General features: G+C 35.0%; 61 protein-coding genes and 2 pseudogenes (2 of these 63 cut by a window edge). 37 read left to right on the top strand and 26 right to left on the bottom strand.

From position 1 onward, the window contains the following. Nucleotides 1–42: the 3' portion of a lysophospholipid acyltransferase family protein gene (locus M2306_RS01325; RefSeq protein WP_115091182.1), read on the top strand. It extends 789 nt beyond the left edge of the window; 42 of the gene's 831 nt are visible here — the last part of the coding sequence; its start codon lies off the left edge, out of view; the stop codon is at nt 40–42. Nucleotides 43–343: 301 nt separating this feature from the next. On the opposite strand, the gene M2306_RS01330 is transcribed toward M2306_RS01325, so the two are convergent. Together M2306_RS01330 and M2306_RS01335 are read right to left on the bottom strand one after the other, a co-directional pair. Then, the gene (locus M2306_RS01330) at nt 344–2,953 is read right to left on the bottom strand and encodes a toxin-antitoxin system YwqK family antitoxin (protein ID WP_259189104.1); all 2,610 of its coding nucleotides are present in this window, start codon (nt 2,951–2,953) and stop codon (nt 344–346) included. 157 nt (nt 2,954–3,110) lie between these two features. Further along, nucleotides 3,111–4,082 (bottom strand): EamA family transporter, encoded by a 972-nt coding sequence (locus tag M2306_RS01335; RefSeq protein ID WP_259189103.1) that lies wholly within the window; start codon nt 4,080–4,082, stop codon nt 3,111–3,113. Nucleotides 4,083–4,389: 307 nt separating this feature from the next. Between M2306_RS01335 and M2306_RS01340 the strand changes: the two genes are divergently transcribed. Genes M2306_RS01340 through M2306_RS01350 form a run of 3 tightly spaced genes read left to right on the top strand, consistent with a single transcriptional unit; the run spans nt 4,390 to nt 5,418 of the window. Continuing rightward, complete coding sequence (locus tag M2306_RS01340; protein WP_259189102.1) at nt 4,390–4,737, top strand: hypothetical protein; 348 nt, start codon at nt 4,390–4,392, stop codon at nt 4,735–4,737. 20 nt (nt 4,738–4,757) lie between these two features. Continuing rightward, on the top strand, nt 4,758–5,015 hold the full coding sequence (locus M2306_RS01345) for a CPCC family cysteine-rich protein (protein ID WP_115091174.1): 258 nt from the start codon (nt 4,758–4,760) through the stop codon (nt 5,013–5,015). Between the two features lie 40 nt (nt 5,016–5,055). Then, nucleotides 5,056–5,418 (top strand): Imm63 family immunity protein, encoded by a 363-nt coding sequence (locus M2306_RS01350; protein WP_259189101.1) that lies wholly within the window; start codon nt 5,056–5,058, stop codon nt 5,416–5,418. A 75-nt stretch (nt 5,419–5,493) separates the two neighbouring features. Here M2306_RS01350 and htpG read toward each other — a convergent pair whose 3' ends face one another. Further along, nucleotides 5,494–7,347 (bottom strand): molecular chaperone HtpG, encoded by a 1,854-nt coding sequence (htpG, locus tag M2306_RS01355; RefSeq protein ID WP_002986798.1) that lies wholly within the window; start codon nt 7,345–7,347, stop codon nt 5,494–5,496. Nucleotides 7,348–7,510: 163 nt separating this feature from the next. On the opposite strand from htpG, the gene M2306_RS01360 reads away from it, so the two are divergent. Then, nucleotides 7,511–7,969 carry a lipocalin family protein gene (locus M2306_RS01360; protein WP_002986797.1) on the top strand — a complete coding sequence of 153 codons (459 nt, stop codon included), beginning with the start codon at nt 7,511–7,513 and terminating at the stop codon, nt 7,967–7,969. A gap of 22 nt (nt 7,970–7,991) precedes the next feature. Then, on the top strand, nt 7,992–8,693 hold the full coding sequence (locus M2306_RS01365; RefSeq protein ID WP_115091170.1) for a YiaD family glycine zipper/OmpA-like lipoprotein: 702 nt from the start codon (nt 7,992–7,994) through the stop codon (nt 8,691–8,693). Nucleotides 8,694–8,736: 43 nt separating this feature from the next. On the opposite strand, the gene M2306_RS01370 is transcribed toward M2306_RS01365, so the two are convergent. Continuing rightward, a complete protein-coding gene (locus tag M2306_RS01370) occupies nt 8,737–10,179 on the bottom strand; it encodes a PspC domain-containing protein (RefSeq protein ID WP_259189100.1) in 1,443 nt (480 codons plus the stop codon). Beyond that, nucleotides 10,172–10,513 (bottom strand): PadR family transcriptional regulator, encoded by a 342-nt coding sequence (locus tag M2306_RS01375; protein WP_002986792.1) that lies wholly within the window; start codon nt 10,511–10,513, stop codon nt 10,172–10,174. The genes M2306_RS01370 and M2306_RS01375 overlap by 8 nt, the downstream gene beginning before the upstream one ends. 292 nt (nt 10,514–10,805) lie before the next feature. On the opposite strand from M2306_RS01375, the gene M2306_RS01380 reads away from it, so the two are divergent. The 8 genes and pseudogenes from M2306_RS01380 to M2306_RS01415 all read left to right on the top strand — a co-directional run bounded on the left by M2306_RS01380 (nt 10,806) and on the right by M2306_RS01415 (nt 18,654). Next, nucleotides 10,806–11,267, top strand: coding sequence for a DUF4442 domain-containing protein (locus M2306_RS01380; RefSeq protein ID WP_259189099.1), 462 nt, complete (start codon nt 10,806–10,808; stop codon nt 11,265–11,267). An 18-nt stretch (nt 11,268–11,285) separates the two neighbouring features. After that, nucleotides 11,286–12,197, top strand: coding sequence for a TIGR01777 family oxidoreductase (locus M2306_RS01385; RefSeq protein ID WP_259189098.1), 912 nt, complete (start codon nt 11,286–11,288; stop codon nt 12,195–12,197). 496 nt (nt 12,198–12,693) lie between these two features. After that, a complete protein-coding gene (locus M2306_RS01390) occupies nt 12,694–13,227 on the top strand; it encodes a nucleotide exchange factor GrpE (protein ID WP_115091162.1) in 534 nt (177 codons plus the stop codon). A gap of 44 nt (nt 13,228–13,271) precedes the next feature. Continuing rightward, entirely contained in the window at nt 13,272–14,393 is a 1,122-nt protein-coding gene (gene dnaJ, locus M2306_RS01395) for a molecular chaperone DnaJ (protein WP_259189097.1), read from the top strand. A gap of 190 nt (nt 14,394–14,583) precedes the next feature. Then, a complete protein-coding gene (locus M2306_RS01400; RefSeq protein ID WP_115091158.1) occupies nt 14,584–15,504 on the top strand; it encodes an ABC transporter ATP-binding protein in 921 nt (306 codons plus the stop codon). A gap of 2 nt (nt 15,505–15,506) precedes the next feature. After that, nucleotides 15,507–16,816 (top strand): annotated as a pseudogene (locus tag M2306_RS01405) (ABC transporter permease). Nucleotides 16,817–16,841: 25 nt separating this feature from the next. Further along, complete coding sequence (locus M2306_RS01410; RefSeq protein ID WP_115091154.1) at nt 16,842–18,014, top strand: sigma-54-dependent transcriptional regulator; 1,173 nt, start codon at nt 16,842–16,844, stop codon at nt 18,012–18,014. Nucleotide 18,015: 1 nt separating this feature from the next. Then, a complete protein-coding gene (locus M2306_RS01415) occupies nt 18,016–18,654 on the top strand; it encodes a DEAD/DEAH box helicase (protein ID WP_259189096.1) in 639 nt (212 codons plus the stop codon). Between the two features lie 220 nt (nt 18,655–18,874). On the opposite strand, the gene M2306_RS01420 is transcribed toward M2306_RS01415, so the two are convergent. Both M2306_RS01420 and M2306_RS01425 read right to left on the bottom strand, forming a co-directional pair. Further along, a complete protein-coding gene (locus M2306_RS01420; RefSeq protein ID WP_002986770.1) occupies nt 18,875–19,117 on the bottom strand; it encodes a hypothetical protein in 243 nt (80 codons plus the stop codon). A gap of 98 nt (nt 19,118–19,215) precedes the next feature. Further along, nucleotides 19,216–19,410 carry a PLDc N-terminal domain-containing protein gene (locus M2306_RS01425; RefSeq protein ID WP_259189094.1) on the bottom strand — a complete coding sequence of 65 codons (195 nt, stop codon included), beginning with the start codon at nt 19,408–19,410 and terminating at the stop codon, nt 19,216–19,218. A 413-nt stretch (nt 19,411–19,823) separates the two neighbouring features. Between M2306_RS01425 and M2306_RS01430 the strand changes: the two genes are divergently transcribed. Genes M2306_RS01430 through M2306_RS01440 form a run of 3 tightly spaced genes read left to right on the top strand, consistent with a single transcriptional unit; the run spans nt 19,824 to nt 22,199 of the window. Further along, a complete protein-coding gene (locus M2306_RS01430) occupies nt 19,824–20,465 on the top strand; it encodes a DedA family protein (protein ID WP_259189093.1) in 642 nt (213 codons plus the stop codon). Nucleotides 20,466–20,519: 54 nt separating this feature from the next. Continuing rightward, nucleotides 20,520–21,062: a hypothetical protein gene (locus tag M2306_RS01435; protein ID WP_259189092.1), complete on the top strand. Its 543-nt coding sequence runs from the start codon at nt 20,520–20,522 to the stop codon at nt 21,060–21,062. 48 nt (nt 21,063–21,110) lie between these two features. Then, nucleotides 21,111–22,199: a DUF695 domain-containing protein gene (locus tag M2306_RS01440; protein WP_115091150.1), complete on the top strand. Its 1,089-nt coding sequence runs from the start codon at nt 21,111–21,113 to the stop codon at nt 22,197–22,199. A 37-nt stretch (nt 22,200–22,236) separates the two neighbouring features. On the opposite strand, the gene M2306_RS01445 is transcribed toward M2306_RS01440, so the two are convergent. The 8 genes from M2306_RS01445 to M2306_RS01480 form a co-directional block, all read right to left on the bottom strand. Further along, complete coding sequence (locus M2306_RS01445; RefSeq protein ID WP_259189090.1) at nt 22,237–22,794, bottom strand: hypothetical protein; 558 nt, start codon at nt 22,792–22,794, stop codon at nt 22,237–22,239. A gap of 20 nt (nt 22,795–22,814) precedes the next feature. Then, nucleotides 22,815–23,588 (bottom strand): hypothetical protein, encoded by a 774-nt coding sequence (locus M2306_RS01450; RefSeq protein ID WP_259189088.1) that lies wholly within the window; start codon nt 23,586–23,588, stop codon nt 22,815–22,817. 30 nt (nt 23,589–23,618) lie between these two features. Then, a complete protein-coding gene (locus tag M2306_RS01455) occupies nt 23,619–24,032 on the bottom strand; it encodes a hypothetical protein (protein ID WP_498882734.1) in 414 nt (137 codons plus the stop codon). Nucleotides 24,033–24,147: 115 nt separating this feature from the next. After that, nucleotides 24,148–24,381, bottom strand: a complete 234-nt coding sequence (locus M2306_RS01460; protein ID WP_498882735.1) for a hypothetical protein — start codon at nt 24,379–24,381, stop codon at nt 24,148–24,150. Between the two features lie 93 nt (nt 24,382–24,474). Next, nucleotides 24,475–24,966 carry a hypothetical protein gene (locus M2306_RS01465; protein ID WP_236594122.1) on the bottom strand — a complete coding sequence of 164 codons (492 nt, stop codon included), beginning with the start codon at nt 24,964–24,966 and terminating at the stop codon, nt 24,475–24,477. A gap of 95 nt (nt 24,967–25,061) precedes the next feature. After that, nucleotides 25,062–25,757: a YwqG family protein gene (locus M2306_RS01470; protein WP_259189085.1), complete on the bottom strand. Its 696-nt coding sequence runs from the start codon at nt 25,755–25,757 to the stop codon at nt 25,062–25,064. Between the two features lie 29 nt (nt 25,758–25,786). Continuing rightward, nucleotides 25,787–26,290, bottom strand: coding sequence for a hypothetical protein (locus tag M2306_RS01475; RefSeq protein WP_259189084.1), 504 nt, complete (start codon nt 26,288–26,290; stop codon nt 25,787–25,789). Between the two features lie 11 nt (nt 26,291–26,301). Beyond that, nucleotides 26,302–26,946 carry a suppressor of fused domain protein gene (locus M2306_RS01480; RefSeq protein ID WP_259189083.1) on the bottom strand — a complete coding sequence of 215 codons (645 nt, stop codon included), beginning with the start codon at nt 26,944–26,946 and terminating at the stop codon, nt 26,302–26,304. 493 nt (nt 26,947–27,439) lie between these two features. On the opposite strand from M2306_RS01480, the gene M2306_RS01485 reads away from it, so the two are divergent. Together M2306_RS01485 and M2306_RS01490 are read left to right on the top strand one after the other, a co-directional pair. Next, complete coding sequence (locus M2306_RS01485; protein WP_259189082.1) at nt 27,440–29,479, top strand: LTA synthase family protein; 2,040 nt, start codon at nt 27,440–27,442, stop codon at nt 29,477–29,479. An 84-nt stretch (nt 29,480–29,563) separates the two neighbouring features. Further along, nucleotides 29,564–29,788, top strand: a complete 225-nt coding sequence (locus M2306_RS01490; RefSeq protein ID WP_002986743.1) for a hypothetical protein — start codon at nt 29,564–29,566, stop codon at nt 29,786–29,788. A gap of 91 nt (nt 29,789–29,879) precedes the next feature. Here M2306_RS01490 and M2306_RS01495 read toward each other — a convergent pair whose 3' ends face one another. Further along, the gene (locus M2306_RS01495; protein ID WP_002986741.1) at nt 29,880–30,230 is read right to left on the bottom strand and encodes a 4Fe-4S dicluster domain-containing protein; all 351 of its coding nucleotides are present in this window, start codon (nt 30,228–30,230) and stop codon (nt 29,880–29,882) included. 73 nt (nt 30,231–30,303) lie between these two features. Between M2306_RS01495 and M2306_RS01500 the strand changes: the two genes are divergently transcribed. The 6 genes from M2306_RS01500 (at nt 30,304) to M2306_RS01525 (ending at nt 35,262) form a co-directional block, all read left to right on the top strand. Then, nucleotides 30,304–31,362 (top strand): acyl-CoA reductase, encoded by a 1,059-nt coding sequence (locus M2306_RS01500; protein WP_115091136.1) that lies wholly within the window; start codon nt 30,304–30,306, stop codon nt 31,360–31,362. Nucleotides 31,363–31,366: 4 nt separating this feature from the next. Further along, a complete protein-coding gene (serC, locus tag M2306_RS01505; RefSeq protein ID WP_115091134.1) occupies nt 31,367–32,434 on the top strand; it encodes a 3-phosphoserine/phosphohydroxythreonine transaminase in 1,068 nt (355 codons plus the stop codon). Between the two features lie 19 nt (nt 32,435–32,453). Continuing rightward, on the top strand, nt 32,454–33,404 hold the full coding sequence (locus M2306_RS01510; protein ID WP_259189079.1) for an NAD(P)-dependent oxidoreductase: 951 nt from the start codon (nt 32,454–32,456) through the stop codon (nt 33,402–33,404). Nucleotides 33,405–33,435: 31 nt separating this feature from the next. Continuing rightward, entirely contained in the window at nt 33,436–33,921 is a 486-nt protein-coding gene (locus tag M2306_RS01515; RefSeq protein ID WP_259189078.1) for a hypothetical protein, read from the top strand. An 85-nt stretch (nt 33,922–34,006) separates the two neighbouring features. Then, complete coding sequence (locus M2306_RS01520; protein ID WP_259189077.1) at nt 34,007–34,723, top strand: CPBP family glutamic-type intramembrane protease; 717 nt, start codon at nt 34,007–34,009, stop codon at nt 34,721–34,723. An 83-nt stretch (nt 34,724–34,806) separates the two neighbouring features. After that, entirely contained in the window at nt 34,807–35,262 is a 456-nt protein-coding gene (locus tag M2306_RS01525; protein WP_259189076.1) for a GNAT family N-acetyltransferase, read from the top strand. A gap of 425 nt (nt 35,263–35,687) precedes the next feature. Here M2306_RS01525 and M2306_RS01530 read toward each other — a convergent pair whose 3' ends face one another. Continuing rightward, entirely contained in the window at nt 35,688–37,103 is a 1,416-nt protein-coding gene (locus M2306_RS01530; protein ID WP_115091123.1) for an MATE family efflux transporter, read from the bottom strand. A gap of 104 nt (nt 37,104–37,207) precedes the next feature. Between M2306_RS01530 and M2306_RS01535 the strand changes: the two genes are divergently transcribed. Further along, on the top strand, nt 37,208–37,909 hold the full coding sequence (locus tag M2306_RS01535) for a pseudouridine synthase (RefSeq protein WP_259189160.1): 702 nt from the start codon (nt 37,208–37,210) through the stop codon (nt 37,907–37,909). 51 nt (nt 37,910–37,960) lie between these two features. On the opposite strand, the pseudogene M2306_RS01540 reads toward M2306_RS01535, so the two are convergent. The 3 genes and pseudogenes from M2306_RS01540 to M2306_RS01550 form a co-directional block, all read right to left on the bottom strand. Continuing rightward, a pseudogene (locus M2306_RS01540) lies at nt 37,961–38,834 on the bottom strand (nucleoside phosphorylase). A 12-nt stretch (nt 38,835–38,846) separates the two neighbouring features. Further along, the gene (locus M2306_RS01545; RefSeq protein ID WP_259189074.1) at nt 38,847–39,194 is read right to left on the bottom strand and encodes a translation initiation factor; all 348 of its coding nucleotides are present in this window, start codon (nt 39,192–39,194) and stop codon (nt 38,847–38,849) included. A gap of 169 nt (nt 39,195–39,363) precedes the next feature. Next, nucleotides 39,364–40,311 (bottom strand): isopenicillin N synthase family dioxygenase, encoded by a 948-nt coding sequence (locus M2306_RS01550; protein ID WP_259189073.1) that lies wholly within the window; start codon nt 40,309–40,311, stop codon nt 39,364–39,366. Between the two features lie 304 nt (nt 40,312–40,615). Between M2306_RS01550 and M2306_RS01555 the strand changes: the two genes are divergently transcribed. Both M2306_RS01555 and M2306_RS01560 read left to right on the top strand, forming a co-directional pair. Continuing rightward, nucleotides 40,616–40,852 (top strand): hypothetical protein, encoded by a 237-nt coding sequence (locus tag M2306_RS01555; protein WP_002986691.1) that lies wholly within the window; start codon nt 40,616–40,618, stop codon nt 40,850–40,852. 458 nt (nt 40,853–41,310) lie between these two features. Then, complete coding sequence (locus M2306_RS01560) at nt 41,311–42,084, top strand: hypothetical protein (protein ID WP_115091115.1); 774 nt, start codon at nt 41,311–41,313, stop codon at nt 42,082–42,084. A 43-nt stretch (nt 42,085–42,127) separates the two neighbouring features. On the opposite strand, the gene M2306_RS01565 is transcribed toward M2306_RS01560, so the two are convergent. Continuing rightward, on the bottom strand, nt 42,128–43,114 hold the full coding sequence (locus M2306_RS01565) for a PhoH family protein (protein ID WP_115091113.1): 987 nt from the start codon (nt 43,112–43,114) through the stop codon (nt 42,128–42,130). 96 nt (nt 43,115–43,210) lie between these two features. Between M2306_RS01565 and M2306_RS01570 the strand changes: the two genes are divergently transcribed. The 6 genes from M2306_RS01570 to rfbB all read left to right on the top strand — a co-directional run bounded on the left by M2306_RS01570 (nt 43,211) and on the right by rfbB (nt 49,107). Next, nucleotides 43,211–44,038 (top strand): SAM hydrolase/SAM-dependent halogenase family protein, encoded by an 828-nt coding sequence (locus M2306_RS01570; protein ID WP_002986684.1) that lies wholly within the window; start codon nt 43,211–43,213, stop codon nt 44,036–44,038. A 15-nt stretch (nt 44,039–44,053) separates the two neighbouring features. Beyond that, on the top strand, nt 44,054–44,350 hold the full coding sequence (locus M2306_RS01575) for a putative quinol monooxygenase (RefSeq protein WP_002986682.1): 297 nt from the start codon (nt 44,054–44,056) through the stop codon (nt 44,348–44,350). A 13-nt stretch (nt 44,351–44,363) separates the two neighbouring features. Beyond that, the gene (gldF, locus tag M2306_RS01580) at nt 44,364–45,083 is read left to right on the top strand and encodes a gliding motility-associated ABC transporter permease subunit GldF (RefSeq protein WP_259189072.1); all 720 of its coding nucleotides are present in this window, start codon (nt 44,364–44,366) and stop codon (nt 45,081–45,083) included. Continuing rightward, nucleotides 45,083–46,771 (top strand): gliding motility-associated ABC transporter substrate-binding protein GldG, encoded by a 1,689-nt coding sequence (gene gldG, locus M2306_RS01585; protein WP_259189070.1) that lies wholly within the window; start codon nt 45,083–45,085, stop codon nt 46,769–46,771. Before gldF ends, gldG begins: the two co-directional genes overlap by 1 nt. Nucleotides 46,772–46,851: 80 nt before the next feature. Then, entirely contained in the window at nt 46,852–47,970 is a 1,119-nt protein-coding gene (dnaN, locus tag M2306_RS01590) for a DNA polymerase III subunit beta (protein WP_002986677.1), read from the top strand. 114 nt (nt 47,971–48,084) lie between these two features. Beyond that, complete coding sequence (gene rfbB / locus M2306_RS01595; protein WP_259189068.1) at nt 48,085–49,107, top strand: dTDP-glucose 4,6-dehydratase; 1,023 nt, start codon at nt 48,085–48,087, stop codon at nt 49,105–49,107. Nucleotides 49,108–49,112: 5 nt separating this feature from the next. On the opposite strand, the gene rfbA is transcribed toward rfbB, so the two are convergent. Further along, entirely contained in the window at nt 49,113–49,994 is an 882-nt protein-coding gene (gene rfbA, locus M2306_RS01600; protein ID WP_115091105.1) for a glucose-1-phosphate thymidylyltransferase RfbA, read from the bottom strand. A 320-nt stretch (nt 49,995–50,314) separates the two neighbouring features. On the opposite strand from rfbA, the gene M2306_RS01605 reads away from it, so the two are divergent. Continuing rightward, nucleotides 50,315–51,793 carry a hypothetical protein gene (locus M2306_RS01605; RefSeq protein WP_115091103.1) on the top strand — a complete coding sequence of 493 codons (1,479 nt, stop codon included), beginning with the start codon at nt 50,315–50,317 and terminating at the stop codon, nt 51,791–51,793. 14 nt (nt 51,794–51,807) lie between these two features. Next, complete coding sequence (locus tag M2306_RS01610) at nt 51,808–52,782, top strand: DUF4421 family protein (protein WP_259189067.1); 975 nt, start codon at nt 51,808–51,810, stop codon at nt 52,780–52,782. Here the strand turns inward: M2306_RS01610 and M2306_RS01615 are convergent, their stop codons facing one another. The 4 genes from M2306_RS01615 to M2306_RS01630 form a co-directional block, all read right to left on the bottom strand. Next, nucleotides 52,783–53,733, bottom strand: a complete 951-nt coding sequence (locus tag M2306_RS01615) for a metallophosphoesterase (protein ID WP_259189066.1) — start codon at nt 53,731–53,733, stop codon at nt 52,783–52,785. A gap of 167 nt (nt 53,734–53,900) precedes the next feature. Next, nucleotides 53,901–54,734 (bottom strand): OmpA/MotB family protein, encoded by an 834-nt coding sequence (locus M2306_RS01620; protein ID WP_181816700.1) that lies wholly within the window; start codon nt 54,732–54,734, stop codon nt 53,901–53,903. Nucleotides 54,735–54,810: 76 nt separating this feature from the next. Then, nucleotides 54,811–55,818, bottom strand: a complete 1,008-nt coding sequence (locus M2306_RS01625) for a glycosyltransferase family 2 protein (RefSeq protein WP_259189064.1) — start codon at nt 55,816–55,818, stop codon at nt 54,811–54,813. 9 nt (nt 55,819–55,827) lie between these two features. After that, entirely contained in the window at nt 55,828–56,286 is a 459-nt protein-coding gene (locus M2306_RS01630; RefSeq protein WP_002986663.1) for a type I restriction enzyme HsdR N-terminal domain-containing protein, read from the bottom strand. A 52-nt stretch (nt 56,287–56,338) separates the two neighbouring features. On the opposite strand from M2306_RS01630, the gene holA reads away from it, so the two are divergent. Beyond that, on the top strand, nt 56,339–56,886 hold the 5' portion of the coding sequence (holA, locus tag M2306_RS01635) for a DNA polymerase III subunit delta (protein ID WP_115091094.1). It continues 457 nt past the right edge of the window; 548 of the gene's 1,005 nt are visible here — the first part of the coding sequence; its start codon is at nt 56,339–56,341; the stop codon falls past the right edge of the window.

Here is a 56,886-nt window from a genome sequence, read left to right on the forward strand (position 1 = left end):
AGAAGAACTTATGATTATTATAATTCATCAAAGAATTACTAGGGAATAGGAGTAATGGGAAGGGGCTTTTTTGCTTTTTTGCACTTTGATTAACTTCTCAACAGAACTTGATTCATTCTCATAAAAGAAAATCGTTTTTGCTAAATGAGGTATTGAACCAAAAAAGCAAAAGAAAGAGGCTTTTTTGCTTTTTCGTTTTTTTGTACTTTGAATAATTTCCCAATAGAATTTTATTTATTCTTGTAAAAGAAAATTGTTTTTGCTAAATGAGGTAGTGAACTAAAAAAGCAAACAACGAAAAAGCAAAAAAAAAGAGGCTATCAAACGTGATAGCCTCTTTTTTTTAATACGCAGTATTATTATCGTCTGGATAAAGATTTGTACTGTCAATCTTATTTTGGAAAACAGGATTGTCTTCCATTTTTCCTTTTTTAAGCTTACTTGTTAATTCAAAAACAACTTTGTTTGTTTCCTTCGCTACGCGTTGGATAGTCATGCTGTTTTTTTGAAGAGTACACACAAAATAAGTAGTATCATCATAGTCGTAATAACTATACGGATCTCCCCATGTTTTTAGTGCAACTGTTCCTTCTACGAAACGACCTTCTTTAAAAGTACTTTTGTATTTTGCTTTTCCTTTTTCAAAGTACGTACAAGTACCGTGTAATGCGTAATCTTTCAAACCATATTGGTAAACTAAAGATTCGTTTTCATCGTATATGTTTTTTTGAATCGTTCCATCTGCTACTACGGTTTCTTCAGATAGCATTAATCCAGTTAACGTACTAACCGTTTTGTCATAGGTAACTAATCCATTTTCATACGTTGTATATGTATTGCTCTCATAACCATACGAAATTGAAGTTCCGTTGTGCGCATAGCCCTCTTTGTATTCTAACGTAGCAACTAACTCTCCTTCTTCATCATAGAATTTTGTAGGTCCATGTAATTCACCATCTTTATATACTTTAGAGGATTGTAAATAGGTGTCTAGATAGTTTTCCTCTTTTACAATTTCCCCTGCTTTATAGTAGGTTTTTGTTGCTATATAATCCGCATAATCACTTTTAAAGGTTTCAATCCCCTCTTTCAATCCTTTTTCATAGGTTGTGATTGTCGTAGCATAACCATCATATACACTCACAGTTCCGGTATACGGTTTTCCTGCTTTATAAGAAGCTTTTGCTATTTGATTGCCTTCCATGTCATAGAAAACACCTTCTTTGTTGTAGTTGATTTCAGATGCTAAATAAGGATCAATTTCGGTACTATAAGATCCGTTTTTGTTTGCATATTCTTTTTTGTAAACCAACTCCCCTTTGCTATATGTACTTGTAGATTCAATGGCATCATTGTCAAAGAATGTATAATAGGTTCCTTCTTTTTCAATGTTGTCAAAAACACCCGTTACTTTACCTTTAGTATCAAAGTAAGTCACTTTTAAAATAGTTTCATCATAGTCATTCTTATTGAATAACTCTTCTCTACTTTTTTTCCCTTGTCTGGTATAAAATACACGTTTCGAAGTTCCGTTTAACGGCGTGAATACTTCCTCTCTCAGTATTGGTTTACTGTCATAAGAAGGATAAGGTTCATAAGTAGCTGAATAAACAACTCGACCTTTGTCATACGAAATTTTAGTGCCAATTTCGTCATTACTTAATGTAATGAAATCCCCTTGGAAAGGTTCTGTATAGCCATATGTTCCTTTTTTAGATTGTAATTTACCAATGACTGCTCCTTTTTTGTTGTAGTAAGTCGAAGTAAATTCTGTTGCATCTTCAAAAATTTCTCCAGATGAATAAAAAGATTTCTTCTCCACTAAAATACCGTCTTTATAGGTTGTAATTGACTCATCATCATATAAAACACCGTTTTGAGGAGTGTAACCATCTTCATTGTAGATTAACTCTCCTTTTTTGCTTCCATCCGTATTGAAGTACTCAATTTTCTCAAGGTAGTAATCTCCTTTGTAGAATTTAGTTGATTTAGGAACAAAAGCAGTCGGTTGATCATAGAAAATAGTTTCCTTTACTAAACTTCCTTTCTTGTATTCAGATTGGCTTGTTGGCGTATCTGGAGTTTCTGTATATTCATTGTAGAACAAATAGATTCCCTCTTGATTCGTTTCTGAACCATACGTATCTAAATCCGCTTTGTATGTACCAATTGTTTTGCCTTTCTCATCATAGAAAACAGTAGTAGTCTGAGTAGATGTAGCCGTTGTTTTGTATTTTACTTCTCCTGATTTAAAATAGTAGGTCGATGCTGTATTAACACCATCCACATAAGTATTCGTAGCAAGAGGACGGAATGTATCATAATCTAAAATAATAGAGGTACCATTTTGAACAGCTCCCCCTTCATAAGTAGCGGAAAAGATGGTTTCTCCTGCTGCATTGATAAATTGCTCATCAATGATATTGTTGTCGTCATCAAATGTAAATAAGTACTTCTCATTTGCATTGTCCTTGTTGACATAGATGTAAGACAAATACACGCCTTCATTAATTACATAGTAGAAATACGAATTTTTATACAACTGAACCATCGTTCCATCGTATGGGTAACCATTTTCATAGGTTAACGTATATTCTTCTTGCGTAAAAGGATCAGTAGAAGTAATTTTTATTGCATTTCCTTCTTCAAAAAACATATCGAAATTAATCGATCCATCTGCATTATAGTAGGTAACTTTCCCATCATAAGAAATCGTTTTATTGGAATCAAAACTACCGATTCCTTTGATTTCAATTGCTTTTGTTTCTTTGTTGTAGGTTGTAATTTCTTCATATCCCTTTTTTTGTTTGAAAGGTTTCGAAACTCTAAAGGAAGAAGCCAATGCTTTTGTGGTTGTTTCATCATAAGCATTTACCCATAAGGTGTCTTTTGCTGTCTGGCTGTAGATAGCAGAAGAGAATAACAAGGCAATAGGTAATAATTTTTTGTACATCTTACTGTGTGTTTTTATTGTACAACAAATGTAGATAAAACCACAGAAAAACAATATCACTACTTTTAGTGAATGTAAAATAGTGAAAGAGATAAACAAAAAAAAGTCTTTGTATTTGATACAAAGACTTCTATATATTTTTTTAGGCGTATAAAGACTAGGTTAATACCTGTTTTTTCTTGAAAATTAAACGACTATTCATTAAGAAAATAGCGCTTAAAATCAATAAAATCCCCAACCATTGAATTAAAACCACTTGTTCTTGTAAGACCATAAAGGCAACGGTTACGGATACGGGTAATTCAATAGAAGCAACAATACTTCCTAAACCAACTCCTGTATGAGGGAATCCCATATTCAAGAAAATTGGAGGCAGGATGGTACCAAAAAGAGCTAATAATAATCCCCAAGAGTAAAAAATACTCCAATCAAAGTCGCGAATTCCTGTAGTATTATCTGTAAATAGCTGATAAAAAGACAGCATTGCATTGGAGTTGTTAGGGCCGAGTTGCGTAATAAAACAAAAGATTAAAACGATGGCTGTAGCACCGCATAACATGAATAAGCTTCGCTTAGGAGCCGCCAAATGATTAGCAACTACATTAGAAGCAAACATGGTTGTGGCGAAAGAACACGAAGCTAGAAAACCAAAGATAACTCCTCTGTAATCCAATTCAATTTCATTGGCTAATACATTGGTTGCTAGTATTGTTCCGAATAAGATTAACGCAACAGCTATAATTTTAAGCAAGCTTGGGAATTGTTTGGTTACCACACTTTCTATGACTACGCCAATCCATACCGATTGCATCAATAATACTACAGCGATAGAAGCATCAATATAACTTACCGCCATATAGTATAATACCGAAGTGAACCCCATAGAGGTACCTGCTAAAATAAGGTTGCGGATGTCTTTTTTGGTTGCGGTTATTTCATTGGGCTGTTTCTTGCGAATCAGATTGATGATAAACATACCAATTAACCCTAGTAACACTTGAGATAGGGTTACCTCGGCTGTTGTATAACCGTGAGAATAGGCTAATTTTACAAAGGAAGCCAACATACCAAAGCTAGATGCTCCAATGGCTACTAAAAATACGCCTTTTATCAAATTTTGTTCTTTCATTGCTCTACTTTTAACTGCGCAAAGGTAGGTATTATTTTTTTGGAGGTATAGGACAAATGTCTAGGGAGGAGGAAAAGAGAAAAAAGAGGGTAAATGTAGTTTTTGTTCTTCTGTTTTTATCAAATTTTAGTTTGAAATGGTTAATTTAGTTGGTTTAATCTCTATTGATTTATGTTAGTCAAAGTCAAATCTGGCATTGCCTATATTATACAAGTAGAAAAAGAAAAACATTTCAAGGTTTGTATCAAGTTTTGAGTTATATAAGTACAGTGAATCGAGAATAAAGATAGATTTAAGTTCATTTAAAATGATAACATTTAAAAATAACAATTGGCGACCAACAACTGTAGCTTTTATTCAGTCTCTTGTCTGGTCCAAAAAAGATATAACTATTACGTTTTTGTGTCAAGAAAAGAAAGAAGGAAAGGGATGGCCCAATAGAGAAGGGGTATTCGTTGCCGTTGAAGTACAATTTAAAAATTGTACACAGGTTAAATTGAATTTTGAAGGTGATTCCTTGCAACCCGCTTTTGGGTTTGAAATTCTAGATGTTTCAGCGAATGGTTGGGAGAATGTCAATTTTCAAATTGAGGAATATGAAAATGACTGTATTGGTTTTTACTGTGAAGTAGTTGAAGTTTTACCTGTTTTTTAAAAAAATAACACTCAAACTGTATGAGTAATAAAAATAATAAAAAGCATGCTTGTCCATGTTGTGGTTATTATACTCTGAATGACAATGTAGGTCATACGTTTCAATTATGTCTTGTTTGTTATTGGGAAGATGATGGTATACAATTTGGAGATCCCTCATATGAAGGTGGAGCAAATCGTGTTAGCTTAATTCAGGCAAAAGAAAACTTCAAATCTTTTGGAGCAAGTGAACGGGAATTCTTACAATATGTTCGACGGCCTTTGAAAGAAGAGAACTAATTTTTTTGCTCAGTTAAAAGGGGCTCAAATGCCATATCTAATGGAAAAAGATAAAGAAGTAGAGCTGAAAATTAGAAATAAAATAGCTCAATTAGTAAAAAAAGTGGAGGGTGTTCCAGAAGAATTTATTCCTCAACTCAATGTATCTAATGATTTTGCATCCCCTTATATTGATATTGGTTTTGGAGGGGCGGTCTACTTGGTCGTTAGAGAAAGAGGAGTAGAATATGAACGAACATATTATCCCGAAGTGGATTTGCTTATTAAGGAAGTGTTTAAAAGAATAGCGTTTCAATTAGCTGTGCGTGACGAAGCGGAACAAAGAAAAAATGAAGCTGATTACTCGTTAGATAAAATAGAAAAATTACAACTGGATTATTTGAATAAATTTGATTTAGAGTAATTGTTTAAAAAAATAAAACCCCGTCTTTTTGAGACGGGGTTTTTAAGTATACTTAAAAATAGTTTTTTCAACTACTTACAGTTTTTCAAAATTTCTTTTCACGAAAGCCGTAAGTTCTTCTCCTTTCAACAACCCTTGTGATAATTTCGCTAAATCTAAGGCTTGACTGAAAGCAGTTGTACGTTCCGCTTCATTGGTATTGTTCAAGATTTTAGAAGCAAATTCCGAGTTGGTATTCACCACTAAATTGTACATCTCTGGGAAATTACCCATACCGAACATTCCACCACCACCTGATTGACTCATCTCTTTCATACGACGCATGAACTCTGGTTGAGTCAAGATTAATGGAGCATCCTGACTGTCCATTGATTCTAGTTTTACCGTGTATTTTTCTTTCGGTACCACTTGTTCAATGAACGATTGCAACGTAGTTTGCTCTTCTTCGGATAACTTAGAAATTGAGTTTTCCTCTTTCTTAATCAAGTTATTGATGTGATCCGCATCCACACGAGCAAAGGTCATTTTCTCATTCTCACTTTCTAATTTTTGAATCAAGTGAGAAACAATAGGAGAGTCCATAACAATTACTTGGTACCCTTTTTCTTTGGCAGCACTGATATAGCTGTGTTGCGCATCTTTATTTGACGTATATAAAACAACAAGGTTACCGTCTTTGTCGGTTTGTAAATCCTTCGTTGCTTCTTTTAATTCCTCTATCGTATAGTAGGTATTATCTGTTGTTGGATACAACATAAAAGCACCTGCTTTCTCAGCAAATTTCTCCTCAGACAACATTCCATATTCCAACACCACTTTAATATCGTTCCACTTGCTTTCAAAATCAGCTCTATTCTCGTTGAATAGCGATTTTAATTTATCCGCAACTTTACGCGTAATGTAGTTGGAGATTTTCTTTACATTTCCATCCGCTTGTAAGTATGAACGCGATACGTTTAACGGAATATCTGGTGAATCAATTACCCCTTTTAACATCGTTAAGAAGTCCGGAACAATTCCTTCTACATTATCCGTTACAAATACCTGGTTTTGGTACAATTGGATTTTGTCTTTTTGCATTTGCATATCCACACTTAACTTAGGGAAATACAAGATTCCAGTTAAGTTAAATGGATAGTCCACATTCAAGTGAATATGGAATAAAGGCTCTTCAAACTGCATCGGATACAATTCACGATAGAAGTTTTTGTAGTCTTCATCTGTTAAATCAGCCGGTTGTTTCGTCCAAGCTGGAGTAGGGTTATTGATGATGGTGTCCACTTCTACTTTATCATCGCCTTCTCCTTCTTCATGCGTTCCAAATTTAATTGGCACAGGCATGAATTTATTGTATTTCGTTAAAAGCTCACGGATTTTGTAATCCTCTAAGAAGTCAAGAGAATCTTCTGCAATGTGCAGAATGATTTCTGTTCCTCTTTCTTGTTTATCCGATTCTTCTAGGGTGTACTCCGGACTTCCATCACACGTCCAATGTGCAGCTGGTGCATCTTTGAACGATTTAGTAATGATTTCTACTTTGTCTGCGACCATAAAAGCAGAATAGAATCCCAATCCAAAATGCCCGATGATTCCTGTGTCTTTGGCACTGTCTTTGTATTTTTCTAAGAACTCTTCCGCACCAGAGAAAGCAACCTGATTGATGTATTTCTCAACTTCTTCTTTCGTCATACCAATTCCTTGGTCGATGAGGTGAAGTTTTTTGTTGTCTTTGTCGATTTTAACCTCAATAATAGGATTGCCATATTCTACATTCGCCTCACCAATACTCGTTAGGTGTTTTAACTTCAATGTAGCATCAGTTGCATTTGAAACTAACTCTCTTAAGAATATCTCGTGATCACTATACAAGAACTTTTTAATCAGAGGAAAGATATTCTCTACAGTAACATTAATTTTTCCAGATGTCATATTTATTTTGGTATTATTATTTTTAATAAATTTATGTACAACAAAATAGACAAAAAAGATACCAACCTAAAAATAGATGTCAATTTGTCATTTGATTCTTTTTTAGGCAGTAAAATCTGTTAATACCTAGAAAGTTTGTATTATTGTAAAAAATAGAAGAATTATGAAAAAGTTAGTTTTATTAAGTTTTGTAGGCTTGGCATTAGCCTCTTGTAAACCGACGATGGATAAACAGTCGCAATACGGAATTAAAGGAGATTGGACACTGACTTCTGTTTCTCATATCGGAGGTGAATTTGTGAAAGTTACTTCTTTTAATATTGCTGATGCTCATTGCTTCAACGGAAGTCAGTGGAAATTTGTTTCAAACAACAACTCTGGCGTAGTGAGTTTAATGGGAGGGAATTCATGTCCTATGTTTGAAAGTAACTTTAAGTGGTTCGTTAATCCAAATGGTGAATTTGAATTTAAATTTGTCGATGCTGGATTAAAAGCAAAAAACGTAACTACAGGTTATAAAATGAAGGTTAAAAATCAAACCGCTACTAGTTTTGATTTGATTGATTATTTTTACGTAGATGGACAAGGGTATGATGTAACATATCACTTTGTAAAAAATTAAGAATCAACAAGAAGGTAATATTATGAAAAAAACAACTACAACCTTATTAGCAGGAGCTTTGCTAGTAGGTTCTTTATCGCTGACAAGCTGTGACTCTGTCAAAAATGCGAATAATACACAAAAAGGAGCTACAATTGGAGCTGCTGGAGGCGCTATCATTGGAGGAATATTAGGAAATAATATCGGAAAAGGTGGAAATAGTGCTTTAGGAGCTGTATTAGGTGGTGTTATTGGTGGAGCTGCTGGTGGTGTTATTGGAAACAATATGGACAAGCAAGCGCGTCAAATTGAACAAACCGTTCCTGGTGCTCAAGTAGAACGTGTAGGAGAAGGAATTAAATTGATCTTAGGGGAGAGTTCAGTGAACTTTAACTTGAATCAAGCTACTTTGACAGACAAGGCGAAACAAAATTTAGATAAGTTGATTGTCGTATTCAAAGATAACCCAAATACAAATATCAGTATTTTCGGATATACAGATAATACAGGTAGAGAAGAGTATAATTTGAAATTATCAAGACAACGTGCAAATGCGGTGAAGACGTATTTAATGCAAAATGGAGTTTCAAATAAGCGTTTAGCTACAGAAGGAATGGGAATTGCTGATCCAATTGCAAGTAATGATACTGATGCAGGAAGAGCGAAAAACCGCCGCGTAGAATTTGCAATTAAAGCGAATGAACAAATGATTATCGATGCGCAAAATGAAGCAGCTACGATGTAATCTAAGTTAAAAATATAAAAGGGAGCCAAATGGCTCCCTTTTTTTAGTTGCAATCGGTGCAGTGTAAATTAAAATCATCTTTCATCTCATACCAGTGTGTACCTGGTTGTATACTCGATTGGGTTTGATGGGATAAATACGGTTTAATTTTGTCGCTAAGCATAACCTTTTTACCCAACGGGAGATATAAAGTAAAAGTAGGATCCAGTTTTAGTTGTTCATCTGTGATGACAAGGGTATAGGCTGTATCGCTTTCTTTGGTTTGTAAAACATCTTTATGTTGATCTCCAGTATTGCCTAATTTTCCATAAGCCTCTTCTTGATAAGACGGAACAATTTCTATTTTTTGCATCACCTGATCTGTCGTAGCAACTGAATCATTTAGCTGCAACACAATATCCTTACTCGTAGAAAGCAAGTTAGTATCTTGGTTTTCTGATTTTTTATCGTCAGAAGAGTAGGTATAGGTGTATCCATAACGCGTCTCGTTTCGTATAAATTTGTCTGTATTTCCATTAATAATCATAAAGGATAATCCAATTAAACTACCAATCCAAAGTACAAAAATAGAGATGGCAGTAATCCAAATGTATTTCATATTGGTGTAGAGTAATTTTAGCCCCAACAACAACATAATGATAAAAGGCAAGAACGTGATAAGGCTGATAAAGGTATGTAGCATCCATCTTGGGATGTTGGGATCGATGAAGTCAGATGGGATATCGAATTCATTCATCATAAAACTCGTATTGACAATGATCATCAAATTGACAAAAAAGCTAATCAACATACCAATGACAGATACAATGATAAAACCAATTCCCAAGATATAACGAATTACTTTTGTTCCCTGATTCGTTGCTCTTTGCGTTTGCGTTTTAAACTTATCATAGTCAATAGAATTGATTTTACTTGTCGTATAGTCCACTCCTTCGCGTATTTTGCGCTCAATGGTTTCTATGTTGACAGGTTCTCCCATCATATCCAGTTTTTCACTAGCCGTTTTTGCACTGGGAATGATAATCCACAAGACAAAATACAAGAGGATTCCTGTTCCATAGAAGAAAACCAATAAGATAAAAATTAGGCGAACCCAAATCGTATCGATTTTAAAGTAATGAGCCAATCCTGCTAAAACACCACCTAAAATGCGATTGTCAGTATCTCGAAATAACTTCTTCTCTCTGTAATAGGTTTGTTCAGTATGTTGGTAATTGTTCTCATCATCGATAGAGTAATCTTCTGGACGCCCCATGATTTGAATAACTTCTTCTACATCTTCAGAGGTAATTACTTGTTTGGTAGTCGTTATTTTAGAGTTGAATATTTCAGCTATACGCAATTCAATGTCTTGAACTACTTCATCTTGTTCTTCAATAGCAATCGATCTGCGAATCGCTTTGATGTATTGATCCAAGCGTTGGAAGGCTTGCTCTTCAATGTGAAAAACTAAACCACCGATATTTATTGTTAATGTCTTATTCATTGTCTTGATTTTTTGTGGTTATTTCTTGAACTGCATTTGCTAATTCTTCCCATGTTTCTGTTAGTTCTCCTAAAAACAATTCCCCTTTTTCGGTTAATTTGTAATATTTTCTCGGTGGCCCCGCATTGGACTCTTCCCATCTATAGGTTAACAAATCCCCATTTTTGAGTCTTGTTAATAAAGGGTATACCGTTCCTTCTACCACTAAAAGCTTTACTTTTTTAAGCTCCTCTAATATTTCAGAGGTATAATAATCGCGCTCTTTTAGAATGGATAGAATACAGAACTCCAAGATACCCTTGCGCATTTGAGCTTTTGTATTTTCACTATTCATAGGTTCAATGATTTATCTTATGCAAAGATATAGCTAAAAGCATGTACTATGTATTGCAAAGTACTAATTATTAACATTAATTTAACAATTATTGATTTGTAATAGTATAGTTGGAATAGGTGTAATTGGTTTGTTTATAATGTTTTGTGTTTGTTTTTAGCCTTGATTTGTTAAATCAAATTAAGGATATGTATTAGAAAGAAAAAGAAAAATAGGAGGCTATATTTTAATTGAAACTTCAATCAACCGTATAATTTTGTATATTTAGGGGAATTAAAAAAATAGACATACTATGGAATTTTCGGTTTCATCCATCAATAAGTTTTTATTCTTTAAGTTGCCATCGGCCTATTGGACAGGCGTGCGATTGCGACGTATTTCAGATACGAGTGCAACGACTACGGTACGACACAAATGGGTCAATCAAAATCCATTTCGTTCGATGTATTTCGCTGTACAAGCAATGGCAGCTGAATTGTCTACTGGTGCTTTAGTGATGAAGAAAATCAGTGAAAGCGGTCAGCGTATTTCCATGTTAGTGGCACAAAATAATTCTGTTTTCGTGAAGAAAGCCACAGGAAAAATTTCGTTTACTTGTAGCGAAGGGCATTTGTTAGATGAGGCCATTCAAAAGGCAATTGAAACACAAGAAGGAGTGACAGTATGGATGAAATCAGTTGGAATCGATGAAAAAGGGGATGAGGTTTCAGTATTCAATTTTGAGTGGACGTTAAAAGTTCGAGTAAAGAAATAAGTTTTTAAAGCATAGGGTATGAGAGTTTTAGTTACAGGAGCCACAGGATTAGTTGGAAGTGAATTGCTGAAGCAATTGCAGGCAAAGGGGGACGAAGTGGTGTTCTTGACGACAGCCCAAAATAAGCTAGATGCACAACCCAATTGCCAAGGTTTTTATTGGAATCCACAAACACGTCAAATTGATCCAGCCTGTTTAGCAGGTGTTGAGGTCATCATTCATTTGGCTGGTAGTTCGATTGATGGTTCTTGGTCAAAAGAGGGCAAGAAAATGATTATCAATAGTAGGGTAGAGGCTTCTCAAACCCTCTATCAACTCCTCAGTGAACACCCCCATCAAGTGAAGCAAATCATCTGTGCTTCCGCAGTAGGTATTTACGATACTTTAGACGATATCCAAACAGAACAAGAATATACACCCGCAACGAATTTCTTGGGAAAAGTAGTTCAACAATGGGAAGGAGAAAACAGACGTTTTGAAAACTTAGGCATACCAGTAGCGATTTTACGCATTGGTCTAGTTTTGTCACGAGCAGGAGGTGCTTTACCCCATATCGAACAGATGGCAAAATATTATCTCGCCTCACCTTTAGGGAGAGGAACACAGTATTATTCGTGGATTCACTTACAAGATTTGGCACGAATCTTCCTCTTTGTCATGGAGAATCACCTGCAAGGAGCATTTAATGCAGTTGCACCCAATCCAGAAACCAATAAAAAATTTACAAAACAAGTAAGTCGAGCAATAGGACGCCACATGCTATTACCTGCAGTTCCTGCATGGGTATTGCGTTTAGTATTAGGCGAAAAAGCAATGTTGGTCACTGAAGGACAATATATTAGCTGTGCTAAATTATTGAAATTAGATTTTGCTTTTCATTTTTCAACTTTGCCTCAAGCACTTGAGAATCTTTATGAAGGGAGGAGTTAGAGGTTATAGGTTAGAGGTTATGAGACGATGAGAGGTACAATCCCGTAGTGGCAAATGGCAATTTGCCAAGTAACTAGATAAACAAAGCACAAACCTCACGAAGGGTGAAGTTGCTTTTTTGTTTTTTTGTCAAGTTGTAAGATTTATCGATTAAAGACGATTTGCAAAAAAGCCTCTCACAAAAAAACAAAAAAGCCTCTTGCAACAAACCTCACAAAGGGTGAAGTTGTAAGATTTATCGATTAAAGAAGATTTGCAAAAAAGCCTCTCACAAAAAAGCAAACCTCACCATCTCACCTTCACACCACCTCACCATCTCACCATCTCACCTTCACACCATCTCACCTTCACACCACCTCACCACCTCACCATCTCACCCCCTCACCCCCTCCAAAAACTCCCTCCCCTCTGTCACTATTTCTGTCATTATGACACAAAAACACAGTTGGCAAAGGATTTGATTAAAAGAAAGCAACATAAATAGTATGCGATCAGTATGGAAAATAAAGATATAAATAAGGAAGAAGTGGATTTAAACACAGAAAATACGCAAGAAACTGAAACGACGACTGCAGATACAGCGTCAGTAGAGGAAACGTTGAATGCTAAAATTGCAGAAGAGAAAGACAAGTATTTGCGTTTATTTGCTGAGTTTGAAAACTACAAGCGCCGTACTTCTAAGGAGCGTTTAGAATTGTTTAAAACGGCAAATGAAGAAGTTATGTCAGCCATGCTACCGATTTTAGACGATTTCAGCCGTGCTTTATCAGAATTAGAAAAGCAAGGGGAGAGCGAGCATCTAACGGGAGTGCGTTTAATTTCGTCGAAATTAGTTGACACTTTGGCCGCTAAAGGATTAGAAGAAGTAGTAATCCAAAGTGGAGATGTTTTTAATGCGGATTTATCAGAAGCTATTACACAAATTCCTGCAGGTGATGAACTAAAAGGAAAAGTGGTTGACGTAGTAGAAAAAGGGTATAAATTGGGAGATAAGATTATTCGTTTTCCAAAAGTTGTTATTGGTCAATAAGACAAATAGTTGCACCAATTTATTAATAGAAACTCAGAATCCAAATGAAGAAAGATTATTACGAAATATTAGGTATTGATAAAGGAGCAGATGCTGCTGCTATAAAGAAGGCATACCGCAAGAAAGCGATCGAATTTCACCCTGATAAGAATCCGGGAGATAAAGAAGCGGAAGAAAAATTCAAAGAAGCTGCAGAGGCGTATGAAGTATTGAGTGATGCTGACAAAAAAGCGCGTTACGATCAATATGGACATGCTGCTTTTGAAGGTGGTGGTGCATATGGCGGTGGTCATATGAACATGGACGACATCTTCAGTCAGTTTGGAGATATTTTCGGAAGTGCTTTCGGTGGCGGAGGTTTTGGTGGTTTCGGTGGATTTGGCGGAGGCCAACGCAGAGCCAAAGGAACGAGTCTACGCATTAAAGTGAAACTTACTTTAGAAGATATTGCTAATGGCGTAGAAAAGAAAGTAAAAGTAAAACGCAAAATAAAAGCGGCAGGTGTTACCTATAAAACGTGTGCTACTTGTAATGGAACAGGGCAAGTAACAAAAATCGCGAATACTGTATTTGGTCGTATGCAAACGGCATCTCCTTGTCATACGTGTCAGGGAACAGGTCAAATGATTGATCAAAAGCCAGCAGGATCAGATGCAGAAGGAATGATTCAACAAGAAGAAACCGTATCAATTAAAATCCCTGCAGGTGTAGCAGAAGGCATGCAATTGAAAGTTGCAGGTAAAGGAAATGAAGCACCTGGAAACAACAGTGTAGCAGGAGATTTATTGGTGGTTGTGGAAGAATTAGAACACGAAACGCTAAAAAGAGAAGGGGACAACCTACATTATGACCTTTATATCAGCTTTTCTGAAGCTGCATTAGGAGGAAGTAAAGAAATTTATACCGTAACAGGAAATGTGCGCATCAAATTAGAAGAAGGAATCCAATCTGGAAAAATACTTCGCCTAAGAGGAAAAGGATTGCCGCATTTAAATAGTTATGGCAGTGGTGATTTACTCGTTCATATCAACGTGTGGACACCTAAAAAACTGACAAAAGAACAAAAGGAATTTTTCGAGAAAATGCAAGAAGATGGCAACTTCAAACCTACTCCTGGCAAAGGAGATAAATCTTTTTTTGAAAAAGTCAAAGAAATGTTTTCATAATTAGAAAAGAAGTCATACATTTGATGCACACTTATTAAACAGTGGATTTTCTTTTTCATAGCAATTTTTCCCAACCTTATAGCAATATAAGGTTGGGTTTTTTTATGCCTATTCGCAATCAAAATATACCTTGTTCTTCGCAAGTTGAAATAAATGATTTATTTTTACAAGAAATATAAAAGATCGATTGATGCAACCTATCTTAGAAGTTAAGAATGTAGAAAAAAGATATTCTGATAAAATAGCTTTAAATAATGTTTCTCTAACCGTGCCGAAAGGATCTATCTACGGTTTATTAGGCCCTAATGGGGCTGGAAAAACATCCCTAATTCGAATTATAAATCAAATCACATATCCTGATCAAGGACAAATCATCCTCGATGGGCAAGCGTTGAGTCCCCATCATATTAAAGATATTGGTTATATGCCAGAGGAAAGAGGATTGTATAAAACCATGAAAGTGGGAGAACAAGCTCTTTACTTAGCTCAATTAAAAGGATTGAGTAAAGTGGAAGCCAAAGAACAATTGGACTATTGGTTTGATAAATTGGACATCAAAGGATGGTGGGATAAAAAGATTCAAGAGCTTTCAAAAGGAATGGCACAGAAAATCCAATTTGTGGTAACGGTTTTACACAAACCTAAATTGCTGATTTTTGACGAACCGTTTTCTGGTTTTGACCCGGTGAATGCCAATATCATTAAAGACGAAATTCTAGAACTTAAAGAAAAAGGAGCAACGATTATCTTTTCTACACACCGCATGGAAAGTGTGGAAGAAATGTGTGATTATATTGCTTTGATTCACAAATCGAATAAGTTGATCGAAGGACGCTTAGTAGATGTGAAACGCGATTTTCGTACCAATTTATATCAAGTGGGAATCCTATCTAGTGATGTACACCGATTAATGTTTGAATTATCTCAGAAATTTACTGTTCAACCTACGTCGTTTAAATCTTTAAATGATGAATTGCAATTGGAGATTGATTTAGGAGAAGCAATGCCAAATGAGCTGTTGCATATTTTATCAAACAATGGACAAGTAACGCATTTCGTCGAAAAATTACCAACGGCAAATGATATTTTTATTCAAACTGTAAGTCAATAAGTATGGGTGTTTTAAAACTAATTATAAAAAGAGAATTTATCGCTAAAGCTCGTAATAAAGCTTTTATTGTCATGACATTTTTAGCTCCTCTTTTTTTTGTAGCTATTGCTGTTCTTATTGGGTATTTAAGTACAATGAAATCGACAACTAAAAAGTAATTGCTATTCACGATGAAAGTGGCATCTTTAGTGGGGATTTTGAGAATTCAGAAGAATATGAATACCAAAATTTATCAGCTGTTCCTATTGCTATTTTAAAAGACAGCGTCTTAGCTGAAAAATACGATGGCTTGTTGTACATTCCGAAACAGGAGCAAATGACGGCTTATGAAAATTCGATTTACTATATTTCGAATGAAAGCCCAGGAATTGCATTTATCAGTAAAATCGAATCGACGATCGAAAATAAAGTTTCTAGCTTAAATTTAATAGAGAAAGGAATAGACCCGAAGATTATCAAAGAAAATCAAGCAGAAGTAAACCTTCATTTGGAAAAAGCTTCTGGAGAACAAACGGTAAAAGGGTTGAATGAGATTAAAATATTCATCGGCTCTTTATTTGGATACTGCATCATGATGTTTATTATTATCTATGGAAATATGGTGATGCGTTCTGTGATTGAAGAAAAAACCAATCGAATTATCGAGGTGATTATCTCTTCTGTGAAGCCTTTTCAATTGATGATGGGAAAAATCATTGGTACTTCTATGGCTGGGTTACTACAGTTTTTAATTTGGGGTGTTGTAGGAGGAATTTTGATGTTGGTTGCTACTTCCGTTTTTGGATTAAATGCTGGAAGTGCGGCTAATATGGAAGCGGCTCAAATGGCTACGACTATGGATCCAAGTATGATGAGTAATATCCAAAATTACATAACTGAGATTATGAGTTTACCTTTGTTGTCTTGGTTTGTATATTTTATTATTTTCTTCATCGGAGGGTACTTTTTATATAGCTCTTTGTATGCGGCAATTGGTGCTGCTGTAGATAATGAAACAGATACACAACAATTCTTATTCCCTGTAATGTTACCGTTGATGTTAGGGGTTTATATTGGTTTCTTCACGGTAATTAAAGATCCTCATGGAACAGTAGCTACAGTATTTTCAATGATTCCATTTACTTCTCCAATTGTAATGCTAATGCGTATTCCTTTTGGTGTTCCTATTTGGCAAATTATTGTATCTATCGTATTATTGTTTGCTACCTTTATCTTGACGGTATGGTTAGCGGCAAAAATATACCGAATTGGTATCTTGATGTATGGGAAACGCCCATCATGGAAAGAACTGTATAAGTGGTTAAAATATTAAGCCTAGGTGCTAAAATAAAAAGGTTATGAGTAAAGAATCTAGAATATTAATTGTAGAGGATGAAGCAGCTATTCGCCGCGTTCTAACTCGTATATTAGAAGATGAATCTCCCTCTTATAAAGTAGATGCTGCAGAAGATGGCGAAGAAGGATTGAAAATGATTACCCAAGAAGATTACGACTTGGTTATCTCGGATATCAAAATGCCTAAGATGAGTGGGGATGAACTTTTGGTAGAAGCTAAAAAAATCAAACCAGAGACTGTTTTCGTCATGATTTCAGGGCATGGTGATTTGGAGACCGCTATCAATACAATGAAATTAGGGGCTTTCGATTATATCTCAAAACCACCAGATTTGAATCGCCTTTTGACTACGGTTCGCAATGCGTTAGATAAGAGTCATCTGGTTGTTGAAAATACCATTTTAAAGAAAAAAGTTTCCAAGAAATACGAGATTATAGGTAAAAGCGAATCTATTGAGCAGATTACAGCGATGATAGAGAAAGTAGCACCTACTGAAGCTCGTGTATTAATTACTGGACCTAATGGAACAGGAAAGGAATTGGTGGCGCATCAGATTCACGCGCAAAGTCCACGATCAGTAAAACCGTTGATTGAGGTGAATTGTGCGGCTATTCCGGCAGAATTAATCGAAAGTGAACTATTTGGTCACGTAAAAGGTGCTTTTACTTCTGCGGTTAAGGATCGACCTGGAAAGTTTGAACTAGCGGATAAAGGAACCATTTTCTTGGATGAAATTGGCGATATGAGTTTGTCTGCTCAAGCAAAGGTATTACGCGCTTTACAAGAGAACGTAATTACACGTGTTGGAGCAGAGAAAGATCAAAAAATAGATGTCCGCGTATTAGCTGCGACCAACAAAGATTTGCGTAAGGAAATTGAAGAAGGACGCTTTAGAGAAGATTTATACCATCGCCTAGCAGTTATTTTAATCAAAGTACCTGCTTTGAATGACCGCAGAGATGACATACCTTTGCTGCTGGAACACTTTGTTAAACAAATTGCGGCAGAGCAAGGAACAACGCCTAAGAAATTTACTGCAGAGGCCATAGCGCTATTACAGCAATATGATTGGAGTGGAAATATACGAGAGTTGCGCAATGTCATTGAGCGATTAATTATCTTAGGAGGAAAAGAAGTAACATTAGAAGACGTAAAGCTATTTGCTACAAAATAATATGAAATTAAAAAAAATACACCCGGTTCTACAGAACAATTTGAGTCAATTAGGATTTGAAGAACCAACTATATTACAAAAATCTACTTTTGGTCGTATTAAAAGCGGACAGGATTTTGTCTTGATTGCACCTAAAGAAGAAGGGAAAACGACAGCATTAATTATTGCTGCTTTACAACGCGCAGAAGCACCTGTGGATGATATGATCTCTACACGTGTATTGATTGTTGTAAAAGATAAATTTGAAGTGGAACGCCTAATGGAAGAGTTTGATCGCATTGGCGATAAAATGAATATCCGAGTATATGGAGTTCACGATTATACCGATTTAGATGATGACAAGAACCAAATGTCATTAGGAAACGATATTTTGATTGGAACAGCAGAGCGATTAAACTTAATGTTTAGCGGTGCTGGATTCGATGTGAATCAATTGAAAATGTATATTATTGATGATATAGATCAACAATTGAGAAGTAGACACGAACCGCGTTTGTATCGATTATCTGAAAGTATTGGAAAAACACAACGTATTTACTTTGGTAAAGACTATGTAGAGGCGTTAGATATGTTTGTGGATAAAACGATGGCTGAAGATGTAGAATGGCTTGATTTCTACGACGAAGAGGAAGAAGATTAATTGGTTTACAGTTGACGGTAGTATTTTCTAGTAAACGAGAATCTAGCAACGAGAAAAAAGTGAAACAACAAAAAAGCTTTTACCAGAATCTCACATAATAATACAAAAAAGGAAGGCTGATAGGCCTTCCTTTTTTGTATTTCTGGTTTTCGTTTCTTTGCTATAAAAGCAGATATAATCGTAAATTAAAAAACAGACTGATTTCTCCTCTTATTTCTCTTTACCATAAAAAATAAATGGCAATCATGGTTACCGCATATACGATAGCTAATACGAGTAAAGGTGCTTTGCGTCTTTGGAATGCTTGCTGAAAACGGTGTTTGTAAATGAAATAATCTCGGCAGAAGCGCAAGAAAATAATCAAAAAAGCAACCCAAAAGCAGAGATGCAACATGACCGTAATGGTCTGCAATGAAGCAAGGTGTGTTCCTAGGGTTGTATGTACCAGCAAGTATGACAGCATAATAGTTTCGATTTAATCTGCTATTGAATATATAAAAATATTTAATTTTTTTTAATCAAACACATGGATAGTAAAAAAATAGCGATTTAGTCTTAGAACTACTGATTATTCTTGGCTGTTGTTCGATTCATAAAGAAATAAACGAAACTGCCAAATAAAGGAAATACTAAAATTAGTACACAATACATTATTTTTCGATCCCAAGTATTGTTAGATTGGGCTACGTGATATAAACTATATAGGATAAAAATAAGTAGGCTGAGGATGAATAATTGCCAGATGAATGGATGCATAAGTAGTATTTTTTTGAAGTATCGAAGATAGAGAATTTAGATCAAAAAAGGGATAGGATAGGAATGAAGATTAGATGCTATAAAAACATTAAGTTGTAGGACAGTGCAAGTAGTTTCTATACTTTTTTTCTCCATTGTACTGAAAAACAAGCGTGTTACAGAAATAAAGAAAGTGATTTTTTTATCATGTCTCAGATTTAAGGCTGAATTTATTTAAATATATAATATAATTTTATACTATTTTAAGTGTTTTTATTTCAGTATTACCTTGATTGTTAAGTGAATAATCAATTAAAAAGAATCAAAATATAGAAGAGGTAAATACGCAATTTTTTTCTTTCTAATTAGAATAATCTTTACATCTTTGTGAGACAAACTAAATTGTTCAATTTTATACTCACTTTAAAGAAAACATGGAGTTACTAGATTTTATCTTTCACATTGACCAGTACTTACACACGCTAATCGAAAACTACGGAGCTTGGATTTACGCCATTTTATTTTTGATCATTTTTGTGGAAACAGGCTTAGTAATTATGCCTTTTTTACCTGGTGATTCTTTGCTTTTTGCTACAGGAATGCTTGTAGCTCAATCGTCAGAATTAGATATTACTATGGCTATTGTATTGCTCTTGATTGCCGCCATTTCAGGTGATTCACTCAACTACTATATCGGAAGAAAAGTAGGGATGCGCATGACCAATATTCGCTTATTTGGCAAGCAGGTAATTAAACAAGAACACTTAGATAAAACCCATGCTTTCTATGAAAAATATGGAGAGCGTACGATTGTAATTGCGCGATTTATTCCTATTGTTCGCACCTTGGCTCCTTTTGTTGCTGGAGTGGGGAACATGCGTTATAGAATATTCATGACATATAATGTAATTGGTGGTATTGTTTGGGTAGTGGGATTAACTTTGGCAGGATACTTCTTAGGAAATTTACCTATCGTTAAAAATAACTTCTCGAAAATAGCCTTGCTTATTATTTTTATTTCCATTTTACCTATTATTTTCGAATTTATTAAGGCCAAAATGAAGAAACGGAACTAAGCGTATTTTGCAACGATGATAATTTTGGTATCTTTATAAATCGACCATAGTAATATGAAAATAGGAGGAGAAACAGTACAAATAAAATTTAAATACCAATTCTATTTTAGTCTTTGTGCTGGATTTGTGTATAGCTTGATTCTTAGTTCTTTTTATTTTTTGCTTGGAGAAGATATACAGATAATTCCTTTTGTTTTTCGTGCACTCATTTTTACCGTTTGTTGGTATTTAATTTTTTTTAAACTGTTACATCGAAAACAAAAAGTTACTTTCTCAAAAGAAAATTTAGATTCAGTTGCCTTTTATGGGGTTGCTTATCAAACGATAAAGACACTTTCTCATATAGGAGTACTATATGCCACAGATAAACAATTGATCTTTGAGCCTAAAACAAAGAATTTTGTTGAAAATCAGTGGATGGTTGATTGGAAAGCGGTAGAAAAGGTTCGTGTTTATCGTGTTTATCGTGTTTATCGTTTTTTGAGTTGGTTTGATTATGGAATAATCATTCAAACCAAAGGGAAAATGAAATTTAAATTTGTTGTAAATGAACCACAAGTATGGCTTCAAGCAATACAAACTAAAATTGAATCATAACAATACCTTGATTGCTAAAAATAATCAAGGAGTCTTAATACTATATACATGAGTATACTAAAAAATATTTTTGCTAAAAAAGAAAATCCTATTCACACCATCGCCGATTTTTGGCACTGGTTTCAGGAAAATGAACAAACGTTTTTTAAAGTGGTTCAAGGGCGTGATGCTATTGAAGAGCAATTCTTCGATCGTCTAGCTCCTAAATTACAAGAATTAAGAGAAGGGGTCTACTTTCTTGCTGGAATGATGAATGATGAAGTAGCCGAATTAATCTTTACACCAGATGGGATGGTGAAAAATGTTGCTTTTATTGAAGACCTCGTACAAGCAGCCCCTCAATTACCCAATTGGAAGTTTACGGCATTAAAACCTGTGGCAGATATTAATCGCTTTAATATTCGAATGAATAACTACGAGTTTTCTAAAGAGAAAATTAATTTCTACGCAATCGAACATCCTCAATATCCAGATGAGGTCGATTTGGTTCTTGTTTATGACGATTTCGTAGAAAGCGATAAATCCGTTATTGCAAATGGAATCTATATCTTTTTAGATAACTTCTTAGGAGAATTAAACGCGATTACCGCTATTGATAGCTTGAAAGTCATAGGACCTGATCAAGCAGAAGGAGAATTGATTTCTATTTTAAAATTAAAGGATTACTTGGTATGGCGAGAGAAAGAGTTCATTGAGAAGTATGAAGGGACGCGTTATAATACGGATAATGATGCTTATGTAGGATTAGAAGCTACGTTAGAAAACGGCATGCCTTTAATCGCAATGATAAATAGAACACTTTTAGATTGGGATGCTAAGGCTTCTCATCCTTGGATTGTTCGTGTAGAAATCGCTTTTAAAGCCAACCACAATGGTTTTCCTGATGAGGCTACCTATCAATTGTTGAATCAATTTGAAGATGAATTGATTGAAATACTACCAGATGATCAAGGGTACTTAAACATAGGAAGAGAAACAGTAGATGGCAATCGAGATATCTTCTTTAGCTGCAAAGATTTTAGAGAACCAGCTAGAGTTGTTGATCGAATGAAGCAGCAGTATAAACAAGATTTTGCTGTAAACTATGCGATTTATAAAGATAAATATTGGCAATCTTTTGAACGTTATAAAGGATAAAAATAAAGCGCTATTCGATGGAATAGCGCTTTTGCTTTTAGCTAGTTTGATGCCAATAATAGGTGCCGTCTAACCAATATAATAATCCACTTCCGCAGCTTTCAGGTACACTTAAGTGTAAACTTTCATAAGGAAGTATCGTCTTTTCGTCTTCAGGAACATCGTCTTCTGAACGCAAATCGCCATTTTCATCTGTTACTTCATAAATAACGGTATGCTTATCCGCGACATATACATCTTGAGCCCAAATTAAATCTTCCATATCTTCAGGTAAAGCACGATGGGTAGAGCCTACTAACGGACCTATAATATCAAATGCGCCATTACCTCTTTTGACAGTGATTCCATATTGGTCGTCTACGGTCGATTTTACAATTTCAATGTGATCGGGTTGACCATCTCCATCAATATCTAGCATAATGCTATTGGTTTGATGATTTGGAGATAAAACAAAATCAGGTTGTTTTGCTACTGGAGTATTTCCTTCTTCTTCAACAAAGGCAACTTCGGGAGCTGTTTGTTCTTCTTTTTTATCTTGACAACTTGCAAAGGCTAAAAAACTAGCAACAGCAAGGAATGATAGTGGCTTATTCATAAAATAATTTGTTTGTAATGTTATTCGATTTCAAATGGATAATTGGCTGGAAGTTGGGGGTGAATCTGATTTAGGGCATGAGTAAAAGCAACTTCAATTTGCTTGATGTCATAGGCAGCATTGCACCAGTCATCCAACTGTTGTATTAAAAAAGCCAATTGTAACCATTGTTGAAAGTCAATCTCCAAGGGGTGTAATTGCATGGGACTCACATCGTGATCGCCAAAAAAGACTTGCCCTTTTTCATCCAGTAGCCAACGATCTCCTTGTCCAACTCCTGCAAATATCCAATAGGAGGGATGATCACTCCCTTTGTTTTCAAGGGTGGCTTCTACAGAACCATATAAAATAGTTTCAGACGATATAGATACTGTAGGAATATCGGTAACTAAAGTTTTGTATAAGGCAGGAAATGGGAACGCAACAACAGAAGGGAAATTTTGTTTTGAATGTTCCTTGTGTTCAAGTATCGTTTGTATTTCCTCTAAAGTCAAGAGATTGAATGTGATGATGGAAGCACGTTTGTTTAAGATTTTGGCTTCATCCCAACAGGAAACACAAACTAGTTTGTGCTGACAGTCGATGAACCATTGGTCTCGATCTGCTTCAGTTTGGGTGTGGTTCCATGCTTCTTCACAGGTATTGCACCAAGCATCAGGCCTTCCTGTATCTCCAGTATCGTATTCAAAGAACCCGATAGGTGTGCGATGGTGTAAACTATGGGCTAAATGCGTACACAATAAAGCCATGGATTGTCGACCATGTGTAGCGCATTCGATATATTTTTCTTGCATAAGTTTGAATTCAAAAAATCAAATGAGGTATTAAGAATAGGTAAAACAGATTACTGCTTTTTGTATGTCTTTTTGATAGAATAAAGCGATAGCGTCCGCAGCGTGTAATTGAAAATCATAGCCTTCGATATAGCCTAGATAATCAAGAATTTTGCCCTGATAATTGGGGATTTGTAGCAAATCTGTTCCATCAAATGTACATTGATCCAGTGGTAATTGACCAGTATTCAACTCTTCAAAAATACCTGCTATTTTTTGCTCTATTCTTTCTTTTGCATAATCACAAGGTGTATCTTGTGCCAAGTCTTCTACTGTTAATTTACGCAAACGCTCTAGTCTTCGAATATCATTAACTTCTAACCCAGGCCTATATTGATCACGGTCATATAATGTCCCTTGCTTTTGGTAATAGGCTTTTTTTAAAGCATACATGGCATCATTCATAGCAAATTCAATATCTTCAACTGTAAAATGCTGATCATATTCATTCGCTTCAATGAGACGATGCTGAGTGAAAAAATTCCAATCTCCGTCAAATTTATATTTTCCATCAATGATATCAAATCCTAATACTATCTAATTGCGTAAAATTACGATGATAGGGTGTCGTATTTTGACCGATACAGCCATCATAAATTTCTTTGACCGAAACAAAATGTAACCATTGATCTAAACGAGGATCTAGGAGTTGTAAATTGAAAGAGCAAATAGGCAAAAAATAAGTGCTGTGTTTTTCAATTTCATCAAAAAACACATCTTCATAATTGGGAAATAATCGAACCAATGTATTCAATTGTTTAGGGTATTAATAGAGGTGCCACTACTTTTTAAAAAGCAAGGAGCCTGATTTTAGAATTAAAAAAGAGAAGTTGGGTTTGCGTTATTTTTAGTTTGAATCTGAACAAGGTGTTGTTGTGTTTTGTCTGAATTTAGAAACATATAAATACCCAATACCATAACCGAGACTAGGAATAATAAATGAAATTGTTGTATTGATTAATAAAAAATTAAAGTCAGATACTGTTGTTGCTTCTACTAACATATACCAATGAGAATTAAAACCCATTAAGAGAAAAAATATCGTTAAGGCTACATTATTAGAACCAAAAAAAGGAACATTTCCTATACCTCCATTGGCAATAATGAAAACGAAGAGTAAAAGCATATTGAGTAAAAAAGGCCATAAAACTGTGCGGTAACGTTTGAAGGTTAACGCATTAAAACAACTTGCTGTTAGTATAAATATAAAAGCTAAGGATAGTAAGATATACATATATCGATTATCCGCATTGTTATAAAAAAAGAGCAATATTCCTGTACAGGCTGCAAAAAAATAGGCTAATAAAGAATAGTTTAATCGGGCGAGGTAAGGCTTCATATTGAATTTGTTGTATTCGGGTGAAGATAATAAAAAAAAGAAAAAAAAGAGTATTCTTTTGTATTTTATTTGATTTCTTTTACTTATTCGTTAAATTAATAGAAATCATAATACAATTGCCACTGTTGTATGCTAGGATTGAAAGCAAACAAAAAGGAACCATTATCCACGACATTAAGATTTGCTTTTGCATCTGTTGAAAGTTGAAAAGCGAAAGAATATCCTTCCTCAAAATCAACACCAGATTGACAAAAAGAAGGCCAACCTCCGATTTTATGTAAATAAGAATGAGTGGTTTCTTCGTAATAACCTTCAATGACTCCTTCCTCTTTTAAGGCTAAAAAGGCATCTTCTTGTTCAGTAGTTAGTCCTCCACCATCCCATAATGGACAGTCTTGTTCGACAAGACTCGGTTGTAATGGAAAAGCTTTAATATAGACTGTGTCGATGGGAAATTCTTTTTCCATTATTTCATCCGTAGCTGTATAGGTTCGAATTATCCAACGGTCACCCATGGACTCAAATGGATTGGGAAATTGCGTGGATAAAAAGACGGTGATATATTCAATGCTTTGCAGAGACTCAGGAACAAAAGGTAAAGCTGGTAAATAAAATTGAGCTAGGGGAATCATCGGTCTCCCATCACTATCTAGAGGAAGTTCTTCTTCCGCTTTATAAATAAATACTCGACCAATCCAACTTTCTTCTCTTGTGTTGGTAGGACGAAATCCTCCTGTTGTAAATTGAGTAGCTTTTCTTCGAATAGCCTGAAGTAAGGTGCTTTTATCCATGTTTATGCGTATTACCCATCTAAATTTATTTATTTCTCTTGCTTAAGAGGCGTATCCGTCAAAAGTACTGTTGCTTTAAAACTTAAAACTTCTTTATGTGTTAAGTTTTGTTCAATTAATTTAAAATGCAACTGTTTGATTTCATCTGGAATTTTAATCTCAACCACTTGTCGATAATTGTACCCATAGATTAAATTAGCTTCCTTTCCGAGGCCTCCTTTTGGTGCTACATAAAAGGTAAGTGTTAATTGATCTTCTTCTACTTCCTCTAGCATTTGGATACGGTTTAATCTTCTGGCATGGAGCCCAGAAGAGCTATACCAACCTTGAACATCCACAATAGCTTTACGTCCCCAAAAAGATTGTTTAATTTCTCTTAGGGTAATAGTAGGTTCTAATTTTGGGTTTTCTTTATCGAGGTCTCTCGTTCGTTCTTTTCCACTGTACGTATATTGCGTAGGAGTAAGCGTCAAAGGAGAAGAACTACATCCGATAAGTGCCAAGAAAAAGAAAGAAAGGCAAAACAATTTCATGCTGTTATTCTTTATTTTCGATCTAAATCCGTAATTAATAATGGATTGTTTTGACGTAAGTTGGTAATTAATTTTTCTGTTTCGGATAATTTAGGATTCTCCCATAATTGATCCAATTCTTTTTGTGTAATCCCTACCATTTGTAAAAAATCTACACGTCCGTGTGGGGTATCAATGAAACCTAATTCCGGATCTTGGACAAATGCGATACCAACTAAATCGGTATCGTATTCTAATCGGATAGGACTATTGGTAGGGATGAAGTGAAATTCTTCAAACCATTTACCTGAATCAAAAACGTATTTAGCTAGATTCTGCATCAAGTTCATCGCCCAATGGATGTTGTCATTGCCCTGCTGTTTAAAGCGAAAGGTCAATTCAAAACCAAAACCACTGTATTCCGCATCTATTTTTTCTTCATCGTAGTACAAATTAGAAAAACCATAGCTCACCAAGTGAAAGTGATCTTCTTGTTTTGTACTTCGGTAAACACTTAACCCATCTAACGGATTATCTCCTCCCAAGGAGAAAGGCAACAGATTGCCAAAATGTTGAGGTTCTTGCTCTCCGTATAATTGTTCTAATGAGGCGGTAATGCAATCCCATCCCACAGCGTCTTCTTCGTTGTATCTTTGTTTATATTCTTCTAGTGTCATTGCTCTTTTTTTTGATGAGTATAAAATTACTTTAAATTATTAGGCGCGCTTATCCCTAATTATAGGGGAATTTTACACCTTTTGTTTTTTACAAGGTTATCGAAGAGAAGTAATCCTATTCTTGTAATATAGGATAAAAAAAACAAAAAAATCGCTCCTAGTAAACTACGAGCGATTCAGAACAAAATTGTAAGTAATAATATAGTTTTTTTTCAGCGCAATTTTTACTTCATCTTACTTAAGTCAAAATTCACTCAATTTCGCGAAATGCGAAATCCCTAATTATAGTTATTTTTCGCCTTCACTTTTGAAAAGATGGCTTGAATAGCGCTAAAAGGAACAAAAAGTAGGGTTTCGCTGTACGAATAGGAAGTGGTTTTTACAATAAAAAGAGCATGTAACTCAAGTATAGTATCGCTATTTCTTGTGAAATAGATTATAGAACTGTTATTAAATCCTTATTTTTGTCCACTTAGTATTTGAAAAATAACCTATGAATCTTAACCTTTTTCGAAAAACAATCCTGAATGGATTGCGATATTTTTTATTTTTTGTTTTATTATTCGCACTTGGACGATTGGTATTTCTAATCAGTTACGGTACTTCAGAAGTTTTTGAGCATGAAAAAGGAAAGATTGCAGAGGCATTTATGGTAGGAACTCGCTTTGATGTATCTGCCATCTGTTATGGTTTTCTACCGCTTGTGCTTTTTTGGTTGAGTTCGCTGTTTATCCCTAAGAAGTATGAATTAGGTTTTAGTAAAGTCTATGCGACTTTTGCTCGCTATTATTTGTTATTTGTAACTGTTGTCTTTTTGACGCTAATTATCATAGATTACTTCTTTTATCAGTTTTTCCAATCCCATATCAACCTATTGTTCTTCGGAATTTTTAATGATGATACCGCTGCAGTATTAACTTCCGTTTGGACGGATTATCCACTATTTTATATCGCATTGGTTTATGCAGTTGCCGTGATTGCTTGGCTATATTGGAGTAAATATGTGAAGCACAAAGTGGTGAAACCTGCACAATCTCGCGCAAAAATTTATGGCGTGATTGGACTATTGATTTTTCCTTTGTTCTTTATCGGAATGAGGGGAAGTGTAGGGGTATTTACTTTGCGAAGAGAGCATACGAATATTTCCAAAAATGAATTTGTCAATTCGTTGTGTTATAATGCTTTATATTCTTTGAAATTTGCTAATTCAGAACGAAAAGACAATGCAATCAACCCAGATATTGAACGTGAATTACAAGCCAATGGTTTTGCTAGTGTCGAGGAAGTGCAGCGCAGTTATATCGGAGAAAGTGAACAGCCTTTGTTTAACCAAGAGTTGTTTACGAAAACGAAACACAAGGAATTCTTAGCTCAAAATCCACCAAATGTTGTGTTTCTACAAATGGAAAGTATGAGTAATCACTACTTTGATTTGAATAACGAAACTTTAAATTTACTTGGAGATTTAAGCAAAGAATTGCCCAATCTCTACTATTTTAAAAATAGCTTATCTGCTTATAATGGGACAATTCAAACCTTGGAGGATTTTATCTTGGGTACCCCAAAAACGATTATTTCTCAATCCGTTTATTTCGATACTCCTTTTACTAGTTCAATTGCTTTGCCTTTCAAGCAGAGTGGATATGAAACTTACTTTTTAACTGGCGCTAGTATTTCATGGAGAAATATTGATAATATGATTAAGAACCAGAAGTTTGATGTGATTCAGGGTAAAAATTTCATTCAAGAAAAATTCCCAGATGCAGAAGAATTCGCCTGGGGAGTTCACGACGGTTATCTCTTTGATTATATTCAAGCTACCTTGAAAGAATCAAAAACACCTAAATTCATTTTTGGATTGACCATTAGTAATCATACTCCTTTTGAAGTACCAGCTTATTATCACAAGCAAAAGATTACGATGAGTGAAGAGATGAAGAAAAAAATTAGAGTAGATGAGGAAACAGCCTATGCTAATTTTTATTCGCATCAATATGCAGCTTCAGAATTGGCTCGTTTCATTAAAGAAATTCGCAATTCTCCTTTAGGAGAGAACACGATTATTGTAGCTTCTGGAGATCATAATATTCGTCAAGTTTTTGAGTATACACCAGAGGAAGGCTTTTTGAAAAGAAGCGTACCCATCTTGATGTATATTCCTGAAAAGTATAAACCTGCCTTTTTTGATGCCTATGTAGTGGCTTCACACAAAGATATTTTTCCAACTATTTTCAATTTGGCACTGTCAGATGCCTCTTATTTTTATACCGGAGATAATCTTTTTGATCCAACGGTAGAGCATCGCTTTGCATTGAATGATTATAACTTTATTGCAGATGATAAAGGAGCTGTTGCAATTGAAAATAATCAACCTTATTATTATACGTGGGTAGACCAAGGAAGAAGAAAGTTGAAAGTTGGGGATAATTCTTCAAGTCATGCTCTTTATTTACAGCATAAAATGCAAGCGTATACGGTGATGAAAACAGTAGAAATTTACAAGAGCATCAATCAACATCAAAAATCAAATTAGCTTCTGTACTACTTCTTTTTTGAAATTTTTCTTTGTTTTTTAATTGTAAATAATTAATTTAAAGCAAATTAAAAAACAAAACCGATGAAAAAGTATCTATTGTTACTTGTGTTTTTCTTATTAGTAGGGACACAAGCTTTCGCCAGTTCTGGTGGAAATGCAGGAATTTTAGGAGGTGTTGGATTAGGAACTATTATTGCAATTGTAGCTTCTTGGTCACGGAATAAGTCTGTGCTTTGGGCTATTATTCACGGATTGTTAGGGTGGATTTATGTAATCTATTTTGTACTAACACCGAGTAAAAAATAAATAAACGAATAAAAAAAAAGAGATTTGGAAAGGGCCCAAATCTCTTTTTCGTTATGAAATATCTCAGCATATTGCTGTGATTTTTTCTGTCTTAATGATTGTGTAAGAAAGATTGTCTGTTTAAAAGTGTTTCTTCACTTTCCACGTGATTGTCGTCTGGAATACAACAATCAACTGGACAAACTGCTGCACATTGTGGCTCTTCGTGGAAACCTTTACATTCTGTACATTTAGAAGGAACGATGTAGTAGAACTCATCCGAAACAGGGTCTTGCGCAGCATCTGCGTCAACTTCTGTACCGTCAGGTAGAACAACAGTTCCTCTTAAGGCTGTACCATCTTTATATCTCCAATCGTCAGCTCCCTCGTATATCGCATTGTTTGGGCACTCAGGTTCACAAGCACCGCAATTTATGCATTCGTCAGTTATAATGATTGCCATAGCTTATATTTTGTTTTATATGTATTAACTTTGCTACAAATTTACACCCAAAACATTTCAGAAACAAATCAATATGGATTTAGAAGCTAAAAAAAAAGCATTCGTAGCGTTAGGAGATTTTTTAAGACAATTTGCTACTAATGAATTTATAAAAAGTGAAAAAGTTGAACATAATGATGCTTTTTTCTCCTCATTTGAAGCTTTAATTGAAACATCTGTACATTATAACGGATGGTTTGTAAAAGAACAAGTTCTTCTTGCCGTGCAATCTTGGGCAGATGCCTTAACGGAAGAAAATATTGCACAATGGTGCTCTGCTTATGATTTTTCGAGAGAACCTCTAAAAAAAGTAGGACTAATCTTAGCTGGAAATATCCCATTAGTAGGATTTCACGATTTATTATCCGTTTTGATTTCTGGAAATATCGCTTTGGTCAAATTATCATCAAACGATCAAAAACTTTTACCTTTCTTAGCGAAATACTTGCAAACCGTTGAACCACAATTTCAAGATCGCTTGATTTTTATCGAAGGGAAAATGGAAGGATTTGACGCTGTAATTGCAACAGGAAGCAATAATACGGCTCGTTATTTTGATTACTATTTTAATTCAGTTCCACACGTTATCCGCAAAAATAGAAATTCTGTTGCTTTGCTTACTGGTGAAGAGACACCTGAACAATTAGTTGAATTAGGAAAAGATATTTTTACGTTTTACGGATTAGGTTGTCGAAATGTATCGAAACTATTTGTTCCTAGAGGTTATAATTTCGATGCATTTTTTCAAGGGATGTATGAACAAAGAGACGTAATTGAATATGAGCGCTACGCAAATAATTACGATTATAATAAAGCTGTTTTCCTAATGAGCGAATTCAAGTTATTAGACAATGGATTCTTGACCATAAAAGAAGATGCTTCGTATGCTTCACCAATTTCTTCCATCTATTATGAGTATTATGATGCTATTGATGAAGTGGTTGAACGATTGCGTAAGGATGAGGATAAAATACAGTGCATCGTATCCAATGAATTAACGGAGGATAGCATTGCATTTGGACAAACGCAACATCCACAGCTTTGGGATTACGCAGATCAAGTGGATACGCTTGAATTTTTACTAAAATTATAAAGATATGAAAGCAGTACATAACTTTTGTGCAGGACCTAGTTTGTTGCCTCAAACGGTATACGAACAAGCGGCTCAAGCTGTTCTCAATTTTGAAAATACGGGAATGTCGATTCTCTCTATTTCACATCGTAGTAAAGAATTTATTGCTGCTTTGGAAGAAGCGAGGCATTTGAGCTTGGAGCTATTGGGATTGGATAAAAAAGGGTATGTCGCTTTGTTTTTACAGGGAGGAGCAAGCATGGAGTTTTTGCGTATTCCCTACAATTTAATGCAACAAAAAGCAGCTTATATCAATACAGGTACTTGGTCTAGTAAAGCAATTAAACAGGCACAAATGCTTGGAGAAGTGAAGGTAGTAGCGAGTTCTGAAGATCAACATTTTTCCTATATTCCAAAAGAGGTACGAGTAGAAGAGGCAGTAGATTATCTTCACTTTACTTCGAATAATACAATTCATGGAACACAATTTAATTACCTCCCACAGACGAATGCACCGTTAGTCTGTGATATGAGCTCGGATATTTATTCGCGTGAATTTGCTTATGATCAGATTGATTTAATCTACGCTGGGGCACAGAAAAATATTGGTTCAGCAGGGGTTAGTTTGATTATTACCAAAGAGGAAATTCTTGGAAAAACAAAGAGAGACATTCCACAAATGCTGGATTACCAAGAACATATAGCTAAAGATAGTTTATATCATACAGCCAATGTATTTGCCGTTTATACGTGTTTGTTAAACCTGAGATGGCTGAAACAACAAGGAGGAGTTGCAGCGATTGAAGCCATCAACAATAAAAAAGCAGCGTTGTTATATCAAACGTTAGATGATTTAGATTTTATATCTGGAACAGCAGCAATAGAAGATCGATCGAAGATGAATGTTACATTTACGTTCAAAGATGAACAGCTGAATGCTATATTTGACCAACTGTGTACAGAAGCTCAGATTACCAATATTAAGGGACATCGTTCGGTAGGTGGATACCGTGCATCTTTGTATAATGCTGTATCTCTTTCAAGTGTAGAGACACTAACTACGGTATTACAACAGATGAAGACCTTAGTCTAACTTACTAAATTAGAATGCAATGAGAGTATTAGCCAATGATGGTATACCAGAAAATAGTAAACAAGCATTAGAATCGTTAGGATTTGAAATAAAAGAAGTACGTGTAGCGCATGAACAACTCGTAGCTTATACGAAAAAAAATGACATTGAGGTTTTGTTAGTACAGCAAGGTACGTTGTTGAACAAAACGATGATTGACGAATTAAAACATTTAAAGGCCATTGTTTTTGCAGGGGTTGTAGTGAGTTTAGAACTTATTGATCACATCAAGAGTAATGGAATTACTGTAATTTGGGCAGAAGAATCATTGGCTAATGCAACGGCAGAAATGGTGTTGGCTCACTTATTTAGTGGAACTAGATTACTGCAAGAAGCAAATCGAAATATGCCATTGGAAGGGGATACGATGTTTAAATCTTTACAACAATCGTATAGCTCTGGTATTGAGGTGTCAGGAAAAACCTTGGGAATTATAGGGATGAACCTAGTAGGACAGTTTTTAGCACAAAAAGCGCTGGGATTGGGTATGCACGTTGTTTATACGGACAATTCTACACCAAAAATAAAAACAGAGTTTGAACTGCCTAATGGAATTGTGTTTCCTGTAGCGATGGAATCCATAGCGATGGAGGAGTTACTTGAACAAGCGCATTTTATCTCTGTTCATACCAAATACTTTCAACGCTATGTCGTGAATAAAGAGTCGTTTGAAAAAGCGGAGAACCTCATAGGCGTAATCAATTGTGCTTATCCAGAGGCTATTAATGAAGTTGATTTAGTTGATGAGGTAAACAAGGAAACCATCCTTTTTGCCGGATTAGATCGATTCGAAGAAGAACCACATCCCGTAATTCAAGTATTGATGCAACCTGCTTTTTCACTGTCACCAAATATCGCAACAGCAACTCATGAAAGTCAGCATGCTGTTTGGTCTGAAATAACTGTTAAAATAAAAGATTTGTTGAATTAATTGCTTAGTTTTATTTGAAATAATAAAAACTATGGTAGAGCAAATTACAAAATTAATTGAGCAAGTAAGTGCGAAAGAAATCAGCGGTTCAGCGATTTCAAACGACTTAACTTCGGCTGTTACAAAAGAAACGGGAGATAGTATTATCAACGGATTCAAAGACAGCATTAGCAGTGGTAATATCAGTGGATTAACTGATCTTTTGAGCGGAAGTGTTAGTAATTTAACATCAAATCCGATGGTGTCAGGAATGATTGGAAACTTAGTTTCTGGTTTGACAGAGAAAATAGGATTGCCAGAAGGCGTTGCGTCAAATTTTGCAGATACGGTAATTCCATCTGTAATTGAAATGATTGTTTCTAAAGTACAAGGAGGAGAAAGTGGATTTCAACTGACTGATTTAATTGGTGGTTTGAGCGATGGAAATGGAGGAGAAATTAAAGATATGCTTGGTTCTCTAACTGGTGGAAAAGAAGGATTAGGAGGCGCGATTGATGCGTTGAAAGGGTTGTTCTAAAATGAAATAAAAAAATAATAAAGAAAGGTTATTCTGAAAAGAGTAACCTTTTTTTATTATCTTGAAGAGTTGTAAAGAAAAGAATATGTCAACAAAAGAATTACTACAGGATTTTCTATTGTTTTTGAGAAGACCTCATATACAACCCTGGATTCAATATAAAAAACAAGCGTTGTTTTTGTCTTTTAGGCTTTGGTTATGCCTTTTTGTATTTATCATTTTTGGTGGGGCACTTTTAGATTCTCTTATTGATATTCCCATGCATGACCGTTTTGAAGAAGTCATGGAACAAATAGGAATTTTTGGGTTTATTGGTTTTGCAGTGCTTCTCGGTCCATTGCTAGAGGAAGTTGCTTTTCGATTAGCGATGCGTTTTCGCTTGAGAAATGTGATTATAGGTGTCCTTGCATTTACGGCTTATATGACGCAAGCTGCTTTTCCGATTGTTGAAAATATCAGTCCTCAAGGACCAATGTACCTCTATATTTTTTCGGGTCTACTATTAGCTTTATTTCTTTTCTCGTGTTTGAAATACCAGACGCGTGTTGCGCATTGGTGGACTGCCCGTTTTCCCGTGGTTTTTTATATCGCTTCGGTTGCATTTGCTGCAATACACATTTTTAATTTTGAAGAGTTTCCCTTGCGTGTTATCCTTTTAGCTCCACTTATTACGTTACCACAGTTTGTACTAGGATTGGGAATGGGATATTTGCGCATGCGTTTTGGTTTTTGGTATGGCTATTTCTTTCATGTTTTGAATAATGGCTTTGCTGTAGGCGTTTATTTGTTACTACTTCAATAAATGATGAACTACTCGATAAAATGGAATAACATCACATCGGAATACCCATATTTTTTTTACTTTTGCCTTAAATTAATTAAGTTATGAATAGCATTCATTGGCATACAAAAGCGTTTGAAGAATTGACGTTGGATGAATTGTATGATATCATGCAACTACGTACTAATATCTTTGTAGTGGAACAAAATTGTCCTTATCCAGAACTAGATGGAAAAGATAAAAATTGCTTACACGTGTTTGCTACACAACACGGAAATGTAATTGCTTATGCGAGAATTGTTCCTCCAGGTTTGAGCTATAAAGAAATTTCAATCGGAAGGGTAGCAGTTCATCAGGAGTATAGAAAAGATGGATTGGGAAGAGTTTTAATCGACTTGGCATTAGAGAAAATTGAAGAGGAGTTCGGTGCTCAAGCCATCCAAATCGGCGCACAATCGTATTTGAAGAAATTTTATGGATCATTTGGATTTGAACCAGCTTCGGAAGAGTATTTAGAAGATGGTATTCCACATGTGGATATGATTAGAAAAGGGGTATGAGTTAAGAGTTATGGGTTGAACGTCCCTAAATAGGGGGATTGTTTTTAAACATTAACTTCATTATTAAATATAGTAATAAATGGTTTGGAAAAAGTACTTTTTCCAAACCATTTATTTTTAAATGAAACCCCGTTTCATTTTTGTTATTATTAAATGATGAGACCTGGTATTATTATACTGGTTGACTGTTTTTTTAATTAATCTTCTGATTTCATAAAAACTTTTTGGGGTTACAATATTCTAAAGCATTATTTTTAATGGTTTGTACGTCCTTGATAGAGGTTAATCATAAAAAGCAAATTTATCTAATGATTGAAAAATTCACCCTTCACCCTTCACCCTTCACCCTTCACCCTTAACTCCTAACCCATATCTCCCACACCCATAACTTCTAACCCATAACTTCTAACCTTTTTCCATCCCCATTACACCTGTTTCAACTTCCATTTTCCTCTTCTAAAGGCAATAAAGGCCAAAACTGCAATCAGTGTTTCTGCCGCAGGAATTGCGATGAATACGCCTTCTGATCCCCAGTTGAAATAGTATACTAACGCATAGGCTAGGGGAATCTGGAACAACCAGAATCCGACAAAGTTTAAAATAGAAGGGGTTAAAGTATCTCCTGCTCCATTGAAAGCATTCATTAACGTCATTCCTATTCCGTAAAAGATAAAGCCACTAGCACCGATATACATGGCTAAAATAGTAACGGATTTAATATCTTCTTGTGTGGTAAAAATAGAAGCTAGATAATCTGCCATAGTAAAGAAGATAACGGTCACAACTAACATATAAATAACGCTGTATTTTAATGTAGTCATGACAGATTGAGCCGCTCGTTGTGGATCTTTATTTCCCAAATGTTGCCCTACTAAAGTAGAAGCAGCATTACTCAATCCCCAAGCTGGTAAAATAAAGAAAATCATCAAGCGCAAGCACGTTAAGAAACCAGAAGACCCAATTTCTCCGCTACTTTGCGCAACAATACGCGCTAAAATCACCCAACTACATGTTGAAATCATATATTGAATCATACCCGGAATAGCAATTTTTAGAATGTGCCAAACCTTTTCTCCCTGCATTTTGAAATAGTGCCATTTGAGTTGAATCAAGGAATCTTTTCGCGTGAGATAGTAAATCTGATATAATACCCCTACACTGCGTCCAATAGCTGTTGAATAGGCAGCTCCATCTAATCCCATTTCTGGGAAGATCCACCAACCGCGAACGAGTATGGGGCAAAGTATAATATTGAATAAATTACCAAACCACAAACTTTTCATGGCAATCGCAGCATTTCCTGCTCCGCGAAAAATACCATTGATTAGAAAGAGCATCATAATCGATACACAACTCACAAGTAAAATGCGCGTATAACCATAACCATATTCTGCCGATTCTTCTGAAGCACCCATCCAAATCAACCAATCTTTGGCAAAAATAAAGCCCAAGACACTCAAAACGATAGTGATGATGGTGGCAATAGAAATCGCTTGAGCGGCATTAATAGAGGCTTGTTCTCTATCTTTTTCTCCAATACGACGAGCAATAATAGCAGTGGCTGCCATACTAATACCAATACAAATAGCATAGATAATCGACAAGAGCGATTCGGTAAGTCCTACAGTTTGAATAGCAAAAGCACTTTCTTTCAGATGCCCGACAAAATATAAATCCACTAAAGCGAAAACGGATTCCATCAGCATTTCAAACATCATGGGAATAGCCAAGAGTAGAACTGCCTTATTCGTTGGAATTTTCGTTAAATCGATTGTTTCATTGGAAAAGGATTGTTTAATAAGAGCAAAAACACCTTTTTTCTGAGCTATTTGAGTTGTCATATACGATGCAAAAAAGTACGCAAATGTATTATTTTATTTAAAAATGAAGATTATAAATTATACCAATGGCTTTGGTAGTAATCAAGTTGAAGTATCTTTGCGGCATGTTAGAAATTTTGTATCAAGACGAATATATCGTAGCGATTAATAAACCTCGTGATTTATTAGTACACAAGTCTTTTATTGCAAGCGATATTCAAGAATATGCCATTCAAATTTTGCGAGATCAGATTGGGCAATATGTATATCCTGTACACCGATTGGATCGCAAAACATCGGGTGTATTATTATTTGCTTTGAGTAAAGAGGTTTTAAAACAACTCAATGAAATTTTTGCTACTCGACAAGTGGAGAAAAAATACATGGCTATAGTGAGAGGATATACGATAGATGAGGAGACCATTGATTATGCACTGACAAATGATAGCGGACAATTGCAAGAGGCAAAGACGTACTATAAAACTTTACAACGAGTAGAAGCAGCGATTCCTTTTGGCAAGCATACTACTTCGCGTTATTCGTTGGTAGAAGCCTATCCAGAAACGGGAAGACAACACCAATTGCGCAAACATTTCAAACATATTTTTCATCCAATTTTGGGGAGTAGACCCCACGGATGTAATAAGCAAAATAAATTGTGGTTGGATCAATTTGGTCTTACTGCCATGTTGCTTCATGCTGTTGAGTTAACTTTTGAGCATCCTGTGACAAAAGAGCAAATTCACCTCACGGCAACGATAGATGAACAGTACGAAAAGTATAACGCATTGTTGGGGTTTGACCTTCAAGCGTATTATAAAAAATAAAAAGCTCAGCCTTAGCTGAGCTTTTTTAGTATCAAGAAGCGATATATAGTATTAAATTTGGCTTAATTTATCTAAGGTATAAAGAATCAATTGATCTACAGCTGCATATGGATCTTCTGAAAAAGTACCATTGGCTCTATTCGCGATAATGGTATTCAAGGAAACAGCGTGATGTCCTAGCAATTTAGCTAATCCATAGATAGCTGAAGTTTCCATTTCAAAATTGGTAATGCGGTAGTCGTTAAACTTAAAATTGTCAATTTTGTGATTCAATTCTGGATCTTGAATCCCTAAACGCAACACACGGCCTTGTGGGCCGTAGAATCCACCAGCAGTACCTGTAATTCCTTTAAAGGTTTGATCACTGCTCAATTTCTCTTCTAACCAAGGGCTATTTTGAATGAAATAAGGACGTCCTTTTCTCAAATCCCATTGGGTATGAGCAATAAAAGCTTCTTCCATGGTATAATCCGTAATATCCTCTATAAGATACGAACGCATCATGTTGTCTAGTCCTAAGCCATATTGAGATAAAACAAAACTATTAACAGGAATATCCGCTTGTAAAGATCCCGAAGTACCAATACGCACAATATTCACTGAAGTCAGTTCTTTTTTAATTTCTCTAGTTTCTAAATCAATATTGAATAAAGCATCAATTTCGTTTACCACAATATCAATGTTATCAGGACCAATACCTGTTGAAATTACAGAAAAACGCTTGCCTTTATACGTACCTGTTTGCGTTTTTGAATTCTCTTTTTTGTGTAGAAAATTCAATAGTATCAAAATGTCTCGAAATTCGATCTACTCGATTCTGATCACCTACGAAGATAATATTCTCTGCTAAGTGCTCAGGTCTTAAATTCAAGTGGTAAACGCTACCATCAGGATTTAAAATAAGTTCAGATGATTTTATTTTCATATTATTCCTTTTTTATCCGCCTACACGTTTCACTTTGTAGCCTTTTTTTTGTAAATACTCCATGATTTTATCACGAAAATTTCCCTGAATGATAATTTCACCATCCTTAGCACTCCCTCCAACGCCACAAAGTGTTTTTAATTCTTTGGCTAATGTTTTTAAATCATCTTCGTTTCCTTCAAAACCCTTGATGATTGTAGCCACCTTACCACCTCTGTTTTTCTTGTCCAAATGAGCTTCCAATCGTTGTTCATTAGGAGATAATGTATCCATTACTTCTTCTTGACTGAATTCAAAGTCCTTATTTGTTGAAAAAACAAAACCACCTAAGTCTTCTAAACTACTGATTTTCTTTGCCATTATTTTAATTTGGATTTATAGATCTACTTGTATTGGTATTACTCAAAGATAGTAAAAAAAGGGAAAATGGGAGAGGAGAAAATGGAAATTGGAGATGGGAAAAGGGATGTTTATGATGTTTTGTAGCTCATGACCCATAACTCATAACCAAACCCCATCTCCAATAAAACTATTTAATTAAACCTAATTCAACCAAGCGTTGGTGTAAAAATTCACCTGCTGTGATATCCTCAAATTTTTTAGGATTAGCTTCATCAATGCAATTGTCTAAGCAATTGAGTGGCATTTCACTAATAGGGTGCATGAAGAAAGGAATCGAATAACGAGAAGTACTCCATAGTTCTCTCGGTGGATTAACCACTTGATGAATAGTAGATTTCAATCGGTTGTTCGAATGTCTAGATAACATATCTCCAACATTGATTACTAATTCATCTTCTGCAGCGATAGCATCAATCCATTCGCCTTTGTGATTTTGTACTTGTAATCCTTTACCTTGCGCGCCCATAAGTAGCGTAATCAAATTGATATCTCCGTGAGCTGCTGCGCGAACTGCATTTTTAGGCTCATCCGTAATTGGTGGATAGTGGATAGGTCTTAAAATACTGTTTCCGTTTTTGACGAACTTATCGAAGTAAAATTCATCAAGTCCCAAGTAAATCGCTAATGCACGTAAAACGTAAACTCCTGTTTTTTCTAACATTTGATACGTTTCTTTTCCAATAGGATTGAATTGAGGTAATTCGTCAACGGTTACGTTGGCAGGATAACTTTTTTCTAATTCGGGATTGTCTTCAACATACTGCCCAAAGTGAAAAAACTCTTTTAAATCTCCTTCTGATCTTCCTTTGGCATGTTCTTTTCCAAAAGATACATATCCTCTTTGGCCACCAATGCCAGGGATTTCGTATTTCTTTTTGGTCTCTAAAGGAAGGTTGAAAAAATTGCGAACTTCAGTGTACAGATTCTCAACTAATTGATCATCTAAGAAGTGTCCTTTTAATGCTACGAATCCAATTTCTTCGTAGGCTTGGCCGATTTCATTTACAAACTTTTGTTTACGTACCGGGTCATCCGATAGGAAATCACGTAAGTTAACACTAGGAATGTTTTGCATTTTCTAAGTTGTTATGTGCTCTTACTGTTTTTAGATGAAACAAAAGTAGGTAAAATAGCTTATACTATTCGAATATAACATTTATTTAATAGTGTAAAACAAATGAAATATTGACCAATGTATTCTTTTTAAGAATGCATTTTTGTTACTTATTAAATAATAATGCTGAAAAAAAATGAATTAAATTTCAGAAGAGTTATTTTATCTGTGCGTTTTTAGTTGACATTACAGAAGATTTTTGATAATGAAATATGAATTGTCTGAAATTTTTTTTAAATTTCGATAGAATTAAAAAATAAGATATATGAAATTACCAATTGTATTAAAAGCAAATGAGTTCGTAGTATTGGTTACTGTAGATATAGATCCAAAGTATGAATTAAAAGAAATGGATCCATTTTATGCTAGTTTACCAAAAAGTTTTAAACCTATTTTTCAGAAAAAAGACAATTCAACAATACGCGTGTATTGTATAAGTAATAATGAAGAAGATTTGATGTTTTGTCTTCGCCAAACAGGATATAAAACGGCTTTATTGTAAAGATGGACTTATTTCTCGACTTCAAAATTAGTGGTCTACGCATGTGAAACTGTTTCTCCCTTTGAGGTGTAAACAGTTTTTTTTTGCCCCAAAATGAGGCGGTTAACCTCAAGTTTTCCTTTTTTTGTAGCGGTGAAAATCAAATTTGTAAGCAGAATGAAGGCAAATGTTTTTTTGTTTTTTGTTTTTATTAAGGGGTTTGAGGTTAAGAGGAGTTAAAATTGTTAATTGGTCTCAATGTAAATATTTTATCTCAGTTTTTATCTATTTGTTAATTTATTGATTTTACTTCTTATATTTAGGTGATATTATTTTTTTGTTCCTAATTATTTATTTAATTTTATAATTGAAATTCTAAAATAATGAGTAATAAACGTTAAAGTATTACTAAATAAAAAAAGTTCGTTTTTTTTGGTATGTTGTTTGGGATTATCTTTGTAACGTAAAAGATTGAGAATATGATATTGGCTTTAACTGTTTCATTGTTTCCCTCTTGTGGAAGTGATAATTTAACTGAAAAGGGACAAAAAGAAAATGATACAAAACAACTGGACCTCTTAAAGAAAGAGGATTCAGAAGGTGTGTTTTTTAAAATATTAGCACAAGATTCTTTACAAACAATCACCATCAGCAAGAAAGGGATTGTTTATGCTAGTATGAAACCGAATGTGAAAATCGTTTTTCCTTATGAAGAACCCCTAATTGAAGGAGAGGGAAGAGTATACCGATCATCGACTGCAAATGAGAAGATCGAAATTGTCATTTATAAAGATGATAGCGCTCGTTCTTTTTTAGATGGAAGATTTGATCATTCAGTTGCTGTTAGCTTGAGCAAGAAAGATGGTATTGAAACAGATTTCGCATGCTTTGGACATTACCTATACGATAAGAAATTATCTGGAAACTGGGTATTCAAAGCTTTTGAAAATAAGAGAATAGAAGAGTTGGGAATTAATCAAATTCCTTTAGTGTGTATTGATGTAAATACACGTAGCTTTTCTGGAAGTGGTGGAAATCACATGATTTATGGTGACCTCCGTTGTGAAGGAGAGAGCATCGCTTTTAAAATCGTATTGTCTCCGGACTATGTTTCTTTGAACGAAAGCAAAGAAAAAGAATTGTTAGAAATTCTTGAAGAGTGTGATCGTTACGAGTTAGATGGAGATGATTTGAATTTGTTTATAGGAGAAGAATTAAAATTACAATTTTTCAGAGATACCTATAACGTATAACATTGGGAGTAAATAATTGAATATTAAAAAAAAGGTTGAAAACTTAATTGTTTTCAACCTTTTTTATATCATCTGGTTTGATAGTATCTCGTCTGTCTTCCACAATTTTGTAAGCATTTACAATGCGTTTTACTAATTTATGGCGTACAATATCTTTGTCATCCAAGTAAAGCATGCCAATTCCTTCAACGTCTTTCAGAATTTCTATTGCTTCTTTTAATCCAGAAGAAACTTTGCGCGGTAAGTCAATCTGTCCTGGGTCTCCAGTAATGATGAACTTGGCATTTTTTCCCATACGCGTCAAAAACATTTTCATCTGAGAATGCGTGGTATTTTGTGCCTCATCTAGAATGACAAAAGCATTATCTAAGGTACGACCTCGCATAAATGCTAAAGGTGCAATTTGAATCACGCCTTTGAATAAATAATCTTCTAGGGTTTGTGGCGGAAGCATATCTCGCAATGCATCATACAACGGTTGCATGTATGGATCTAATTTTTCTTTCATATCCCCAGGCAAGAAACCTAAGTTTTCACCAGCTTCCACTGCAGGACGTGTTAGAATAATACGCTTCACTTCTTTGTTCTTTAAGGCGCGAACGGCCAAAGCAACACCCGTATAGGTTTTTCCAGTACCCGCAGGGCCTATGGCAAAAACCATGTCGTTTTTCTCTACAAATTTGACTAATCGATGCTGATTCTCCGTCATAGCCTTGATTAGTTTTCCTCCAACACCATGCACCAAGACATCGTCTAAAGCAGTGGTTTGTTGGATGTCACTATCCAATACAATGCGCTCAATCGCATTTTCATCAATCTTATTATATCGAGTGAAGTATTTGACCAAACGGACAAATTTTCGTTCAAATTCATCTAAAACTTCTTCCTCTCCATATATTTTTAATAGAGATCCTCTTGCGATTATTTTAACACGAGGGTAAAGCTTTTTTAAAACGTCTAAGTGGATGTCTTGAGGTCCCCAAAACTCTTTAGGGCTAATTTCCGATAGTTCTATTATTCTTTCGTTCAATACTAATACGAATTAATTAAAAAAATAGTCTAATTTTGTATTTCAAATCTACTATAAAAAATTGATTTTTCTTATAAAAATAGAGACTAAAAAATAATGCAGAGAATAATTACATTAACAACTGATTTTGGATATACAGATTATTATGTAGGCGTTTTAAAGGGGAAGATATATTCTAATATTCAAAATTGTAATGTAGTTGATATTTCTCATGGAGTGAGAAACTATCGAGTGGCGGATGCTGGTTTTGTGCTTTCTATGGCGTATAGTCATTTTCCAAAAGGAACTATTCATATTCTATCTGTAGCCTCTGCTATCTTGCCTTTCTCGGCCGCTATATGCGTGAAATATCAAGACCATTACTTTATCGGAACGGATAATGGGGCAATTGCAGTTGCACTCGGTACGCACGAGTTTGAAGAAGCGGTTGCGATTAATCACGTGGAAGGCATGAGTACAAATGACGTATTCGTGTACTGTGCGTATCAATTGTGTGAAGGAAAAGAGTTACAAGCAATCGGACAACCGATTGATTCTTTGTATAAGATGAACTTATTGCTTGAAAATCTTACCGTTAAACCAAATCTTATTATTGGAACATACGTGTATGAAGATAAATTCGGAAATCTAGTGACAAATATTTCGAGAGAATTGTTTGAACAAGTGGGAAGAGGAAGAAACTTTGGTATTCGAATAAAAAATCGTACAATTACAAAAATAAATGAATACTACGCTGATTTCAATGTCAATGATCCAAGTGAATTGCTCAATAAAGCTGGAGAATTACTCGCTTTGTTTAATGAAGTTGGACAATTGGTAGTGGCGATTATGTATTCAACAACAAATGAACCTGGTGGTTCTATCCGAACGTTACTAGGCGTGCATTTAGAAGATCAGTTGTTTATAGAATTTAGTGAAGAGTAATCTAAAGTAAAAAATATGTTTGTACGTATCGTAAAACTTACCTTACAAGAGGATAAAATAGATGATTTTTTAAATCATTTTGAAAAATACAAAGACCAAATTCGTAACTTTCCGGGTTGTCAATTTCTAGAAGTATACAGAGATAAACATCAACCGAATATCTTTTTTACTTACAGCTATTGGACTGAAGAATCAGATTTAGATACGTATAAAAAATCAACGTTGTTTGGAGAAGTTTGGCCTTATTTCAAGAAATTATTCAAAGAAAAAGCTGAAGCGTGGAGTGTGGATAAATACGCTACGTTAAAATAAACGCATTTACTATATGAAAGCACTGTGTTTGCGCGAAATTAAATCCTTTTTTGGATCGCCAATCGGTTATTTAGTAATCATTGTCTTTTTGATTGTTAATGGAATCTTCCTTTGGGTCTTGGATGGAGATTATAATATCCCCCAAAGTGGATTTGCCGATTTATCTCCTTTTTTCTTTTTGTCTCCTTGGGTATTTTTATTTTTAATTCCCGCGGTGACTATGCGAAGTTTTTCAGAAGAAATTAAACAAGGAACCATAGAATTGCTTTTAACCAAACCGTTGTCTCCTTGGCAAATTGTGTTGGGTAAATTTTTTGGAGTACTCACACTTGTACTCTTAGCTATCCTACCTACCTTAGTGTACGTTTGGGTGTTGCAGGAGTATCTCTTAGCAGGACAAACCTTTGATTTAGGAAGTGTGATTGGTTCGTATTTAGGACTTCTATTTTTAGGGGCAGCCTATGTAGCCATGGGGCTTTTTGCTTCTTCCTTGACAAGTAATCAGGTGGTCTCTTTTATCTTAGCTGTCCTGTTTTGTCTGTTGGCTTCTTATGGATTAACTTTTTTGGATAGTGTACAAGCCTTACACGGTATTGGCAAGTTGGGAATACATGCTCATTTTAGCAGTATTTCTAGGGGAGTAATTGATACAAGAGATTTACTTTATTTTATCTCCTTTTCTGCTTTATTTTTGAGTTTGACTGTATTCCGAATTAATCAATTGCGAAAATAATGAAAAGAGAGACAAAGAAAAATATTGTTCAGCTTGGTAGTTTTATTGCCGGAATTGTACTGTTAAACGGTATCGGAGCAGTTGTACATCATCGTTTCGATTTGACACAAGACAAGCGTTACACCCTTTCTCCAATCACCAATGAAATTATCGATCAGGTACAAGAACCTATTTTAATTGAGGTGCTTTTAGAAGGTCAATTTTCTCAAGAGTTTGTCAAGCTACAAGGAGAAACACGCCAATTGCTAGAAGAGTTTAGTGCTGAAAATTCAAATATTTTATTCCGTTTTGTCAATCCTTTAGAAGAAGGAGGCGGAACAGAAGATCAAATTGTAAGTAACCTGTATGGGCTAGGGGCTAAGCCCGTTACCTTAACGGTTAATGATAAAGGGATTCAATCTCAATCTTTAGTATTTCCTTGGGCTTTTGTTAGCAAAGGGGAACAAATGGTAAAAGTTCAATTGTTGAAAAATATGATTGGAGCGAATACCGAAGAGAAAGTATTGACGTCTATTCAACATTTAGAATATGCTTTTACGGAAGCTATTGCAAAGATTAATACGCCTAAATCGAAAAAGATTGCGATTTTAAAAGGCAATGGTCAATTAGAGGATCAGTATATCGCAGATTTTTTAATTTCGGCTAAAGAGAATTATCACATTGCACCTTTTACATTAGATTCAGTTGCTAAAGCGCCAGAAAAAACGCTAGCGCAATTGCAGGAATATGATTTGGCTATTGTGGCTAAACCAACGCGAGAATTTGATGAAAAACAGATAGAGGTTTTGGATCAATTCATCATGAATGGAGGCAAAACCTTGTGGTTGTTAGATCAAGTACAAGCTGATTTTGATAGTTTACGTGCCAAAGGAACCATGTTGGCTTATCCAAAGGATCAGTCTTTGGGAGAAATGCTTTTCAAATACGGCGTACGCATTAATCCTCTTTTGGTAAAAGATGAGGTGGCAACTCCGATAAAATTAGCATTGGGACGTCAAGGAAGTGAAACACAATACGGGGAGTTTATTTGGAAATTTGCTCCTTTTGTTTATCCAGAATCGAATCATCCTATAGTGAAGAATATTGAAGGGGTTCGCATGGATTTTGCTTCGCCAATTGATACATTGAAAAACGGTATTCGCAAAACGGTACTCTTACAATCGTCTCAATATTCCTTGACTGTTGGTACTCCAGCGGAGATTACCTTGGATATGCTCAATGAAGAAACGACTCCTGAAGTATATGAGGGAAAAGGAAATTATGTGTTGGGGGTACTGTTAGAAGGGCAATTCAAGTCTGTTTTTGAAAATAGAGTATTGCCATTTGCTTTACCAAATGCGAAAAAACAAAGTGAAGAAACGAAAATGATTGTGATAAGTGATGGAGATATCATCAAAAATCAATTGGATCAAGACTATCAACCGATGGAATTGGGCTATGATAAATGGACCAATAAACTATACGGAAATAAAGAATTTTTGTTCAATGCGGTGAACTATTTATTGGATGATTCTGGACTGATTAACCTTCGTACTAAGGAAGTTAAAATTCCAGTTTTAGATAAGATGAAGGTTTTTGAAAAGCATACAACCATCCAAATTATTGTGTTAGTTGTTCCGATTGTCGTTCTGTTGGTGATTGGATTTTTGTTTTCTTTCTTTAAAAGAAAGGCTTTTGTTAAAAAGTAGTGCAAATTCTACTTTTATTATTGAAGTTAATCGAATATATTTGTAGGTGTAAAGCCTTTTACGTATAAAAATATTTTAATATGAAATTTATAGTATCGAGTTCCTATTTGTTGAAGCAATTACAGGTATTAGGAAGTGTTATTAGTAGTAGTAATACCTTACATATATTAGACAATTTCTTGTTTGAATTGGATAATAATATCTTGAGAGTTTCAGCGTCTGACTTGGAAACAACAATGTCTGCTAGTCTAGAGATAGAATCAACTAGTCAAGGAAGTATTGCTGTTCCTGCTAAGTTATTGTTGGAAACATTAAAGACATTTCCTGAGCAACCATTGACTTTCTCAGTAAAGGAAAACAATACGATTGAAATTAGTTCAGATGTTGGAAAATACGTTTTAGCTTATTCTGCAGGAGATGAATTCCCTAAAGCAGAGAGCTTAGAAGATCCATCAAGAACAGAAGTGTCAGCTGGTGTATTAGCAACAGCAATTAGCAAAACAATTTTCGCAGCAGGTAACGACGATTTAAGACCAGTAATGTCAGGGGTATTTTTCCAATTTGCACCGACAGGATTAATTTTCGTTGCTACGGATGCACATAAGTTAGTTAAATATTCTCGTACAGATATAACTTCACCAAGTGAAGCTAGTTTTATCATGCCAAAGAAACCATTGAATATTTTAAAGAATATTTTAATGGCGTCTGGAGCGGATGTAGTAATTGAATTTAATGATTCGAATGCAAAATTCACGTTTGATAACTATGCATTAACGTGTCGTTTAATCGATGGGAAATATCCAAATTACGAAGCGGTAATTCCGAAGGAAAACCCGAATAAATTATTATTGAACAGAGTTCAATTCTTGAATTCAGTTCGTCGTGTGGCTATTTATGCAAATAAAACTACACACCAAATCAGATTGCGTATTGCAGGTACAGAGTTGAATATCTCAGCAGAAGATATTGACTACTCAAACAAAGCAGATGAGCGTTTAACTTGTGATTATCAAGGAGACGATATGCAAATCGGATTTAATTCAAGATTCTTATTGGAGATGTTAAACAACCTTCAATCAGATGAGATTCAATTAGAAATGTCATTACCAAACAGAGCAGGTATCTTAACACCAGTAGATGGTCTAGAAGATGGAGAAGCAGTAACTATGCTTGTAATGCCTGTTATGTTAAATAACTAATACAAAAAGGTCTATACTATATAGGCCTTTTTTGATTAAATTAAGCTACGCATATCGAGGTATGCGTAGCTTTTTTATAGCTATATTTGTTTGTTATTGATAATAGACAAGCAAATGAAATCTTCAAAATGCATTTTAATTACAGGCGGTGCTGGCTTTATAGGAAGTCATGTTGTACGCAAATTTGTAACGGCTTATCCCGATGATATAATTGTCAATTTAGATGCACTAACGTATGCTGGTAATCTAGCTAATATTCAAGATATAGCGGAATATCCCAATTATCAATTTGTACAAGGGGATATTCGCGATGAATATTTCATTCAGCAATTATTTGAAACCTATCAATTTACCCATGTTGTTCATTTAGCTGCAGAATCCCATGTCGATCGTTCTATCGCTGATCCGTTGGCTTTTGTAACAACAAATGTAATGGGAACCGTTGTTCTACTGAATGCTTTTCGCCAATTATGGGAACACAATTGGGAGGGAAAAGTATTTTACCACATTAGTACGGATGAGGTTTATGGAACTTTAGGGAGTGAAGGTTTGTTTACAGAAACGACGGCCTATTCGCCTAATTCGCCTTATTCTGCTTCTAAAGCTAGTTCTGATCACTTTGTTCGCGCGTATGGAGAAACCTATCAAATGCCTTATTTGATTAGCAATTGCTCTAATAATTACGGACCTAATCAATATCCAGAAAAATTAATTCCTTTAACGATTCAACATATCTTACAGCAAAAGCCTATTCCTGTTTATGGAACAGGAGAAAATATCCGCGATTGGCTGTATGTTGAAGATCACGCAGAAGCGATTCGCTTCATTTTAGATCATGGAAAATCTGGTGAAACGTATAATGTTGGAGGTTTTAATGAAGTAAAAAACATTGAACTTGTACATCTTTTATGCGAAATATTAGATGAAGAATTAAAACAAGAACAAGGAACGAGTCGACAATTGATTCGCTTTGTAGAAGATCGAAAAGGACATGATTTCCGATATGCAATCGATGCTACAAAATTACAAGCCCTAGGTTGGATGCCTGCTGAAAAAGTACAAGAAGGCATGCGAAAAACCGTAGCTTGGTATTTAGCTAATCAGGATTGGATTACTAGCATTGAGCAAAAAAAGTAAGCGGTTTACTTTTGCATGAAACGAATATTGTCTCGAATATAGTCGTAATATTCCCCTTTATAAGGAGCGATATGTTGCGCTAAGGCATCCATGGAAATCCATTTTTTGTATAAGGCAATTTCCTCTAAACAAGCAATCTTAAGTCCCGTTCTCTTTTCTACTGTTTTTACAAATTCAGTAGCCTCGACTAAGGATTCGTGTGTTCCTGTATCAAGCCAAGCAAAACCGCGTCCTAAGGGCTGGACTAGTAAATTATCTTGTTGCAAGTATAGATTATTCAAACTTGTTATTTCTAGTTCACCACGAGCAGAAGGTTGTAGTGTTTTGGCGTGATTTACGGCACTATTTGGGTAGAAGTATAAGCCAACTACAGCAAAGTTAGATTTGGGATCGGTTGGTTTTTCTTCAATTGAAATAGCCTTGTGTTGTGCATCAAATTCAACAACACCATAGCGCTGCGGATCTTTAACTGTATAACCAAAGACAACCGCTTTTTCTTCTTCTTCTACTGCAAGGATGGCTTGTTGTAATTTGTTTTTTAAATCATTACCATAGAAAATATTATCCCCCAAAATTAAACAAACAGGATCGGTTCCAATAAAGTCTTCTGCGATAAGTAAAGCTTGAGCAATTCCCTCTGGTTGGGGTTGTACAGCATAGGAAAGTTGAATTCCCAATTGTGCACCTGTTCCCAATAAAGATTCAAATAAAGGCAAATCTCGAGGTGTCGAGATAATTAAGATATCGCGAATTCCCGCCAACATGAGCGTTGATAAAGGGTAGTAAATCATTGGCTTATCGTAAACGGGTAAAAGCTGTTTCGATATAGATAAGGTAAGAGGATGTAATCGTGTTCCTGAACCACCTGCCAATATAATTCCCTTCATAGTGTTGCGTTTTTTTAAATCAAGGTAAAGTGATTACCAATGAGAGTTGAAAGATAAGTAAAGATTTTTGTTTGGGGTAAATTTGAATCAAAAACTTTATATATAATTAGTACAGCTGGCGGTTGGAAATTGAAATAACATAGAAAACCATTTTGCTATACAAGAAGGAAAGGGAGGTAAACTTTGAAATTGGTAAAGGTATAAATATGTGGTTTTTATAATTAAATTTGTATAAATCTGCGCTGAGAAGAAGTTAGTTGGACGATCTTCAAGTGTTACATAAGGCAGGTAGGGGTAAAGTAATTTTAAATACAATTAAAATGCTAGATATCAAAGTTAGGTCGCATGATGCGTATACTTTAGAAATGAAAGTTGGTTTTATAAAGGGTGAAAATCAGCATAAAAGCGATTTTACAATTAATACTTGGATTTTCGTTCCCAATACGTTAGATCTGAATAAGATGACCTATTCTAAAGATCAGTTTTACTCAGATGTAAAGTCTAAAATACGCTTTATTACGCCGGTGTATAAGCTCGCTGCTATTGTGGATGAAGGAGCAATCCCTTATAATAATTTAAGTGCAGCTACTCAGGATTTATTGAGAGAAGAAACTGCAATCCATGTCTATGAAATAGAATTCCAGCTGAAGATGTTCATGGCTATTTTTAGAAGTGCCTTGCGCAATGCAGTTATTGATTTTAAACAAGCTACAGAAGATCAACATGCGGATTTAGTTCAGGCGTATGTTAATTCAAGTATCTCCATCCGCGATAAGTATAGAGCATTAAAAGAAGAATTACACCAAAATGAAACGGTAACAGGAAAGGAATATCTAAACTATTTCAGTTTTGCAGATGAATATTTGTCCTATACCTTATTGCGTTATAGCTTTTTGTTGTTAGATCGATTGATGCTTGTATCAGATGAACGTTTTCAATTGCTACAGCATCAAGTAAAACAGTTGATTTTATCGGAACAGGCCTATATGAAGAACATGGGATATAGTTTCATTAAAGCCAATGAAAAGGCAACCAATCAAGCGGTTATTTATCGCTATGCTATGTTGAATAAATACGTAGAGTCCGATTTGATTTTAGAATCAAATAAGAAAAAAGATAGCGATGGCGTTTTTGTACAGCAGGTATATTATAGTATTGCTGCAGGAATATCTATGGTTTTTGCGACGATTGTGGCATTTTCTTTTCAGCAAAAATACGGCAACTTTACGATGCCTTTATTTGTTGCTTTGGTTGTAGGTTATATGCTTAAAGATCGAATCAAAGATTTGATGCGCTTCTATTTTGCTGGTAAGCTTGGAGGAAAGTACTTTGACAATAAAACGTCTATAAGTATTAAAGGAAAACAAATAGGATGGATTAAAGAAGCGGTTGATTTTATTACGGATGAAAAAGTTCCTTCTGAGATCCTCAATATCCGAAATCGATCAGTGCTATTAGAGGTTGAAAATAGAATTCACAATGAAAAAATATTGTTATACCGCAAGAAAGTCTCTTTGGACCGAGGAGAAATGATGAAAAATAGCACCTATTTTTTCAAAGGTGTTCACGATATTTTTCGATTTAATCTCACGCGTTTATTGCAACGGATGGATAATCCCAAAGTTTCGGTGTTGAGCTTAGACGAACAAAATGAACAAGTCATCGGCTTTCATGCAGATAAAGTTTATTATATTAATTTTATCTCCCAGATTGAATATGAAGATCATACAGAATATAAACGTTATCGTATTATTTGTCAGCGTGATGGTATTCAGAAAATAGAAGAATTATTCACTTAATAAACCACTTTAGATTGGAGAGGAAAAGGAACATACTTGTTGTAAGCATCGGTTTACTTTATTGTACTTGTAGTTTGGCTCAAGTGGATACGTTGTATATTGGAAAATATAAGCATACCTATGGAGCATCGACCAGTTTGACTCAAGAGTATTTGTCTCTCAATTATGAAGAAGACAAAAAAGAGTTTACGTTTGAACCCAATCGACCTTTAAATATTGGATTAGCTTTTTCTTGGAAAAACTCTTCCTTGAGTTATCGCCATGGTTTTTCTGGAATGCGCGATAAAGAGAAAGGGAAAAGTAGTACGGTTGATTTGCAATATCATTTGGTTGGTAAGAAGTTTTTGGTTGATTTCTATTTTCAACAATATAAAGGATTTTATCGCTATGATGAGGATAATAAAATATACCTCAGTTTTAATGATTTGAGAATTAATATGTATGGAGGTCGATTTACCTATGTATTTAATTCTGATAAATTTTCAATTGGAGCAGCGAACAATAGAAATAGCATACAGAAAAAGTCGGCAGGTGCCTTGTTGATTGGCGGAACTAGCTTTTTGACTGTCATTAAAAATACACCTGAATTGTCTGAAGGTATACAGGGAAATGACAGGCGAAGTTTTAGTTTTGGTCCAACTGTCGGCTATGCTTACAATTGGGTACTCTGGAAGAAGTTTTTAGTTTCACCATCTTTCAGTGTGGGGATTAATGGCATCTTTGATGAGAATCTCCAAACCAGAAATACGGTATTTTATGTCAATGGGCAAATAGCGAGTACACTCAATCTTGCCTATCAAGGAGAAGAATGGGGAGTAGGAATACGCTCGTCACTAAATGCAATGTACTTCGATAAAGTGGAGGGCTATACGACACAGCTATCCAATAAAAGCTTTTCTTTGTTTTTGACGAAGCGATTTTCATTGAAAAAGGATCCAAAAATCTTACAATATGACTTGATTGATTTGTTGAATCCTTCTACGTATTAGTTATTCCTTATTGAAGTTAATGGCATTGGAGTTTAACTCTTGTTCTCCACTGTAGCGATAGCAAACCAAATGCCCATTTTTGGCTACACTATAATCCAAGCAACAGGTATTTGGAGTTAAGATCACTGGTGTGCGATTTGCATTGACTTTCATCCAATAGTGCCCAAAGAATACTGGTTTTGCGTCTTTGGTATAGAAATTCACTTCTTGAATATCTACAGCCTCATCGGTGTGGTGTTTAATCACCGAGGCGCTTACAGTACTTAAGGTATGTGGTTTTTTAGGTTCTTCCCACCATTTTACTCGGAAGGAATGGCGAATAATCCCGTCTTTATCAATAAAGGATTGATTGTTGGGTAAGTTTATCTCTTTTCCTTTCAATACAATTTCTACAGCATGATATAAAGGAGTATCTGCTGTATTAGCTTCTTCTAGTAAATCGGTGGTTAAGCAATCATTTAATAGACGTGTTTTAAGGTAAGCTACACTCTCTTCATCCCAACAAGCGTGAATCGCGCGAAAGGAATCATTTTCATAAAATAGAGGTAGGGTTTTAAACCATTCAATATACATTTTATACAAGTTGGGTTTTTGCATAAAGGCAGCCATGGTAATGGCATGTTGATTGAAGTTTTTCTTACTGTGTTCTCGCAAATAAGTTCCTTCAGCAGTTAGTGTATTGTAGCAAATGGCGTTGTATTCGTGATTTCCCATTAAAGCAATAGCTTCTCCATTGTCTACCATGTTTTTGACAATTTCTAATACTTCAACAACATTCACACCTCGGTCAATATAATCGCCCAAAAAGAGTACTTTTCTTTCTGGATGTTGATAGTAGTTCCCTTTTAACTTGTAGCCTAAGGCACCTAATAAATTTTTTAAGTCATTGCTGTGGCCATGTATATCACCAATAATGTCAAAATTGTTAAAGTTTTTTTGAATTCGATTCATAGTTTAGGTATGTATGAAAATAATGGTTAGTAGTGGGTTTAAATAAAAGAATAAAATACTAATATTCTTAGAAAGAAACAAATAAATAATTCTTTAATTTTAGAAGAATAGGAAATAAAAAAAGCCACTTGTATTACAAGTGGCTTTTATTACTATTCAGAAAATGATTATTTCTTCATTTCTTTCATTTCTTTTTCGATCATATCATAGAATTGATCGATTTTTGGCATCAAGATGATTCTAGTTCTTCTGTTTCTTGCTTTGTTTTCAGCATTATCATTATCAACTAAAGGCACATATTCTCCACGTCCTGAAGCTACTAATTGTTTAGGATCTAAACCTAAATCTTTTTGTAACACTCTAACGATAGAAGTTGCTCTTTTCACACTTAAGTCCCAGTTATCTTCAAACATTGTGTTTTTGATAGGCACGTTATCTGTGTGTCCTTCAACCATTAATTCAAAATCAGGTTTGCTTTTTGCAATCTTAGCTACTTTTGCTAATACAGCTTTCGCTTTATCATTAACTTGGTAACTAGCAGATTTGAATAACAATTTGTCAGCAATTGAAATGTATACAACTCCTTTTTCTACGTTAACTTCAATATCTGGATCGTCAAACCCAACTTCTTTTTTCACGCTCTTTACTAAAGCTAAAGTCACAGAGTCTTTCTTCGTAAGTGCGTCTTGTAATCTTGTAATTTTTAAATCTTTTTCTTTTAAACTTTCTAAAGATTTTTCTAAGTTGTCAGCACCTTTTGAAGATAACATGGTTAAGTTACCTACGTTGCTAATCAAATCAGATGTGTTTTTCTTTAAATCGTGTACTTGATCTGATAAAACTTTTTTCTCAGCAAGTGCAGAGTTCAATTCGATAGTACAAGTGTTTAATAAATCTTGTACTGCTTTGTTTTTTGCTTCTAAATCAGCAATTTTTTGTTTTGTACCACAAGACGTAAGTGCAAGAGCCAAAACTGATAAACCTAAAACTACTTTTTTCATAAATAAAAAAATGATTGAATTTTGAGTCAAATATACCAAAAGCATTGAAATTCTGGCATATCTGAGTAAAAATTATTTATTGTTTGTTTCGAATTATGATGAAATTCTTTTTTCTAAGTACAAAGTACGAAAAAATTACGGATTTTTCTGTAAAATAATTGTTAATACTTGTGAATTCTACTTTATTTTTGAGTTTTGGAATGCGTTTATAGAAGGCAAAATGAGATCGAATGATCGCCCAACAATGCTTGGGTTTAAATTGCAACAAGAAACGAACGCCTGCAATGCCATCCAGGCAAAGGCGAATGAATATCGTACTAAACTTGTGATGAGCTGGTAAATTCTTGTACAGCATCATCAAGGAGTTGCGGAAGTTGAGGTAGGTTTTTCTTGGGTTGTTGTAGTTTAACGTTGCTCCACCTACATGGTATACGGTTGAGAAACCACAATATTGAATGCGATAGCCTCTGTTTTGAGCACGCCAACACAAGTCGATTTCTTCTTGGTGTGCAAAGAAATCTTCATCAAATCCATTTAAGGCTTGGAAAACCTCGTTTTTAATGCATAGGCAAGCTCCACTTGCCCAAAATATATCGACTACATCATCGTATTGCCCTTCGTCTTTTTCAATGGAATCAAAAATACGTCCTCTACAATATGGAAAACCATATTTGTCAATATAGCCTCCTGCTGCTCCTGCATATTCAAAATATGCCTTGTTTTTATAATCGAGTATCTTAGGTTGTACAATCGCTAAATCAGGATTAGCATCAAACAAAGCTGCAATGGGAGTTAGCCAGTTGGGCGTTACTTCAATGTCCGAGTTAATTAAAATGAGAATGGGTTCTGTTAAGCCAGCTAGTCCTTCATTATACCCTTTTGCATAGCCATAGTTTCCGTTGTTTTGGATGATTTTTACCGAAGGGAATGCCTCCTGAATAAACGCTTGACTCCCATCTGTAGATGCATTGTCAACCACGTACAAGTTAGCTTGTGGTGAAAATTGCTCCATGGCAGGTAAAAATGTTTCTAAAAGTTTTTTGCCGTTCCAGTTTAAGACAACTAGTGCAAATTGTTTCCCCATAATCCTCGTTTATTCAGTTGTAAAGGTAGTGTAGTTCGGTAGCGATGGCAAAAAGAAATAACTTTCTTTCTCGTAATCCATCTGGCAGAAGTAGTGATTCAATCCATTGGTTACGTACAAATGCTCCGCGCGCAGTTGAAAATTGTAGCGGGCAATTTGGTCAAAGGTCTGTTGGGTGATGGCAACCGAAGGGGCTTTACATTCAATGAGAATGGCAATTGCCCCGTTGGGTTTAAAGACCACAACATCATAACGCTTGTTCATTCCGTTGATCTTGACAATCTTTTCGACACTAATGAGCGAAATAGGATATCCTTTATGCTCCATTAAATCGTGTACGACATGTTGTCTTACCCACTCTTCAGGAGTTAGAAGAATAAATTTTTTACGGATCACATCAAAAATAGCTACCTTATTTTCACTATTTTTGAATCGGAAATTAAAAGCTGGAAAGTTTAATCTTTGCATAACACAAAGATATTTGTTTAAGCGAATAGTACAATTTTAAGTAAATTATATTTTGGAACAACTCAAAGAAATCGTAAAGAATATTAAGAATAAGACCATTGCCCCTGTGTATTTTTTGATGGGAGATGAACCTTATTACATTGATAATGTTGCGGATTATATCGAAAGTAATGTCTTGACTGAAGAAGAAAAAGGATTTAATCAGATGATACTTTACGGGAGAGATGTTACCATTCAAGATATTGTATCGAATGCAAAGCGCTTTCCTTTGATGGCGGAAAAGCAAGTGATCATTGTAAAAGAAGCTCAGGATTTGGCCAAGACTATTGAACAGTTGGATGATTATGTCAATCAACCGCAACCTTCAACTGTATTGGTATTTTGCTATAAGTATAAAACAATTGACAAGCGTAAAAAATTATATAAAAGCCTACAAAAACACGCCGTGCTTTTTGAAAGTAATCGCTTGAAGGATTATAAATTAGAAGGGTGGTTGCAGCAAACCGTGGCTAAACGCGGGTATAGTATTGATCCTAAATCAGCCGCGATGCTGATTGAGTTTTTGGGGAACGACCTATCTAAAATTGTCAAAGAATTAGA

Origin of the sequence: Myroides gitamensis, assembly GCF_029894455.1 — a bacterium.
GTDB lineage: Bacteria > Bacteroidota > Bacteroidia > Flavobacteriales > Flavobacteriaceae > Flavobacterium > Flavobacterium odoratum.

What these genes read in the sequence shown, in the direction of transcription:
- M2306_RS01330 (WP_259189104.1), bottom strand. Translation starts at nt 2,953, where the DNA reads ATGTACAAAAAATTATTACCTATTGCCTTGTTATTCTCTTCTGCTATC.
- M2306_RS01335 (WP_259189103.1), bottom strand. Translation starts at nt 4,082, where the DNA reads ATGAAAGAACAAAATTTGATAAAAGGCGTATTTTTAGTAGCCATTGGA.
- M2306_RS01340 (WP_259189102.1), top strand. Translation starts at nt 4,390, where the DNA reads ATGATAACATTTAAAAATAACAATTGGCGACCAACAACTGTAGCTTTT.
- M2306_RS01345 (WP_115091174.1), top strand. Translation starts at nt 4,758, where the DNA reads ATGAGTAATAAAAATAATAAAAAGCATGCTTGTCCATGTTGTGGTTAT.
- M2306_RS01350 (WP_259189101.1), top strand. Translation starts at nt 5,056, where the DNA reads ATGGAAAAAGATAAAGAAGTAGAGCTGAAAATTAGAAATAAAATAGCT.
- htpG (WP_002986798.1), bottom strand. Translation starts at nt 7,347, where the DNA reads ATGACATCTGGAAAAATTAATGTTACTGTAGAGAATATCTTTCCTCTG.
- M2306_RS01360 (WP_002986797.1), top strand. Translation starts at nt 7,511, where the DNA reads ATGAAAAAGTTAGTTTTATTAAGTTTTGTAGGCTTGGCATTAGCCTCT.
- M2306_RS01365 (WP_115091170.1), top strand. Translation starts at nt 7,992, where the DNA reads ATGAAAAAAACAACTACAACCTTATTAGCAGGAGCTTTGCTAGTAGGT.
- M2306_RS01370 (WP_259189100.1), bottom strand. Translation starts at nt 10,179, where the DNA reads ATGAATAAGACATTAACAATAAATATCGGTGGTTTAGTTTTTCACATT.
- M2306_RS01375 (WP_002986792.1), bottom strand. Translation starts at nt 10,513, where the DNA reads ATGAATAGTGAAAATACAAAAGCTCAAATGCGCAAGGGTATCTTGGAG.
- M2306_RS01380 (WP_259189099.1), top strand. Translation starts at nt 10,806, where the DNA reads ATGGAATTTTCGGTTTCATCCATCAATAAGTTTTTATTCTTTAAGTTG.
- M2306_RS01385 (WP_259189098.1), top strand. Translation starts at nt 11,286, where the DNA reads ATGAGAGTTTTAGTTACAGGAGCCACAGGATTAGTTGGAAGTGAATTG.
- M2306_RS01390 (WP_115091162.1), top strand. Translation starts at nt 12,694, where the DNA reads ATGGAAAATAAAGATATAAATAAGGAAGAAGTGGATTTAAACACAGAA.
- dnaJ (WP_259189097.1), top strand. Translation starts at nt 13,272, where the DNA reads ATGAAGAAAGATTATTACGAAATATTAGGTATTGATAAAGGAGCAGAT.
- M2306_RS01400 (WP_115091158.1), top strand. Translation starts at nt 14,584, where the DNA reads ATGCAACCTATCTTAGAAGTTAAGAATGTAGAAAAAAGATATTCTGAT.
- M2306_RS01410 (WP_115091154.1), top strand. Translation starts at nt 16,842, where the DNA reads ATGAGTAAAGAATCTAGAATATTAATTGTAGAGGATGAAGCAGCTATT.
- M2306_RS01415 (WP_259189096.1), top strand. Translation starts at nt 18,016, where the DNA reads ATGAAATTAAAAAAAATACACCCGGTTCTACAGAACAATTTGAGTCAA.
- M2306_RS01420 (WP_002986770.1), bottom strand. Translation starts at nt 19,117, where the DNA reads ATGCTGTCATACTTGCTGGTACATACAACCCTAGGAACACACCTTGCT.
- M2306_RS01425 (WP_259189094.1), bottom strand. Translation starts at nt 19,410, where the DNA reads ATGCATCCATTCATCTGGCAATTATTCATCCTCAGCCTACTTATTTTT.
- M2306_RS01430 (WP_259189093.1), top strand. Translation starts at nt 19,824, where the DNA reads ATGGAGTTACTAGATTTTATCTTTCACATTGACCAGTACTTACACACG.
- M2306_RS01435 (WP_259189092.1), top strand. Translation starts at nt 20,520, where the DNA reads ATGAAAATAGGAGGAGAAACAGTACAAATAAAATTTAAATACCAATTC.
- M2306_RS01440 (WP_115091150.1), top strand. Translation starts at nt 21,111, where the DNA reads ATGAGTATACTAAAAAATATTTTTGCTAAAAAAGAAAATCCTATTCAC.
- M2306_RS01445 (WP_259189090.1), bottom strand. Translation starts at nt 22,794, where the DNA reads ATGAATAAGCCACTATCATTCCTTGCTGTTGCTAGTTTTTTAGCCTTT.
- M2306_RS01450 (WP_259189088.1), bottom strand. Translation starts at nt 23,588, where the DNA reads ATGCAAGAAAAATATATCGAATGCGCTACACATGGTCGACAATCCATG.
- M2306_RS01455 (WP_498882734.1), bottom strand. Translation starts at nt 24,032, where the DNA reads ATGAATGATGCCATGTATGCTTTAAAAAAAGCCTATTACCAAAAGCAA.
- M2306_RS01465 (WP_236594122.1), bottom strand. Translation starts at nt 24,966, where the DNA reads ATGAAGCCTTACCTCGCCCGATTAAACTATTCTTTATTAGCCTATTTT.
- M2306_RS01470 (WP_259189085.1), bottom strand. Translation starts at nt 25,757, where the DNA reads ATGGATAAAAGCACCTTACTTCAGGCTATTCGAAGAAAAGCTACTCAA.
- M2306_RS01475 (WP_259189084.1), bottom strand. Translation starts at nt 26,290, where the DNA reads ATGAAATTGTTTTGCCTTTCTTTCTTTTTCTTGGCACTTATCGGATGT.
- M2306_RS01480 (WP_259189083.1), bottom strand. Translation starts at nt 26,946, where the DNA reads ATGACACTAGAAGAATATAAACAAAGATACAACGAAGAAGACGCTGTG.
- M2306_RS01485 (WP_259189082.1), top strand. Translation starts at nt 27,440, where the DNA reads ATGAATCTTAACCTTTTTCGAAAAACAATCCTGAATGGATTGCGATAT.
- M2306_RS01490 (WP_002986743.1), top strand. Translation starts at nt 29,564, where the DNA reads ATGAAAAAGTATCTATTGTTACTTGTGTTTTTCTTATTAGTAGGGACA.
- M2306_RS01495 (WP_002986741.1), bottom strand. Translation starts at nt 30,230, where the DNA reads ATGGCAATCATTATAACTGACGAATGCATAAATTGCGGTGCTTGTGAA.
- M2306_RS01500 (WP_115091136.1), top strand. Translation starts at nt 30,304, where the DNA reads ATGGATTTAGAAGCTAAAAAAAAAGCATTCGTAGCGTTAGGAGATTTT.
- serC (WP_115091134.1), top strand. Translation starts at nt 31,367, where the DNA reads ATGAAAGCAGTACATAACTTTTGTGCAGGACCTAGTTTGTTGCCTCAA.
- M2306_RS01510 (WP_259189079.1), top strand. Translation starts at nt 32,454, where the DNA reads ATGAGAGTATTAGCCAATGATGGTATACCAGAAAATAGTAAACAAGCA.
- M2306_RS01515 (WP_259189078.1), top strand. Translation starts at nt 33,436, where the DNA reads ATGGTAGAGCAAATTACAAAATTAATTGAGCAAGTAAGTGCGAAAGAA.
- M2306_RS01520 (WP_259189077.1), top strand. Translation starts at nt 34,007, where the DNA reads ATGTCAACAAAAGAATTACTACAGGATTTTCTATTGTTTTTGAGAAGA.
- M2306_RS01525 (WP_259189076.1), top strand. Translation starts at nt 34,807, where the DNA reads ATGAATAGCATTCATTGGCATACAAAAGCGTTTGAAGAATTGACGTTG.
- M2306_RS01530 (WP_115091123.1), bottom strand. Translation starts at nt 37,103, where the DNA reads ATGACAACTCAAATAGCTCAGAAAAAAGGTGTTTTTGCTCTTATTAAA.
- M2306_RS01535 (WP_259189160.1), top strand. Translation starts at nt 37,208, where the DNA reads ATGTTAGAAATTTTGTATCAAGACGAATATATCGTAGCGATTAATAAA.
- M2306_RS01545 (WP_259189074.1), bottom strand. Translation starts at nt 39,194, where the DNA reads ATGGCAAAGAAAATCAGTAGTTTAGAAGACTTAGGTGGTTTTGTTTTT.
- M2306_RS01550 (WP_259189073.1), bottom strand. Translation starts at nt 40,311, where the DNA reads ATGCAAAACATTCCTAGTGTTAACTTACGTGATTTCCTATCGGATGAC.
- M2306_RS01555 (WP_002986691.1), top strand. Translation starts at nt 40,616, where the DNA reads ATGAAATTACCAATTGTATTAAAAGCAAATGAGTTCGTAGTATTGGTT.
- M2306_RS01560 (WP_115091115.1), top strand. Translation starts at nt 41,311, where the DNA reads ATGATATTGGCTTTAACTGTTTCATTGTTTCCCTCTTGTGGAAGTGAT.
- M2306_RS01570 (WP_002986684.1), top strand. Translation starts at nt 43,211, where the DNA reads ATGCAGAGAATAATTACATTAACAACTGATTTTGGATATACAGATTAT.
- M2306_RS01575 (WP_002986682.1), top strand. Translation starts at nt 44,054, where the DNA reads ATGTTTGTACGTATCGTAAAACTTACCTTACAAGAGGATAAAATAGAT.
- gldF (WP_259189072.1), top strand. Translation starts at nt 44,364, where the DNA reads ATGAAAGCACTGTGTTTGCGCGAAATTAAATCCTTTTTTGGATCGCCA.
- gldG (WP_259189070.1), top strand. Translation starts at nt 45,083, where the DNA reads ATGAAAAGAGAGACAAAGAAAAATATTGTTCAGCTTGGTAGTTTTATT.
- dnaN (WP_002986677.1), top strand. Translation starts at nt 46,852, where the DNA reads ATGAAATTTATAGTATCGAGTTCCTATTTGTTGAAGCAATTACAGGTA.
- rfbB (WP_259189068.1), top strand. Translation starts at nt 48,085, where the DNA reads ATGAAATCTTCAAAATGCATTTTAATTACAGGCGGTGCTGGCTTTATA.
- rfbA (WP_115091105.1), bottom strand. Translation starts at nt 49,994, where the DNA reads ATGAAGGGAATTATATTGGCAGGTGGTTCAGGAACACGATTACATCCT.
- M2306_RS01605 (WP_115091103.1), top strand. Translation starts at nt 50,315, where the DNA reads ATGCTAGATATCAAAGTTAGGTCGCATGATGCGTATACTTTAGAAATG.
- M2306_RS01615 (WP_259189066.1), bottom strand. Translation starts at nt 53,733, where the DNA reads ATGAATCGAATTCAAAAAAACTTTAACAATTTTGACATTATTGGTGAT.
- M2306_RS01620 (WP_181816700.1), bottom strand. Translation starts at nt 54,734, where the DNA reads ATGAAAAAAGTAGTTTTAGGTTTATCAGTTTTGGCTCTTGCACTTACG.
- M2306_RS01625 (WP_259189064.1), bottom strand. Translation starts at nt 55,818, where the DNA reads ATGGGGAAACAATTTGCACTAGTTGTCTTAAACTGGAACGGCAAAAAA.
- M2306_RS01630 (WP_002986663.1), bottom strand. Translation starts at nt 56,286, where the DNA reads ATGCAAAGATTAAACTTTCCAGCTTTTAATTTCCGATTCAAAAATAGT.